59 protein-coding genes (2 of these 59 cut by a window edge) are annotated in these 54575 nt (G+C 72.3%); 37 read left to right on the top strand and 22 right to left on the bottom strand.

Translation table 11 applies throughout. The features are described from left to right. The 4 genes in view from ABZ342_RS22205 to ABZ342_RS22190 are tightly spaced (at most 20 nt apart) and all read right to left on the bottom strand, a layout consistent with a single transcriptional unit that may run on beyond the window. On the bottom strand, window positions 1–1702 hold the 5' portion of the coding sequence (locus ABZ342_RS22205) for a prolyl oligopeptidase family serine peptidase (protein WP_360475988.1). It extends 398 nt beyond the left edge of the window; only the first 1702 of its 2100 coding nucleotides appear in the window; it begins with the start codon at window positions 1700–1702; its stop codon lies off the left edge, out of view. A 20-nt stretch (window positions 1703–1722) separates the two neighbouring features. Continuing rightward, on the bottom strand, window positions 1723–2574 hold the full coding sequence (locus ABZ342_RS22200; protein ID WP_360475985.1) for a PPK2 family polyphosphate kinase: 852 nt from the start codon (window positions 2572–2574) through the stop codon (window positions 1723–1725). Window positions 2575–2591: 17 nt separating this feature from the next. Then, window positions 2592–3059, bottom strand: a complete 468-nt coding sequence (locus tag ABZ342_RS22195) for an SRPBCC family protein (RefSeq protein ID WP_360475982.1) — start codon at window positions 3057–3059, stop codon at window positions 2592–2594. Next, window positions 3056–3394 carry a metalloregulator ArsR/SmtB family transcription factor gene (locus ABZ342_RS22190; RefSeq protein WP_360475979.1) on the bottom strand — a complete coding sequence of 113 codons (339 nt, stop codon included), beginning with the start codon at window positions 3392–3394 and terminating at the stop codon, window positions 3056–3058. Before ABZ342_RS22190 ends, ABZ342_RS22195 begins: the two co-directional genes overlap by 4 nt. 144 nt (window positions 3395–3538) lie before the next feature. Here ABZ342_RS22190 and rocD point away from each other — a divergent pair, with 144 nt between their 5' ends. Further along, entirely contained in the window at window positions 3539–4771 is a 1233-nt protein-coding gene (rocD, locus tag ABZ342_RS22185) for an ornithine--oxo-acid transaminase (protein ID WP_360475976.1), read from the top strand. Window positions 4772–5415: 644 nt separating this feature from the next. Then, window positions 5416–6774: a DUF2252 domain-containing protein gene (locus tag ABZ342_RS22180; protein WP_360475973.1), complete on the top strand. Its 1359-nt coding sequence runs from the start codon at window positions 5416–5418 to the stop codon at window positions 6772–6774. Here ABZ342_RS22180 and ABZ342_RS22175 read toward each other — a convergent pair. Then, window positions 6771–7646, bottom strand: a complete 876-nt coding sequence (locus ABZ342_RS22175; protein ID WP_360475970.1) for an FAD-dependent oxidoreductase — start codon at window positions 7644–7646, stop codon at window positions 6771–6773. The two genes, ABZ342_RS22180 and ABZ342_RS22175, sit on opposite strands and share 4 nt — an antisense overlap. Before the next feature lie 68 nt (window positions 7647–7714). Between ABZ342_RS22175 and ABZ342_RS22170 the strand changes: the two genes are divergently transcribed. Next, the gene (locus ABZ342_RS22170; protein ID WP_360476032.1) at window positions 7715–8266 is read left to right on the top strand and encodes a phosphatase PAP2 family protein; all 552 of its coding nucleotides are present in this window, start codon (window positions 7715–7717) and stop codon (window positions 8264–8266) included. Here the strand turns inward: ABZ342_RS22170 and zapE are convergent. Next, entirely contained in the window at window positions 8220–9248 is a 1029-nt protein-coding gene (gene zapE, locus ABZ342_RS22165) for a cell division protein ZapE (RefSeq protein WP_360475967.1), read from the bottom strand. The two genes, ABZ342_RS22170 and zapE, sit on opposite strands and share 47 nt — an antisense overlap. 89 nt (window positions 9249–9337) lie before the next feature. Between zapE and ABZ342_RS22160 the strand changes: the two genes are divergently transcribed. The 11 genes from ABZ342_RS22160 to ABZ342_RS22110 all read left to right on the top strand — a co-directional run bounded on the left by ABZ342_RS22160 (window position 9338) and on the right by ABZ342_RS22110 (window position 16236). Beyond that, window positions 9338–10075, top strand: coding sequence for a pyrimidine reductase family protein (locus ABZ342_RS22160; RefSeq protein ID WP_360475964.1), 738 nt, complete (start codon window positions 9338–9340; stop codon window positions 10073–10075). Further along, window positions 10072–10632 (top strand): sigma-70 family RNA polymerase sigma factor, encoded by a 561-nt coding sequence (locus ABZ342_RS22155; protein ID WP_360475961.1) that lies wholly within the window; start codon window positions 10072–10074, stop codon window positions 10630–10632. Before ABZ342_RS22160 ends, ABZ342_RS22155 begins: the two co-directional genes overlap by 4 nt. Beyond that, on the top strand, window positions 10632–11045 hold the full coding sequence (locus ABZ342_RS22150) for an Asp23/Gls24 family envelope stress response protein (RefSeq protein ID WP_360475958.1): 414 nt from the start codon (window positions 10632–10634) through the stop codon (window positions 11043–11045). Before ABZ342_RS22155 ends, ABZ342_RS22150 begins: the two co-directional genes overlap by 1 nt. Before the next feature lie 90 nt (window positions 11046–11135). Further along, the gene (locus tag ABZ342_RS22145) at window positions 11136–11573 is read left to right on the top strand and encodes an Asp23/Gls24 family envelope stress response protein (protein WP_155542338.1); all 438 of its coding nucleotides are present in this window, start codon (window positions 11136–11138) and stop codon (window positions 11571–11573) included. Next, window positions 11570–11824, top strand: coding sequence for a J domain-containing protein (locus ABZ342_RS22140; RefSeq protein ID WP_360475955.1), 255 nt, complete (start codon window positions 11570–11572; stop codon window positions 11822–11824). Before ABZ342_RS22145 ends, ABZ342_RS22140 begins: the two co-directional genes overlap by 4 nt. A gap of 30 nt (window positions 11825–11854) precedes the next feature. Further along, window positions 11855–12031: a hypothetical protein gene (locus ABZ342_RS22135; RefSeq protein WP_013224542.1), complete on the top strand. Its 177-nt coding sequence runs from the start codon at window positions 11855–11857 to the stop codon at window positions 12029–12031. Beyond that, window positions 12028–12378, top strand: a complete 351-nt coding sequence (locus ABZ342_RS22130; protein WP_360475952.1) for an Asp23/Gls24 family envelope stress response protein — start codon at window positions 12028–12030, stop codon at window positions 12376–12378. The genes ABZ342_RS22135 and ABZ342_RS22130 overlap by 4 nt, the downstream gene beginning before the upstream one ends. 2 nt (window positions 12379–12380) lie before the next feature. Then, the gene (locus ABZ342_RS22125; protein WP_155542336.1) at window positions 12381–12917 is read left to right on the top strand and encodes a DUF6286 domain-containing protein; all 537 of its coding nucleotides are present in this window, start codon (window positions 12381–12383) and stop codon (window positions 12915–12917) included. Beyond that, the gene (locus ABZ342_RS22120; protein ID WP_360475949.1) at window positions 12914–13513 is read left to right on the top strand and encodes an alkaline shock response membrane anchor protein AmaP; all 600 of its coding nucleotides are present in this window, start codon (window positions 12914–12916) and stop codon (window positions 13511–13513) included. The genes ABZ342_RS22125 and ABZ342_RS22120 overlap by 4 nt, the downstream gene beginning before the upstream one ends. 26 nt (window positions 13514–13539) lie before the next feature. After that, a complete protein-coding gene (locus tag ABZ342_RS22115; protein WP_155542334.1) occupies window positions 13540–14619 on the top strand; it encodes an ATP-dependent DNA ligase in 1080 nt (359 codons plus the stop codon). Window positions 14620–14673: 54 nt separating this feature from the next. Further along, window positions 14674–16236 carry an alpha/beta hydrolase gene (locus tag ABZ342_RS22110; RefSeq protein ID WP_360475946.1) on the top strand — a complete coding sequence of 521 codons (1563 nt, stop codon included), beginning with the start codon at window positions 14674–14676 and terminating at the stop codon, window positions 16234–16236. A 134-nt stretch (window positions 16237–16370) separates the two neighbouring features. Here the strand turns inward: ABZ342_RS22110 and ABZ342_RS22105 are convergent, their stop codons facing one another. Continuing rightward, window positions 16371–16613 (bottom strand): DUF2630 family protein, encoded by a 243-nt coding sequence (locus tag ABZ342_RS22105; protein WP_155542332.1) that lies wholly within the window; start codon window positions 16611–16613, stop codon window positions 16371–16373. A gap of 83 nt (window positions 16614–16696) precedes the next feature. Between ABZ342_RS22105 and trxA the strand changes: the two genes are divergently transcribed. Beyond that, the gene (trxA, locus tag ABZ342_RS22100) at window positions 16697–17068 is read left to right on the top strand and encodes a thioredoxin (RefSeq protein ID WP_155542331.1); all 372 of its coding nucleotides are present in this window, start codon (window positions 16697–16699) and stop codon (window positions 17066–17068) included. Between the two features lie 48 nt (window positions 17069–17116). Here trxA and ABZ342_RS22095 read toward each other — a convergent pair whose 3' ends face one another. Both ABZ342_RS22095 and pruA read right to left on the bottom strand, forming a co-directional pair. Continuing rightward, on the bottom strand, window positions 17117–18046 hold the full coding sequence (locus tag ABZ342_RS22095) for a proline dehydrogenase family protein (RefSeq protein WP_155542330.1): 930 nt from the start codon (window positions 18044–18046) through the stop codon (window positions 17117–17119). A 13-nt stretch (window positions 18047–18059) separates the two neighbouring features. Beyond that, window positions 18060–19688: an L-glutamate gamma-semialdehyde dehydrogenase gene (pruA, locus tag ABZ342_RS22090; RefSeq protein ID WP_360475942.1), complete on the bottom strand. Its 1629-nt coding sequence runs from the start codon at window positions 19686–19688 to the stop codon at window positions 18060–18062. A gap of 117 nt (window positions 19689–19805) precedes the next feature. On the opposite strand from pruA, the gene ABZ342_RS22085 reads away from it, so the two are divergent. Together ABZ342_RS22085 and ABZ342_RS22080 are read left to right on the top strand one after the other, a co-directional pair. After that, window positions 19806–21359 (top strand): helix-turn-helix domain-containing protein, encoded by a 1554-nt coding sequence (locus ABZ342_RS22085; protein WP_360475939.1) that lies wholly within the window; start codon window positions 19806–19808, stop codon window positions 21357–21359. 19 nt (window positions 21360–21378) lie between these two features. Continuing rightward, window positions 21379–22023: a maleylpyruvate isomerase N-terminal domain-containing protein gene (locus tag ABZ342_RS22080; RefSeq protein WP_360475936.1), complete on the top strand. Its 645-nt coding sequence runs from the start codon at window positions 21379–21381 to the stop codon at window positions 22021–22023. Between the two features lie 30 nt (window positions 22024–22053). Here the strand turns inward: ABZ342_RS22080 and ABZ342_RS22075 are convergent, their stop codons facing one another. From ABZ342_RS22075 to ABZ342_RS22065, 3 genes are all read right to left on the bottom strand, one after another. After that, window positions 22054–22269 (bottom strand): S1 RNA-binding domain-containing protein, encoded by a 216-nt coding sequence (locus ABZ342_RS22075; protein ID WP_360475933.1) that lies wholly within the window; start codon window positions 22267–22269, stop codon window positions 22054–22056. Window positions 22270–22471: 202 nt separating this feature from the next. Continuing rightward, window positions 22472–23467: an LLM class flavin-dependent oxidoreductase gene (locus tag ABZ342_RS22070; RefSeq protein ID WP_360475930.1), complete on the bottom strand. Its 996-nt coding sequence runs from the start codon at window positions 23465–23467 to the stop codon at window positions 22472–22474. 36 nt (window positions 23468–23503) lie between these two features. Beyond that, entirely contained in the window at window positions 23504–23896 is a 393-nt protein-coding gene (locus ABZ342_RS22065) for a DUF6221 family protein (RefSeq protein ID WP_155542325.1), read from the bottom strand. 337 nt (window positions 23897–24233) lie between these two features. Here ABZ342_RS22065 and ABZ342_RS22060 point away from each other — a divergent pair, with 337 nt between their 5' ends. Beyond that, on the top strand, window positions 24234–24857 hold the full coding sequence (locus tag ABZ342_RS22060; RefSeq protein ID WP_360475927.1) for a hypothetical protein: 624 nt from the start codon (window positions 24234–24236) through the stop codon (window positions 24855–24857). Between the two features lie 7 nt (window positions 24858–24864). Here ABZ342_RS22060 and ABZ342_RS22055 read toward each other — a convergent pair whose 3' ends face one another. Further along, window positions 24865–25872: a DNA polymerase domain-containing protein gene (locus ABZ342_RS22055; protein WP_360475924.1), complete on the bottom strand. Its 1008-nt coding sequence runs from the start codon at window positions 25870–25872 to the stop codon at window positions 24865–24867. A gap of 88 nt (window positions 25873–25960) precedes the next feature. On the opposite strand from ABZ342_RS22055, the gene ABZ342_RS22050 reads away from it, so the two are divergent. The 10 genes from ABZ342_RS22050 to ABZ342_RS22005 all read left to right on the top strand — a co-directional run bounded on the left by ABZ342_RS22050 (window position 25961) and on the right by ABZ342_RS22005 (window position 33358). Continuing rightward, a complete protein-coding gene (locus ABZ342_RS22050) occupies window positions 25961–26635 on the top strand; it encodes a TVP38/TMEM64 family protein (protein WP_360475921.1) in 675 nt (224 codons plus the stop codon). Window positions 26636–26753: 118 nt separating this feature from the next. Next, a complete protein-coding gene (locus ABZ342_RS22045; RefSeq protein ID WP_360476029.1) occupies window positions 26754–28397 on the top strand; it encodes a protein kinase in 1644 nt (547 codons plus the stop codon). Between the two features lie 80 nt (window positions 28398–28477). Next, window positions 28478–28783, top strand: coding sequence for a hypothetical protein (locus tag ABZ342_RS22040; RefSeq protein ID WP_196425266.1), 306 nt, complete (start codon window positions 28478–28480; stop codon window positions 28781–28783). A gap of 19 nt (window positions 28784–28802) precedes the next feature. After that, window positions 28803–29225 carry a peptide-methionine (R)-S-oxide reductase MsrB gene (gene msrB / locus ABZ342_RS22035; RefSeq protein WP_360475917.1) on the top strand — a complete coding sequence of 141 codons (423 nt, stop codon included), beginning with the start codon at window positions 28803–28805 and terminating at the stop codon, window positions 29223–29225. Window positions 29226–29312: 87 nt separating this feature from the next. After that, window positions 29313–30221, top strand: coding sequence for a TIGR04222 domain-containing membrane protein (locus tag ABZ342_RS22030; protein ID WP_360475914.1), 909 nt, complete (start codon window positions 29313–29315; stop codon window positions 30219–30221). A 66-nt stretch (window positions 30222–30287) separates the two neighbouring features. Next, complete coding sequence (locus ABZ342_RS22025) at window positions 30288–31208, top strand: TIGR04222 domain-containing membrane protein (protein WP_360475911.1); 921 nt, start codon at window positions 30288–30290, stop codon at window positions 31206–31208. Further along, window positions 31201–32001 carry a DUF692 domain-containing protein gene (locus tag ABZ342_RS22020; RefSeq protein WP_155542316.1) on the top strand — a complete coding sequence of 267 codons (801 nt, stop codon included), beginning with the start codon at window positions 31201–31203 and terminating at the stop codon, window positions 31999–32001. The genes ABZ342_RS22025 and ABZ342_RS22020 overlap by 8 nt, the downstream gene beginning before the upstream one ends. Window positions 32002–32041: 40 nt before the next feature. Beyond that, window positions 32042–32380 (top strand): hypothetical protein, encoded by a 339-nt coding sequence (locus tag ABZ342_RS22015; RefSeq protein ID WP_360475908.1) that lies wholly within the window; start codon window positions 32042–32044, stop codon window positions 32378–32380. Between the two features lie 57 nt (window positions 32381–32437). Beyond that, on the top strand, window positions 32438–32917 hold the full coding sequence (locus tag ABZ342_RS22010; RefSeq protein WP_360475905.1) for a hypothetical protein: 480 nt from the start codon (window positions 32438–32440) through the stop codon (window positions 32915–32917). A 69-nt stretch (window positions 32918–32986) separates the two neighbouring features. Continuing rightward, complete coding sequence (locus ABZ342_RS22005) at window positions 32987–33358, top strand: hypothetical protein (RefSeq protein WP_360475902.1); 372 nt, start codon at window positions 32987–32989, stop codon at window positions 33356–33358. Between the two features lie 15 nt (window positions 33359–33373). On the opposite strand, the gene ABZ342_RS22000 is transcribed toward ABZ342_RS22005, so the two are convergent. The 8 genes from ABZ342_RS22000 to hemE all read right to left on the bottom strand — a co-directional run bounded on the left by ABZ342_RS22000 (window position 33374) and on the right by hemE (window position 41939). Further along, window positions 33374–34639, bottom strand: coding sequence for an ATP-binding protein (locus ABZ342_RS22000; protein WP_360475899.1), 1266 nt, complete (start codon window positions 34637–34639; stop codon window positions 33374–33376). A gap of 2 nt (window positions 34640–34641) precedes the next feature. Next, entirely contained in the window at window positions 34642–35241 is a 600-nt protein-coding gene (locus tag ABZ342_RS21995) for a hypothetical protein (RefSeq protein ID WP_360475896.1), read from the bottom strand. Continuing rightward, a complete protein-coding gene (locus ABZ342_RS21990) occupies window positions 35241–35789 on the bottom strand; it encodes a hypothetical protein (protein WP_360475893.1) in 549 nt (182 codons plus the stop codon). Before ABZ342_RS21990 ends, ABZ342_RS21995 begins: the two co-directional genes overlap by 1 nt. A 25-nt stretch (window positions 35790–35814) precedes the next feature. Then, window positions 35815–36837 (bottom strand): hypothetical protein, encoded by a 1023-nt coding sequence (locus ABZ342_RS21985; protein ID WP_360475890.1) that lies wholly within the window; start codon window positions 36835–36837, stop codon window positions 35815–35817. Between the two features lie 514 nt (window positions 36838–37351). After that, window positions 37352–38689: a CoA transferase gene (locus tag ABZ342_RS21980; protein WP_360476026.1), complete on the bottom strand. Its 1338-nt coding sequence runs from the start codon at window positions 38687–38689 to the stop codon at window positions 37352–37354. A 32-nt stretch (window positions 38690–38721) separates the two neighbouring features. Continuing rightward, on the bottom strand, window positions 38722–39414 hold the full coding sequence (gene hemQ, locus ABZ342_RS21975; RefSeq protein WP_155544358.1) for a hydrogen peroxide-dependent heme synthase: 693 nt from the start codon (window positions 39412–39414) through the stop codon (window positions 38722–38724). A gap of 57 nt (window positions 39415–39471) precedes the next feature. Then, on the bottom strand, window positions 39472–40872 hold the full coding sequence (gene hemG, locus ABZ342_RS21970; RefSeq protein WP_360475888.1) for a protoporphyrinogen oxidase: 1401 nt from the start codon (window positions 40870–40872) through the stop codon (window positions 39472–39474). Then, on the bottom strand, window positions 40869–41939 hold the full coding sequence (gene hemE / locus ABZ342_RS21965) for a uroporphyrinogen decarboxylase (protein WP_155542313.1): 1071 nt from the start codon (window positions 41937–41939) through the stop codon (window positions 40869–40871). The genes hemG and hemE overlap by 4 nt, the downstream gene beginning before the upstream one ends. A gap of 88 nt (window positions 41940–42027) precedes the next feature. Here hemE and ABZ342_RS21960 point away from each other — a divergent pair, with 88 nt between their 5' ends. The 3 genes from ABZ342_RS21960 to ABZ342_RS21950 all read left to right on the top strand — a co-directional run bounded on the left by ABZ342_RS21960 (window position 42028) and on the right by ABZ342_RS21950 (window position 45403). Continuing rightward, complete coding sequence (locus ABZ342_RS21960) at window positions 42028–42591, top strand: DUF3000 domain-containing protein (RefSeq protein ID WP_196425265.1); 564 nt, start codon at window positions 42028–42030, stop codon at window positions 42589–42591. Window positions 42592–43373: 782 nt separating this feature from the next. After that, entirely contained in the window at window positions 43374–44090 is a 717-nt protein-coding gene (locus tag ABZ342_RS21955) for a response regulator transcription factor (RefSeq protein WP_033261886.1), read from the top strand. Between the two features lie 68 nt (window positions 44091–44158). Continuing rightward, on the top strand, window positions 44159–45403 hold the full coding sequence (locus ABZ342_RS21950; protein WP_360475884.1) for a ribonuclease D: 1245 nt from the start codon (window positions 44159–44161) through the stop codon (window positions 45401–45403). Between the two features lie 60 nt (window positions 45404–45463). Here ABZ342_RS21950 and ABZ342_RS21945 read toward each other — a convergent pair whose 3' ends face one another. Next, on the bottom strand, window positions 45464–46129 hold the full coding sequence (locus ABZ342_RS21945) for a helix-turn-helix domain-containing protein (protein ID WP_360475881.1): 666 nt from the start codon (window positions 46127–46129) through the stop codon (window positions 45464–45466). A 181-nt stretch (window positions 46130–46310) separates the two neighbouring features. On the opposite strand from ABZ342_RS21945, the gene ABZ342_RS21940 reads away from it, so the two are divergent. The 6 genes in view from ABZ342_RS21940 to ABZ342_RS21915 are tightly spaced (at most 40 nt apart) and all read left to right on the top strand, a layout consistent with a single transcriptional unit that may run on beyond the window. Next, window positions 46311–47774: an amino acid permease gene (locus ABZ342_RS21940; RefSeq protein WP_360475879.1), complete on the top strand. Its 1464-nt coding sequence runs from the start codon at window positions 46311–46313 to the stop codon at window positions 47772–47774. A 12-nt stretch (window positions 47775–47786) separates the two neighbouring features. After that, window positions 47787–48620, top strand: coding sequence for an urea amidolyase associated protein UAAP1 (locus tag ABZ342_RS21935; RefSeq protein ID WP_360475876.1), 834 nt, complete (start codon window positions 47787–47789; stop codon window positions 48618–48620). Then, on the top strand, window positions 48617–49252 hold the full coding sequence (locus ABZ342_RS21930; protein ID WP_360475873.1) for an urea amidolyase associated protein UAAP2: 636 nt from the start codon (window positions 48617–48619) through the stop codon (window positions 49250–49252). The genes ABZ342_RS21935 and ABZ342_RS21930 overlap by 4 nt, the downstream gene beginning before the upstream one ends. Further along, window positions 49249–52776 (top strand): urea carboxylase, encoded by a 3528-nt coding sequence (uca, locus tag ABZ342_RS21925; RefSeq protein WP_360475870.1) that lies wholly within the window; start codon window positions 49249–49251, stop codon window positions 52774–52776. The genes ABZ342_RS21930 and uca overlap by 4 nt, the downstream gene beginning before the upstream one ends. Then, window positions 52773–54362 (top strand): allophanate hydrolase, encoded by a 1590-nt coding sequence (locus ABZ342_RS21920; protein WP_360475867.1) that lies wholly within the window; start codon window positions 52773–52775, stop codon window positions 54360–54362. The genes uca and ABZ342_RS21920 overlap by 4 nt, the downstream gene beginning before the upstream one ends. Before the next feature lie 40 nt (window positions 54363–54402). Further along, window positions 54403–54575: the beginning of a hypothetical protein gene (locus ABZ342_RS21915; protein ID WP_360475864.1), read on the top strand. 1081 nt of this gene lie beyond the right edge of the window; the window shows 173 of its 1254 coding nt (coding positions 1–173); it begins with the start codon at window positions 54403–54405; its stop codon lies beyond the right edge, outside the window.

The following is a 54575-nucleotide window of genomic DNA, read 5'->3' as shown; positions in this document are numbered from 1 at the left end:
GCGCCGACAGGTACCCGCCGTACGACCAGCCGCGAATCGCGACGCGCTCCAGATCCAGTTCGGGATGAGACGCTGCCGCCGCCTGTAACGCGTCCACCTGGTCCTGCAGCGTGACATCGGCGAGCCGGCCGTGGACCTCGCGCTCCCACACCGCGCCGCGGCCGGGCGTGCCCCGGCCGTCCGCGACGAGCACCGCGAAACCCTGGTCGGCCAGCCACTGCGACGTCAGGAACGCGTTGCGGCTCTGGAGCACGCGCTGGGCGTGCGGGCCGCCGTACGGGTCGAGCAGCACCGGCAGTTTGCCCTCGCTCGGCTCGTAGCCGCGCGGCAGGAGCAGCGCCGCGCGCAGGCCGCGCTCCCCCAGCGTCAGCCAGGTCAGGTTCGGCACGATGTCCGGGTCCACAGTGGACGACTCGATCGACGCCACCGGCGCGCCGTCCCGCAGCACCGAGACGCGCGGCCCGCTGTGGTCGAGGCTCCACGACGACACCACGGTGACCGCGGCGGAGCCGGACCCCACGTGCACGCCGTCCACAGTGGACAGGCGGCGGATCGACGCGCCTTCCGTGCGGAACACGTGGATCTGCGTCGGGTCGTCCTCGGAAGCGCTGAAGAGGATCTCGTCGCCGACGTCGAGCACGGCCCGCAGCTGCAGCCCGGCCGGGGTGACGGCCTCGCCGCCGACGAAGAGCCGGTGGTCGCCGTCGACCATGCCCTCGGTGACCAGGCGGCCGTCGGGCGTCCACGCCGGGACGCCGCCGACGATGTCGATCCAGTGCTGGTCGGACGCGGTGTGCACGACCGACGTCGAGCCGTCGGTGACGTCGAGGGCGAGGACGTCCATCCGCTTCTGGTCGCGCGGCTCCACGGCCAGCAGCGGCGCGCCGCCCGCCGACCAGTGCACCGAGGCCAGGTACTCCCACTCGCCGGGCGCGACGTCCACGCGGGACCCGTCCAGGCCGAGCACGGCCAAAGACACGAGCGCGTTCGTGGTGCCCGCGGCCGGGTAGGCGACGACGTTCGCGGGGTTCTGCGGGTTGGCCGGGTCGGCGATGGTCCAGCGCGGCACCGGGCCGCGGTCGGAGCGCTCGGCCAGGACGCTGCGGCCGTCCGGGGCCCACCAGTAGCCGCGGGTGCGGTCCATCTCCTCGGCGGCGATGAACTCGGCGAGCCCCCAGGCGATGTCTTCGCCGTCCTCCTCGACGAGCACGCGGTCGTCGCCGGTCGCCAGCTCCAGGACGTGCAGCCGCCGGTCCTGCACGTACGCGACGTGCGTGCCGGCCGGGTTCGGGCGCGGGTCGATCACCGAGCCGTCGACGCGCAGCGTCACCTCGCCGGACGCAAGATCGAGGGTGTAGAGCTTGCCCGAGAGTGAGAACGCGGCGACCGTGAAGCCGGCGTCGACGCTGTAGTGGACGACGCCGCCGCCGGCCTCGCGGGCGCGTTCGCGGCGCGCCCGCTCCTCGGCCGGCAGCTGCTCTTCACCGGGCAGCAGCTCGACGGCGTCGACGAGCTTCGTCTCGGCGCCGGTCGCGAGATCGGCCGACCAGAGGCTGTGCCGGGGGTCGGTGCCCGACTCCGCGCGCAGGAACAGCACGCGCGAGGCGTCCGGGGCGACCCGGAACTCCTTGGGCGCGCCGAGGGTGAAGCGCTGGGTCCGGGCCTGCTTGCGGAGGAACGGGAGGTCGTCGACATCGGTCACGTCCGCACTCTTTCAGACGGTCACGACGGGACGCCAACACCCTTCAGCTTCGCCAGCTCTTCGGCGACGTCGTAGTCCGGCTCCGGGAACTCCGGCTTCAGCTCCGTGAGGGTCTCGATCAGCAGTTCGGCGACCGCCCAGTTCCGGTACCACTTGTGGTCGGCGGGCACGACGTACCAGGGGGCGTGGGCGGTCGACGTCTTCTTGAAGATGTCGGCGTAGGCCTCCTGGTAGGCCGGCCAGTGCGAGCGGGCTTCGAGGTCGCCCGGGTTGTACTTCCAGCGCTTCTCGGGTGTCTCCAGCCGGGCCTTCAGCCGCCTGAGCTGCTCCTCCGGCGAGATGTGCAGGAAGACCTTGACGACGGTCGTGCCCGTGTCCGTCAGCTCCTGCTCGAAGGCGTTGATCTCGCCGTAGCGGCGGCGGCGCTCGGCCGCGGTCAGCAGCCCGGTCACGCGCGGGACCAGGATGTCCTCGTAGTGCGAGCGGTCGAAGACGCCGATCTGGCCGGGCGTGGGCAGCTGCTTGCGGATCCGCCACAGGTAGTGGTGGCGCCGCTCGGCCGCGGTGGGCTTCTTGAACGCGGCGTAGTGCACACCCATCGGGTTCACCAGGCCGAGCACGTGCGAGACAGTGCCGCCCTTGCCCGAGGTGTCCATGCCCTGCAGCACGAGCAGGACGCTGCGCCGTCCGCCGCCGACGCCCTCGGCGTAGAGCGCCTCCTGCAGCCCGGACAGCCGCTCGCCGGCGCCTTCGAACTTGGCGAGCGCCTTGGCCTTCTTGCCGGGCCCCACCGGGGTGGAGCCCGGGTCCGGCAGCTCCGCGCCGACGCGCAGCGCGTCCCGGACCCGGCTTCCTTCGTCCTTCTTCGCCATCCCGCGAAGCTACCCGCTCAGGCGGCGGCTTTCTCGGCGAACAATTTCAGCAGCCCGCCGTGTCCGCCGTCGCTGGAGACGCCGTCGCGGACCTTCTCCGCGGTTTCCCCGTGCCGCTCGAAGTTCCGGTGCTCCAGCTCGACGCGCGTGCTGCGGGGTCCTTCCTCGATGAACCGGACGTCGATCTCGCTGGCGTGCGCGGGATCCGGGTCCACCTTCCAGTCGCCGTCGATCCGCCACGACAGGACCACCCGGGCGGGTGGCTCCCAGACGAGCACCTCGCCCCACTGGCACTCGGCGCCGTCCACGGTCTTCTCGTACCAGCGCCCGCCCTCCTTGGGCTCCAGGACGGCCTCGGCCAGATCGCCCTCTCCGATGTGGTGCTCGCGCGGCCACCAGCTGTCGAAGGCCTCGGTGTAGGTCTTGAACGCGTGCTCGCGCGAGCAGGCGACGGTGATCGTCTTGCGGATCGGCTCCAGGGTCATGACTGCTCCTCTTCGGTGGGTTCGGTGGATTCGGCGTACTCGGCGTACTCGGCGAACGAGCGCAGCGCGTCCGACCACATCCGGTCGAGGTAGGCGCGCACCGCGGCGATGCCGTTGGGCTCGAGGCGGTAGAGCCGCTTCGTGCCCTCGGCCCGGTCCGCGACCAGGCCGGCTTCCTTGAGCACCTTGAGGTGCTGGGAGACGGCCGGGCGGCTGATCGGCAGGTCCGCGGCCAGCTCGCCGACCGCGCGGGGCCCGGCGCGGAGCGCTTCGACGATCGCGCGCCGCGACGGGTCGGCCAGCGCGGCCAGCTGGTCGCTTCCGTAAGTCGCCACGAACGGTAAGCTACGACTTACCGATACGCTCGTCAACCGGCACGCAGTGTTTCGTGGGTGTGACGGGTGGATTGCGCAACGAACAACGGGTGAAAGCAATGATTCCCGGCTGAACTCTGCGTGTTCTGCCTCTAACCTGAACACATGACGACGTTCGTCGGCCGGGAGACCGCCGCCCCCACCGCCGCGAGCTTCATCGAGCTCGACGAGCGGTGGAGCACGCACAACTACCACCCGCTGCCCGTCGTGATCACCGAAGCCGCCGGTGCTTCCGTCACCGACGTCGAAGGCCGGTCCTACCTCGACTTCCTCTCCGGCTACTCGGCCCTGAACTTCGGCCACCGCCACCCCGACCTGATCGCCGCCGCGGTCGAGCAGCTCGGCCGCGTCACGCTGACGTCGCGGGCGTTCCACCACGACCAGCTGGGCCTGTTCTGCCGCGAGCTGGCCGAGCTGACCGGCACCGAGCTGGTGCTGCCGATGAACTCCGGCGCCGAGGCCGTCGAGTCGGCCGTCAAGATCGCCCGCAAGTGGGCGCACCGCGTCAAGGGCGTACCGGACGGCACGGCCGAGATCATCGTCGCCGGCTCGAACTTCCACGGCCGGACCACCACGATCGTGTCGTTCTCGACCGACGAGACCGCGCGCGCCGACTTCGGCCCGTTCACGCCGGGCTTCGTCACGGTGAAGTACGGCGACGCGGCCGCGCTGCGCGACGCGATCACCCCGCGCACCGCCGCGGTGCTGCTGGAGCCGGTGCAGGGCGAGGCCGGCGTCATCGTGCCGCCGGAGGGCTACTTCGCCGACGTCCGCGCGGCCTGCGACGAGCACGGCGTGCTGCTGATCGCCGACGAGATCCAGTCCGGGCTGGCCCGCACCGGCACGGTGCTGGCACTCGACCACGAAGGCGTCCGCGCGGACGTGTACACGCTGGGCAAGGCCCTCGGCGGCGGCATCATGCCGGTGTCCGCGGTGGTCGGCCGCCGCGACGTGCTGGGCGTGCTGAAGCCGGGCGAGCACGGCTCGACGTTCGGCGGCAACCCCCTGGCCTGCGCGGTCGGGCGCGCGGTCGTCCGCCTGCTGGCCACCGGCGAGTTCCAGCAGCGGTCCACGGAGCTGGGCGCCCACCTGCAGACGCGGCTGGGTTCGCTGATCGGGTCGGGACTGTCCGAAGTCCGCGGCCGCGGCCTCTGGGCGGGCATCGACATCGCCCCTGGCGGACCGTCCGGGCGCGAGGCGTCCGAGGCACTGGCCGGCCGAGGTGTGCTGTGCAAGGAGACGCACGAGCGCACGCTGCGGGTGGCGCCGCCGCTGGTGATCACCCGCGAGGAGCTGGACCACGGCATCGACGCGATCGCCGAGGTCATCCGCCCCTGAACCACCGGATGCCGCCGGGTGAGCCTCCCGCCCCGGCGGCATCCGGAGCACACCGCAGCGCCGGTGTGCGCTGCCCTGGTGCGCGCTGCCGGTGGTCCAAGCCCGGACCGGCCCGCGGGCGCCGGCAGTCCGCAGCGCAGACCCGGTCGTCCCGGCGAGGCATGCTCGGCCCGGCCTGGCGGAGCCGCCTCCCCCGGGCAGCGGCAGACCCCGGCCCAGGCGAGCACCCGGCACAGCTTGCTCGGCTCCGGCCCAGGCAAGGACCCCGGCGCAGCTCGCAGCCCCGGCCCAGGCGAGCACGGCCCCGGCCCGGTGGCGCATCCCCGAGCCCAGGCGAGCACGCCGCCGCGGCGGAGCCTCCCGCGGGCGCACTCCGCAGCGCAGCCTCCGACCCAGGCAAACACCCGGCGCGGCTTTGCGCGGCCCGGCGGGTCCACCTCCCGCAGGCGGCGGCAGTCCACAACACCCCCCGAGCCCAGGCGCGCACCCCGCCGCGGCATGCGCGGCCCCCGCCCGGCCTTCCCCGCGGCCAAGCGCATCGGAGTCCGGCGCATCCGCGGTCCACCGCCGCCGGGTCATGACCGCGGCCGGGTGACACCTGGCGGCTCGGGAGCAGATCGTCCCCTTCGGACGTTGTGCCCGGTATGGGATCAGGGGAATGGGTGGAGCGGCCGCTCGTCGGCACCGAAAGCGTGACGCCGGCCGAACTCTACGAGCAGGGGAAGCGGCTCCGCGAAAAGACACCCGCCGCCGTGCACGACCACGAAACCGCCGCGAAGGACCGGCCGAGCGCGAAGCAGTACTTCGACGCCAGCAACGCCGGACGCCTCCCCGAGCTGGTCGAACTCCGCCGGGAACGCATGCTCGCGTCACCGTTCACCTTCTTCCGCGGCGCCGCCGGGCTGATGGGCGCCGACCTCGCGGGCACACCGGACTCCGGGCTCACCGCTCAGCTCTGCGGCGACGCCCACGCCGCCAACTTCGGGCTCTACGACACCCCCGAAGGCAAGATCGTGATGGACATCAACGACTTCGACGAGACCGTCCCGGGCCCGTGGGAGTGGGACCTCAAGCGGCTCGCGGCCAGCCTCGTGCTCGCCGGCCGCGAGGGCGGCATCGGGGAGTCCGGCTGCCGCGAGGCCGCCGAAGACGCCGTGAAGTCCTACCGCCGCACCATCCGCGCGCTCGCCGACCTGCCGTTCCTGCGCAGCTGGAACGCCCTGCCGGACTCCTCGGTGCTGTCCAAGGCCCGCGCGGACGAGCTGATCGACGACTTCGCCGACGCCGCCGAGAAGGCCCGCAAGAACGACAGCGCGAAGGTCGCCGCGAAGTGGACCGAGCGGGTCGACGACCACGAGACCGGCCTGGCGCGCCACCGGTTCGTCGAGGACCCGCCGGTGCTGACGCACGTCGACGAGCGGACCGCCGAAGCCGTCGCCGCCGGACTGGTGTCCTATGTGGACACCCTGCGCGAGTCGCGGCGGACGCTGATCGCGCGGTACCGGATCGCCGACGTCGCCTTCCGCGTCGTCGGCTCCGGCAGCGTGGGCTTGCGCAGCTACGTCGCCCTGCTGCACGGCAACGACGACGAAGACCTGGTGCTGCAGGTGAAACAGGCGCAGAAGCCCGCGCTCGCGCCGTACCTCGACCTGCCGGCCGCGGAGCACGAAGGACAGCGGATCGTCGACGGCGCGCGGCTGGTGCAGGCCGAGACCGACGTCCTGCTCGGCTGGACCACGATCGACGGCGTCCCGTACATCGTCCGCCAGTTCCGCAACCTCAAGGGCGACATCGACCCGTCGGAGCTGGAGAAGGACCACCTCGACGACTACGGCCGCCTGGCCGGCGCGCTGCTCGCCCGCGCCCACACGCGGTCCCTGCACCCGAAGCTCCTGGCGGGCTACTTCGCCGAAGACTCCGAATTGGACGAAGCGATGGGCGCGTACGCCGTGCGGTACGCCGACCTGACCGAGGCCGACCACGCCGCCTTTTCGGCGACCTAGGACGCCACCAGAGCCGCGACGTCCGCCGCGCAGCCCCACGCCAGCGTGATCCCCGAGCCGCCGTGGCCGTAGCAGTGGACGATGTCGCCCTTCCGCTCCAGCCGCACCACCGGGCGGAACGGGCGCAGGCCCACCAGCGACCGCAGGACCTCCGCCCCCGCCAACGCCGGGACCAGCTCGCGGCAGCGGCGCACGATGTCCGCCGTCACGACCGGGTTCGGCTCCGTGCCGGCGCGGCCGGGCTCTTCCGTACCGCCGCAGACCACGTGGCCGCCGTGCGGGATCACGTACGTGGCGCCCGGGCTCGTCTCGTCGACCACGAACTCCGTCAGGCCCGGGTCGGCCAGGTGCACGACCTGGCCGCCGATCGGGACCAGCGAGCCGTCGCCCGCCAAGACCCCCGCGCCCGGACCCGTCGCGTTGACCACCGGGCCCAGGCCCGACAGCGAAGCCAACGTCCGGTGCTCGACGCGCACGCCCAGAGAAACCACCCGCGCGAGGAGCCACTCCAGGTACACCGGCGTGTCGACCAGGGCCGTCGTGAACACCAGGTGGCCGCCGTCGCGGACCGGGTCGATCATCGCCGGCAGCCACTGCGGCGCGGGCTCCCCCGGCGCCAGCAGGACGTGGCCGCGGCGGAAGCGCACGCCCGGCGCCTCCTGCTCGCGCAGCACCGCCAGGGTCTCGGCCGTCCAGCGCACGATCCGCTTGTCCGGCAGGCGCACCGGCGGGTACAGCACCCCGCCCGCGACCGCCGACGTCGTCTCCCCCGGCGGGGCCGCCGCGACGACCGTGACGTCGTGTCCCGCACCGGCCAGCCGGTACGCGCAGCTCAGGCCGATGATCCCGGCCCCCGCCACCGTGATGTGCATCCCCGCATCGTGGCAGACGGGTGCATCACGGAGTCACAGCTACCCTCTCGCGAGTGAGGACGATGTGGGTGCCGGCCGCGGTCTGCGGCCTGCTGGCGGTGCTGCTGGGGCTCCCATTCGCCGGCGGGAGCACGCCCGGCGCCGTGGACGCGACCGTCGCCGGCTGGACCGCGCACCTGAGCCCCGGCGTGCTACGGGCGCTGGTCCTGCCGACGGAGCCCGCCGTCGTGATCGCCCTCGGCGTGCTCGCCGTCGTCCTGTGCCTGCGCGCGGGGCGGCGAACCGACGCCGCGCTCGCGCTCGGCGCGCCGCTGCTGGCGGTCCTGCTGAACGCCTTCCTGCTCAAGCCGCTGTACGACCGGTGGAAGAACGACACCCTGGTCTACCCGAGCGGCCACACGGTGAGCCTGGTCGCGGTGCTGACCGTGCTCGTCCTCGTCACGCGCAAGGCGTACGTCGTCGTGCTGAGCGCGCTGGCGCTGCTCGTCGCCGCGGCCGGGCTGGTCGGGATGGGCTACCACTACCTCACGGACGTCGTCGGCGGGACGCTGTTCGCGGTCGCCGTCGTGCTGCTCACGTGGTCGGTGCCGCGTCGCGTGCCAGCGCCGTCAACCGGCTGACCGCGCGCAGGTACTTCTTGCGGTACCCGCCGTCGATCATCTCCTCGGTGAACAGCGCCGGCAGCGGCTCGCCGGAGACGACGACCGGGATGGCCCGGTCGTAGAGCCGGTCGGCGAACGCGACCAGCCGCAGCGCGACGTTCTGGTCCGGCGCCGGGTGGATGTCCCGCAGGTGCACGCGGGTGACGCCGTCCAGGAGCCGCCCGTAGCGGGAGGGGTGCAGCGAACCCAGGTGCTCGCACAGCGCGTCGAAGTCGTCCACAGTGGACCCTTCGTGCGCGGCGACGGACTCCTCGAGCGCCTCGGGCGAGACCGGCGGCGGCGCGTCCGGCAGGCCGCGGTGGCGATAGTCCGGCCCGTCGACGCGAGCTACGCCGAACCGGGCCGACAGCGTCTGGATCTCGCGCAGGAAGTCCTCGGCGGCGAACCGGCCCTCGCCGAGCTTCTCCGGCAGCGTGTTCGACGTCGCCGCGACGTACACGCCGGCGTCCATCAGCTCCTGCAGCAGCCGCGTGACCAGCGTGGTGTCGCCCGGGTCGTCCAGCTCGAACTCGTCGATGGCGAGGATCCGGTGCTCCGAAAGCCGCCGGACGGCCTCGGCGAAGCCCAGCGCGCCGACCAGGTGGGTCAGCTCGACGAAGGTGCCGTACGCCTTGGGCGACGGCGCCGCGTGCCACGTCGAGGCGAGCAGGTGGGTCTTGCCGACGCCGAAGCCGCCGTCGAGGTAGAGGCCCATCGGGCCGGCGGGCTCCGAAGACCCTCCAGCGCCGCCGAAGAGCCTGAACCGCTTCTTCTCCTTGGGCGCGCCGACCTTGGCGGCGAACGCCGAGCACGCCTCGACCGCGGCGGCCTGGCTCGGCTCGTCCGGGTTCGGGATGTAGGTCTCGAACCGGACGGCGCCGAAGCGCGGCGGCGGCACCAGCGCCCCGATCAGCTCGTCGGCGGACAGCTCGGGTCGGCGGTCGGTGAGGTGCGCGGGCATGGTCGCAGAGCCTAACGGCGCGGCGAGCCCGGCCCGGCGGCGATGTCCCCCGGTCGAGACGCACTTCACGCCCGTGCTGGGATTGTTCCGTGCGGAGCGTGTGGCCCTCTTCGACGGGCGAGCTGACCGGGGTGGACCTCGAGGGGATCTACGCCTACCCGGCGTCGGTCGACCGCCCGTGGGTGCAGGTCAACTTCGTTTCCTCCGCCGACGGCGCCGTCGAGGTCGACACGACGTCCGCGGGCCTCTCGCACGCCGCCGACCGGCGCGTTTTCCTGCTCGGACGCGATCTCGCCGACGTCATCCTGGTCGGCGCCGGCACCGCGCGAGCCGAGGACTACCGCGGCGTCGTCGCCGGCCCGAAGCGTCTCGAACGCCGTCGGCGGCTCGGCTTCGAGACCGTCCCGCCGATCGCCGTCGTGACGCGCACGGCCGATCTCGACCCGGCGTCGCGGCTGTTCACCGAGACCGTCGTACCCCCGATCGTGGTGACCACCCGGACCGCCGGCACCGGAGCGCTCGAAGCCGCCGGGGCGGAGATCGTGCGCGCGGGCGAGGACGACGTCGACGTCCGGCGCGCGCTCGAGCTGCTCGCCGAGCGCGGGCTGCGCCGCGTCGCCTGCGAGGGCGGGCCGCGGCTGTTCGGCAGGCTCGTCGCGGACGACCTCGTCGACCAGCTGTGCCTGACCGTCGCGCCGCTGCTGGTGGCGGGCCCGGCGGCCCGCATCGCCGCGGGGCCGGTCGCCGTCCCGCGCCGGCTCGCGCTCGCGTCGATCCTGGTCGAGGACGGCTTCACGTTCCTGCGCTACCGCCGGGACGCCGGGTGAACGACGACGCCGATCTCCTCACCCGGGCCGCGGCCGGCGACGAAACCGCGTTCGGCGCGCTCGTCCGGGAGCACACCCCGCGGATGTACCGCGTCGCGCTGCGGATCACCGGCAGCGCGGCCGAGGCCGAGGACGTCGTGCAGGACTCCTGGCTCGCCGCGTGGCGCTCGCTGGCCTCCTTCCGGCACGAGTCCGCGGTGTCGACCTGGCTCTACCGCGTGGTCACCAACAGCGCGCTCGCGCTGCTGCGGCGCCGCCGGCCCACGATCTCGCTCGACGCGCCGGAACCCGACGGCCGGTCCACTCTGGACAGTGCGCTGCTCGCCGGGGCCGATCCGGGCCCGGAAGGCCGCGTCGTGCGGGCCGAAGAGGTCGACGCGGTGCTGCGCGCGATCGGCAGGCTGGAGGTGTCCCAGCGGGTGCCGCTGGTGCTGCGCGAACTGGAGGGCCTGAGCTACGAAGAGGTCGCCGAAGTGCTCGACGTGAACGTCGGCGCCTTGCGCTCGCGGCTGCACCGGGCCAGGGTGGCGCTGCTCGCCGAGTTGAGGGAGCGGTGATGGCCGAGCCACAGGACCCCGAGCGGGACCCGCGCTGGGACGCCGTGCGCGCGGCCGCCCGGCGCCGGGTGCCGACCCCGCCCGGGCTGGTCGAACGCGTGCTGCGGGCCGTCGCGCGCGGCCGCCGGACGGCCGTGGACGTGCCCGGCGAGTCCGGCGGCCTGAGCGTCACCGAAAACGTCGTCGCTCGGCTGGCCTCGGCGATCGCGGCCGAGCGGGCGCCCGACGGGGTGCGGGTTTCGGCCGTCGCGGTCGAGGACGACGCCGTGCAGGTGCTGGTCTCGGTCCGGTTCGGCGTCGCCGCCGACGCGGCGGCCGAGACGCTGCGGCAGCGGATCACCGCGGAGCTGTCCCGTCAGCTCGGCGTCGCCGCGACGGTGAACGTGCACGTCGTGGACGTCCACCCCGGCTGACCGTTCCCCCGTTCGGGGGACCTTGCGTGAGGTTTGCCCGTGCGCGGGCATCGTACGGGCGAGAGACCGCCGCGAGAGGAGCCCGCAAGCATGCACCCGCAACGGACCGAAAGCCCCGGCACGGTGACCCCGCTCAACGAGGAGGGCGCCGCCGGCCGCACCACCATCTCGTCGGTGGTCGTGCAGAAGGTCGCCGGCCTGGCCACCCGCGAGGTCGCCGGCGTGCACGCCCTGGGCGGCGGCGGGGTGTCGCGCGCGCTCGGTGCCCTGCGCGAACGCATCCCCGGTTCCGGCACCGTCACAACGGCCGGCGTCGCCGTGGAGGTCGGCGAGAAGCAGACGGCGATCGACCTCGACGTCGTCGTGGAGTACGGCGCGCGCATCGCCGACGTCGCCCGCGCGATCCGGCGCAACGTGATCACCGCGGTCGAGCAGATCACCGGCCTCGAGGTGATCGAGGTCAACATCTCCGTCAACGACATCCACCTGCCCGGCGAGGAAGAACCCGAATCGACGCGGGTGGAATGAGCGGGCGCGACGCGGACGACGCGGAAGGCCGGGCGGCCTTCCGCGCGTTCGTGCGTGCCCACCACCCGGACGTGGGCGGCGACCCGGCGGAGTTCGCGGCCGGGCTGGCCCGCTTCCGCGAGCGCGGGCCGGCCGCCCGGGAGTCCGATGTGGACTCCCGCTACGACGCTCCGGTGAGCTTCGTCGCCCGGCGCCGCGGGATCGCCGCCGTACTGGCCCGCTTCCGCCGCCGGCCGCCCCGGGTGCGGTGACCGCACCTTCGTACCGTCCAAGGAGGACATGTGAACGCAACGCAGACCGGGCTACTGGCCGGGCTGATCCTCGGCCTGGCCGCGACCCAGGGGTTCACCGCGTTCCTGGTGACCCTGGCCGTCGGCATCATCGGCCTGGTCGCCGGCCGGGTCCTCGACGGCGAACTCGACCTCGGTGAGCTCTTCGGCAAGGGCCGCGACAAGTGAGCCGCGTCCTGGACGTGCCGCGCGAGCTCGCCGAACCGGCCGAGCGCGGCACCCTCACCGTCGGGCACGCCGTGGTGCGCAAGGTCGCCCAGCACGCCGCCGACCAGGTCCCCGGCACCTCCCACGCCGGCAAGAAGGGCACCAAGGCGAAGGTCGGCGGCCTCGACAACGACGTCGACCTCGCGCTCGACGTCGCCCTGCAGTACCCGGCGCCGGTGCGGACCGTCGTCGGCGTCGTGCGCGAGAAGGTGACCGAAGAGGTGGAGCTGCTCACCGGCTACCACGTGCGGACCCTGGCCGTGACGGTGTCCGCGCTCCTGCCGGACGTGCCGCCGAGGGTGCGGTAGCCGTGCGCCCGCTCGTCCGCCTCCTGTCCACCCTGCTCGCCCTGGCCTTCGCGGCCGCCGGCGCGCTGCTCGCCCTCGAAGTCGGCTGGCACTGGTGGCGCCCCGGTTCGGGGCCGCTGGTGGTGCCGTGGCCGCGCTGGCAGGCCGAACTCGCGTCGCTGGGCTGGGACGCCTACGCGGTGCGCGTCGGCGCGGGCGTGGTCGCCGCCGCCGGCCTGGTCCTGCTGCTGTGCGCGCTGGGCGCCGGGAGCCGCGCGATCCGGCTCACCGACCCGGCGGGCGAGGTGAGCGTCTCGACGTCACCGCGCTCGCTGGCCCGGCTGGTCGGGCTCGCCGTGCGCGCGCAGGACAACGTCGCCGGCGCGACGGTCACCGCGAGCGCCCGCCGCGTCCGCGTCCGCGCGAAGAGCACCCTCGAAACCGAGGGCGAGCTGCGGCCGCGCCTGCTCGAAACGGTCTCCGCACTGCTCGACGACGTCCCGCTGGTGCGACGGCCGAAGGTGTCGGTCGTCGTCGACTCCCCCAAGGACCGCCGATGACCAAGTCAGCCGCCGCGAAGGCGCTCACCCGGTCCTACGCGGGCGTGCGCACGCTGACGTTCCTCGTCGGGCTGCTGGCCCTGGCCGGCGGGGCGCTCGCCCTGGTGGTCGGCTTCGGCGTGCTCGGCGAGTTCCGCGGCCGCCGTCCGCTGCTCGACCCGATGGCGCTCGACTGGCTCGGCGCGCACGCCACGCCCGCCCGGATCGCCGCGATCGTGCTCGGCGTCCTGCTGTTCGTGTTCGGCCTGCGGGGGACGCTGCGTTCGCTGCGCCCGGAACCGCGGCCCGACGTGGACCTCGACCGCACCGAAGGCGCGGAGCTCGTCGTCACCGCGGCCGCCATCTCCGGCGCGGTCCAGGCCGACGCCGAACAGCTCGACGGCGTGAGCCGCGCCCGGGTCCGCGCGGTCGGCTCCCGGACGTCTCCCGCGTTGCGCATCACCCTGTGGCTGCACGAGGGAACCGACCTCAAGAGCGTCTGGGAAGACCTGGACGCGCGCGTCCTGACCAGGGCGCGGGAGTCGCTCGGCCTCGACGTCCTGCCCACCGCGGTCCGCTTGGAACTCGACACGACCGCGGCGAAACGCGTGCGCTGAGCGGCGTCCTTCCGCAGAATGCGGGCATGCCCCTACCGCTGCGGCCGCCGCTGAAGCCGATGCTCGCCAAGCCCGCGAAGGCCATCCCGGACTCCGGGGGCCTGCTGTTCGAGCCCAAGTGGGACGGCTTCCGCTGCATCGTCTTCAAGGACGGCGACGAGCTGTACCTGCAGTCCCGCGCGGAAAAGCCGCTGAACCGGTACTTCCCGGAAGCCGTCTCCCGGCTGCTGGAGACGCTCCCGCCGCGGGTCGTGCTCGACGGCGAGCTGGTCGTCGCGCGCGGCGGGCGGCTGGACTTCGACGCGCTCACCGAGCGGATCCACCCCGCCGAAAGCCGGATCACGCTGCTGGCCGCCGAGCAGCCCGCCGAGTTCGTCGCCTTCGACCTGCTCGCCCTCGACGACGAGTCGCTCCTGGACGAGCCGACGTCGGCCCGCCGCGAACGGCTCGTCGAGCTGGCCGGCGACCGGTTCGCACTCACCCCGGCCACGACCGACCCCGCCACCGCGCGGCACTGGTTCGAGCTGTTCGAGGGCGCGGGCCTCGACGGCGTCATCGGCAAGCCCCTCGACGAGCCGTACACACCGGGCAAGCGCGTCCTGCACAAGTACAAGCACCTGCGCACCGCGGACTGCGTCCTGGCCGGACTGCGCTGGCACGTCGACGGCGGCCCCGGCGACCTGGTCGGCTCGTTCCTGCTCGGCCTCCACGACGACAAGGGCGTGCTGCACCACGTCGGCACCGTCGGGTCGTTCCCCAAGGAACGCCGTCGCGAACTCGCCGAGGAGCTGGCGCCGCTGGTCACCGACGGCGAGGACCACCCCTGGGGCGGGCGCGCGACCGGCGAGGCCCAGCGGATCCCCGGCGGCATCACCCGCTGGCGGGCGACCGAGCACGAGTGGGTGCCGCTGCGGCCCGAGCGCGTCGTCGAGGTCGCGTACGAGAACACCGAAGGCGGCATGCCGTCGCGGTTCCGGCACAACGCCCGGTTCAAGCGGTGGCGCCCCGACCGCGAACCCGCGTCGTGCGACTACACGCAGCTGGAGGAACCGGCCCGCTACGACCTCGACGCCGTGTTCCGCGGCCAGGTGGTGCGGACCCGCTAACCCTCGTCCCACACCGGGCGTGCGAAGCTCGGCGTCACCCTGCCTGTGATCTACGTGAGGACCTCGCCCGTGCGCCGCCGTTCCCGTGTCCTGGTCGCGCTGCTCGCCCTGGCCTCCGCCGCGGGCTGCGCCGCCGGGCCGTCGGTCCGCCCGGCACTGGTCGAGAACGACGGGAAGCCGACGTCCGCCTCGCCGTCGGCCACGCCCTCGGTGCCCCTGCCGCCGCTGGGCGAACCGCAGTCGCCGTCGCTGCGGTGGGCCGACTGCGACGACGACACCCGGCAGCGGATCGGCACCCCCGGCGTCCCGGACACGCTGCACTTCACCTGCGCCCGGGTCACCGCCCCGCTCGACGCGCCCGGCGAGGCCCGGCGCTCGGTCGTGCGGCTGCTGGCGCTGAAGGTCGGCACCGGCCCGGTGCCGCTGGTCGTCGTCAACGACGTCAGCGGCGATCCCGGCACGGTGTACGCCGCGCGGCTGGCCGCGACGCTGCCGCCGGCGTTCCTGGAGAAGTTCTCGCTGATCGGCCTCGACCGGCGAGGCACCGGGCTCTCGGGCCCCGCCCAGTGCGTGCCCGACGACATCCGGCACGACCTGATCGACGCGGACCCGGCCGAAGGCGACCTGCAGGACGTCCTGGACGCCGCGCGCAAGGCCGGCCAGCAGTGCGCGATCGAGCTGGACGACTCCCAGACCGCGCTCGACAGCTGGCGCAGCGCCGGCGACCTCGACGAGCTGCGCAAGCAGCTGGGCATGGACCGGCTGAACGCGCTCGGCCGCGGCGACGGCTCGAAGGTCCTTTCGCAGTACGCCGTGCGCTTCCCCGGCCAGGTCGGCCGGATGGTGCTCGACGGCGTCCCCGACCCGGGCCCGGACACCGCCGCGGTCCTCGACGCGGTCGCCGCCGGCGCCCAGTCCACGCTGGACGCCTTCGCCACGGACTGCGCCGCGCGCAAGTGCGCTCTCGGCGACCCGAAGACGGCACTGACGGCGCTCGCCGGCCAGCTGCGGCAGAACATCGCGCCGCTGACCGACGACGGCGTCGCGTTCGGGCCGGGGGTGGCGATGTTCGCCGTCTACTCGGGACTGGCGCAGCGCCCGCGGTGGCCGGAGCTCGCCGACGCGATCGTGGCGGCGCGGTCGGGGGACATCCGGCCGCTGGCGGCCTTCGCCGCGCCGGCGTTGCACGACTCGCGCGCCCAGCCGTCGCGGCTCGACGTCACGATCGCGACCCACTGCAACGACAGCCAGACCCGGCTCTCGGCCGACCAGCTAGACCAGGTCGCGGCCGGGATGCGGGCGAAGTACCCGCAGTTCGGCGCGGTCGTCGCCCAGCAGCTGGCCTGGTGCGGGCCGTGGCCGGTGCGGACCGAGCCGCTGCCGCCGGCGGGCGCGACCGGCGCACCGCCGATCCTGGTCACGGCCACCGCGGCCGACCCGGTGACACCCCAGGTGGGCAGCACGCGCGCGGCGGACCAGATGCCGACCGCGGTGACGATCACCTGGCAGGGCGCGGGCCACGGCGCGGTGGGCTCGTCCCCCTGCGTCACCGACGCGGCCCGCGCCTTCCTGATCGACGGCAAGGTCCCCGCCGACGGCACCCTCTGCCCCGCCTGACCCCGTGATTGAAGGGTCAGCACGCGTGATTAGAGGGTCATCATCCGTGATTGGAGGGTCGACACGGTGTCAGTGCCGTGTCGACCCTCCAATCACGCGTGTCGACTCCGCAATCACGCGTGTCGACCCTTGAATCACTGGCGGTAGGACTCCACCTCGGAGACCGGGCGGGCCGCGGCTTCGTCCGGGTTCTCGTGGAACTCCGTTTTCGCGCGGCGCTGGCGGAGCAGGTCCCAGCACTGGTCGAGCTGCTGCTCGACCGTCGTGAGGCGATCCTTGTCGCCACCGCTCAGCCCGACGCCGACCGCGCGCGACCGGAGCTCGTGCTCCTCCGCGATCAGCTCGTCGATCCGGCCCAGGATTTCGCCGTCGGCCATGAGTTCCTCCTCGTACGGTTGCTCGGGGGAGACGCTACCCCGAGCCCGGGAATTCCCGCCGCCCCCGCGTCGTTGACCTGGGCATGAGCACCGTTGAACTGACTGCCGAGAACTTCGACCAGACGGTAAGCGACAACGAGTTCGTCCTGATCGACTTCTGGGCGAGCTGGTGCGGCCCGTGCCGTCAGTTCGCGCCGGTCTACGAAAAGGCCTCCGAGAAGCACGACGACCTCGTGTTCGCGAGCGTCGACACCGAAGCGCAGCAGCAGCTCGCCGCGGCCTTCGACGTCCGCTCCATCCCGACGCTGGCCATCATCCGCGACAAGACGCTGATCTACGCCCAGCCGGGCGCGCTGCCCGAGCCGGCCCTCGAAGAGCTCATCAAGCAGGCTCGCGAGGTCGACATGGACGAGGTCAAGCGCAAGGCCGCCGAAGCCGAGGCCGAGCAGGCCTGACCACCACCACATGACGAAGGCCGCCCCGCGGGGCGGCCTTCGTCATGTTCAGGAGCGGGTGGCGAGCCCGCGCAGGAAGAACGCCAGGTTCGCCGGGCGCTCGGCCAGCCGGCGCATGAAGTAGCCGTACCACTCGTCGCCGTAGGGCACGTAGACGCGCATGCGCGAGCCCGCGGCCGCGATCCGGCCCTGCTCCTCCGGCCGGATGCCGTAGAGCATCTGGAACTCGTGGTCGTCGTCCTTGCGGCCGTTTTCGATCGCCAGCGCCCCGGCGATCTCGATCATCCGCGGGTCGTGCGAGGCCACCATCGGGTACCCGGCCCCCGCCATCAGGACGCGCAGGCAGCGGACGTAGGACTTGTCCACCTCGGACTTCTCCTGGAACGCCACCGTCTCCGGCTCGGCGTACGCGCCCTTGCAGAGCCGCACGCGCGAACCCGGCCCGGACAGCTCCCGGCAGTCCTGCTCGGTGCGCCGCAGGTAGGCCTGCAGCACCGCGCCGACCCACGGGTACTCGCCGCGCAGCTCGCGCAGGATGCCCAGCGTCGAGTCCGTGGTGGTGTGGTCCTCCATGTCGAGCGTCACCGTCGCGCCGACCGCGTCGGCCGCCGCGCAGATCTTCCGCGCGTTCTCCAACGCGACGTCCTCGCCGTTCGACGGCAGGAACTGGCCGACCGCCGACAGCTTCACCGAGACATCCGCCCCCGAAGCCAGGCCTTCCGCGGCCAGCGCCGACAGCACGGCTTCGTAGGCCGCCACGGTCGACGCCGCCTGCGCGGCGTCGGTGGTGTCCTCGCCGAGGTGGTCGAGGGTGATCCGCCGGCCGTCCGCCGCCAGTTCCCTGGCGACGCGGACGGCGTCGGCGGTCTCGGACCCGGCGACGAACCGGCGCACCACGGATCGCGTGGCGGGCACCGCTTCGACGAGCCGCCGGATGCCCTTCGACCGGGCGGCGGCGAGCAACGGGGCACGCAGCATGACGAGTCCTCCCTCAGCCCTGGTGGGGGTAACGGACGCTGGTCGGCGGGACGAAGGTCTCCTTGATCGAGCGCGGGCTGGTCCAGCGCTGGAGGTTGAAGATCGACCCCGCCTTGTCGTTGGTGCCCGAGGCCCGCGCGCCGCCGAACGGCTGCTGGCCGACGACGGCACCGGTCGGCTTGTCGTTGACGTAGAAGTTGCCCGCGGCGAACCGCAGCGCCTCCGACGCCTTCGCCACGGCCGTGCGGTCGTTGGCGATGATCGCGCCGGTCAGCGCGTACGCGGCGGTCTCGTCGACGAGCTTGAGCACGGCGTCGAAATCGCCGTCTTCGTAGACGTGCACCGAGAGGATCGGGCCGAAGTACTCGGTGGAGAAGATCTCGTGCTTCGGGTTGTCCGAGACGAGGATCGTCGGCTGGACGAAGAAGCCGTCTTCGTCGTCGGCGGTGCCGCCGGTCAGGACCTCCACCGAGGTGTCGCTCTTGACGCGCTCGAACAGCTCCGCGTGCTTGGTGAACGCGCGCCGGTCGATCACCGCGCCGCCGAAGTGCGACAGGTCGGTGACGTCGCCGTAGGACAGCGCCTCGGTCTCGGCGACGAGACCGTCCTTGACCTGGTTCCAGACGCTGCGCGGGATGTAGGCCCGCGAAGCCGCGGAGCACTTCTGGCCCTGGTACTCGAAGGCGCCGCGGACCAGGGCGGTGCGCAGGACGTCGACGTCGGCCGACGGGTGCGCCAGCACGAAGTCCTTGCCGCCGGTCTCGCCGACCAGGCGCGGGTAGGAGCGGTAGCCGGCGATGTTCGCGCCGACCGTGCCCCAGAGGTGCTGGAACGTCGCGGTCGAGCCGGTGAAGTGGATACCGGCCAGGTCGCGGTGGGTCAGGGCGACCTCGGAGACGGCCTTGCCGTCACCCGGCAGCAGGTTGATGACGCCCGGCGGCATGCCCGCCTCTTCGAGCAGCCGCATGGTGAGGTGCGCCGCGAACGACTGCGTCGGCGACGGCTTCCACAGCACGGTGTTGCCCATCAGCGCGGGCGCGGTCGGCAGGTTGCCGGCGATCGCGGTGAAGTTGAACGGCGTGATCGCGTAGACGAAGCCCTCGAGCGGGCGGTGCTCCAGCCGGTTCCAGACGCCCGGGGAGCTGATCGGCTGCTCGGTCAGGACGCGGCGGCCGAACTCGACGTTGAAGCGCCAGAAGTCGGCGAGCTCGCAGGCGGCGTCGATCTCGGCCTGGGTCGCGGTCTTGGACTGGCCGAGCATGGTGGCGGCGTTGAGCGTGGCGCGCCACGGGCCGGTCAGCAGGTCGGCGGCGCGCAGCAGGATGGCCGCGCGGTCGTCGTAGGACAGCGCGCGCCACTCGGGCGCGGCCTTCGCGGCGGCGGCGATGGCGTCGGTCGCGTCCTGCTGGGTGGCGCTGTGGATGGTGCCCAGCACGTGCCGGTGGTTGTGCGGCTGGACGACCTCGATCTTCTCGCCGCCGCCGGGGCGCTGCTCGCCCCCGACGGTGACCGTGAGGTCGACGGGTTCCGCCTGGCCCAGCCGCTTGAGCGCACCCTCGAGTTCCGCGCGCTCAGCGCTGCCCGGCGCGTACGTCAGCACCGGCTCGTTCTTCGGGGCGGGGGTCTGGGTCACGGCGTCCACGGCGGCTCCTCATGCTTTACGTCCGGATGCCCGAACGGTAACTCCGGACACGTCGGAGCGGGTTGTCCGACCGGCTAAAATCGCTCGTATGAGCTTGGCTGATCGAACAAGGCTGCCGTGACGTCGCTGCGGCACGTGCTGGCCACCCTCGGCGAACCGCTGGTCGAGGTGGTCGTGGCGCCGCACGGGCTGGGCGTCCCGGTCGGCGACGTCGTGATCCTCGACCCCGAAGACCCCCTGGAGGCGTCCCCGGGCGACCTCGTGCTGGTGATCGGCGCGCGCGGCCGGGCGGCGGCGCCCGCGATCCGGGCGGCCGGGCGCGGCGGGGCGGCCGCGGTGGCCGTCAAGGGCGCGACGGGCGCCGACGTCGCCGCCGACGCGGGCGTCGCGCTGCTCACGGTCGGCGCGGAGGCGCGCTGGGAGCAGGTGGAGTCGCTGGCCCGCGGGGTCGTCGAGGCGGCGCGCGCGGGCGGCGAAGCGGCCAGCGGCGAGGTGCTCGGTGACCTGTTCGCCCTGGCCCAGACGATCGCGACGCTCACCGGCGGCCTGGTCAGCATCGAGGACACGGCCAACCGCGTGCTCGCCTACTCCCGCGCGGGCGACGAGGTCGACGAGCTGCGGCGGCTGTCGATCCTCGGCCGCGAAGGCCCGGAACGCTACCTCGCGATGTTGCGTGAATGGGGTGTCTACCAGCGGCTCCGCGCCGGCGAAGGCATCGTGCGGATCGACGAGCGCCCGGAGCTGGGCATCCGGCGGCGCATCGCGGCGGGCATCCACGCCGGCAAGCAGCCGCTCGGCACGATCTGGGTCCAGGAAGGCGCTCAGCCGCTCACCGAACGCGCCGAGACGGCCCTGCTCGGCGCGAGCCGCACGCTCGCGCCGCGGCTGATCCGCGCCCGCACGCTGCCCAGCCCCGAGTTGCGGCTGCGGGAGGACCTCCTCGCGAGCCTGCTGGAAGGGCGGCTGGACGCGGAGTCCGTCGCCGACGACATCGGCGCGGACCCGGCCCGGCCGGCGCAGGTCCTGGCGTTTTCCCTGGACCGCTCGGACAACCGGCAGCTGCGGCGCGCCGAGCTGGTCCACCTGATCGCCGTCCACACGGCGGCCTACCGGCGCAGCGCGCTGGTGAGCGTGATCGGCGGCCGCGTCTACGCGCTGCTGCCGGACCTGCCCGAGCACTCGGACGCGGCGGTGCTGGCACTGGCCAAGGAGATCGTCGGCACCGCGCGGCGGCACCTGGACGTCCCGGTCCGGGCGGCGCTCGGTGGCGTGGTGCCGCGGTTGTCGGCCGCGGCGGCGTCCCGGGGCGACGCGGACCGCGTCCTGGCGGCGATGGCGCGCGGACGCTGGCCGGCCGACGTCGCGTCGCTGGCCGACGTCCACGCCGAGGTACTGCTGTCGGAGGTGCTGGGCTTCCTGGGTGCGGAGCCGCGCATCCGGGATCCGCGGCTGACGGCGCTGGTGGAGCACGACGCCGAGCACGGCGGCATCCTCGTCCCGGCCGTCCTGGCGTGGCTCGACGCGTTCGGCGACGTCCGGGCGGCGGCCCGGGTCCTGAACATCCACCCCAACACGGTCCGCTACCGCGTCCGGCGCGCGGCCGAAGTGTCCGAAGTGGACTTCGCCGACCCGGCTCAGCGGATCCTCACCCAGCTGCAGCTGAGGCTGTGATCCTGCTAGCTTCGCCGGCGTGGACCTCTTCTCGCGCACGTGGGCGGCGTTGCGCGCCGCGGTCGCTTCCCTGCCCGACGCGGAGTTCGCGAAACCGTCGGGCTGCCGGGGGTGGCTGGTCCGGGACCTGGTGTGCCACCTGGTGATCGACGCGCAGGACGTCCTGATCACGCTGGTCACCCCGGCGTCCTCGCCGGTCACGCACGACGCGGTGACGTACTGGGCGGTCGGCTCCACTCCCCCGCCGGGCGACGACCCGCTGGACGCGCTGATCGTCCGCTTGGCGGCGGCGTACGAGGATCCGGCGCTGCTGAAGTTCCACCTCGACGACGTGGGCGCGGCGGCGGGCCGCGCGGCCGACCTGGCGGACCCGGGGATGCGGGTGTCGACGCAGGAGATGGTCCTGACGGCGGGCGACTACCTGTCGGCGTACGTGCTGGAGTGGACGCTGCACCACCTGGACCTGCCCGCTGTCGCGCCCCCGCCTCCCGAGGGTTTGGCGCGAGCGCGGGAGATGGTCGAGAAAATCGCGGGGACGGCGTTCCCGGCGTCGTTCTCGGACCCGGACGTGCTGCTGGTGGCGACGGGCCGCCGCACCCCTTCCGACGCCGAGCGCGAGGCGCTGGGCGAGCTGGCCGCCCGGCTGCCGTTCGTGCTCGGGTGAGGCAGGGCGCCCTGCCTCACCCGGCTCACGTCACGCCTGGACCAGGCTGAACCGGCGGCGTTCCACGTCGATGGCCTCGATGCGGACCGTCACCCGGCTGCCCGGCTCGGGGGCCGCGTCGGTCACCAGGAGACCCTGATGGCCGTCGACGTCGACGAACGCGCCGAACGGGACCACCCGGGCCACGACGCCGTCGAGCACCCCGCCTTCGGCGTGGGCCGCGACGAACTCTTGCCACTGGGACATGCGATTCACCTCCCTTCCCGCGCACGTTCCGATGACGGAAGACGTGCGGGAGGCGGCGGCCCACGGGGCCGCCCGGAGGTCACGGCACAGCCGGGTACCCCGTCTGCTCACGGCTCGAGGCCGACCCGGCAGTCACGGGAAAACCATAGCGCACAGTCATCGGTAATATTCCGACGTGGTGTCACCACAATTCGAGATCCACTCACGAAATGGGGACGCGAAGCCCCGCGAGTTCAGCTAGCGCGGCGAAAGAATCGAGTCGCGCGGATTGGTCGTAGGCGGCGGTCGTCGCGAGGACTTCGTCGGCGCTCACGGCCGCGACGAGCGTCCCCAGCCGGTCTTCCACTTCGGCCGGGGTGCCCGAAATCTGGCCGTCCAGGGTCTCCTCGAGGCGCTTGCGCTCGCGGTCGGTCATCGGCAGGGCCAGGACCTCCGCGGGCGGCGACAGCGGCGGGAAGACGCCGTGGGAGCGCGAATACACCGTCGCCCAGGCCTCCGACACGAGCAGGCGGCGCGCGTCGGCCGCCGACTCCGCGACGGCGATCGCCGACGACACCACGACGTACGGCTCCCGCGCCCATTCGGAGGGCCGGAACCCGTCGCGGTAGCGCGTCACGGCTTCGACCAGTGCGCGTTCACCGCGGACCGGCGCGATCACCAGCGGCAGCCCGAGCTCCGCCGCGAGGTCGGCACCGGACCCGGTGGCCAGCAGGAACGGCGGCACGCGCAGGCCCTCGGCGGGGTAGGCGTGGACACCCGGACGGTCGTGCGCGCCGGTGAAGAACCCGAGCAGCTCCCGGACCTGCGCGCCGAAGTCGTCGGCGGCTTCCTTGCCGTGGCCCAGCGCCTCGCGGACGCCGGCGGTGAAGCCGACCGACCGGCCCAGTCCCATGTCGATCCGGCCCGGGTGCAGCGCTTCCAGGACACCGAACTGCTCGGCGACGACCAGCGGCCGGTGGTTCGGCAGCATGACGCCCCCGGTACCGACCCGGATCCGGCTCGTCGCCCCGGCCACGGCGGCGGCCAGCACGGTCGGCGCGGACCCGGCGACCCCGGGCACGCCGTGGTGCTCGGAGACCCAGAACCGGTGGTAGCCCAGCCGTTCGACGTCCGCGGCGAACGCGACGGTGTCCCGCAGCGCCCGCGCGGTCCCGCCGTCACGCCGCACCGGCGAGCGGTCGAGCACGGAGATCCTCACCCCGGGTGCAACGCGCGCCGCGGGACGGGATTCCCGTCAGGGACGCCAGCGCTCGCTGTAGTCCGGGTGGTCGGTGTAGGGCAGGGCCAGCAGGCGCAGCGTGAGGCACCAGTTGGAGCCGGCCTCGTCGGCGGGCACGTGGCAGGTCTCACACCAGTATTCGCTGCCGTAGAGCGGAAACCCGGGCACCTTCTCCGACACCGTGGTGCGGTGCGCGAGCAGGATCCGCCGGGTCGCCTCGATCTCGTTGATCATCTGGTTGACCGCGTCGAGGTCCAGGTCGGTCAGCCCGCGGATCTTCTGCTCCACGGCGACCTTCGTCTCACCACGGTTCATCGCGTCGCCGGCCTTGGCCTTGTTGACGGCCTGCATGATCATCGCCTGCCGCGCACCCACGCGCGCGGCGAGGAAAGCGATCAGGTCGTCCACTGAGGGCCTCCCTCGAGCTCACCCCTGGACATGTCTCCGGGGTGTCGTCATTCCGGGACCGCACGTTACGCCGTTCGTGCCGATGGTCGAGACCACCGAAGCGGCCGTACGACATTTGTGACCCGAAAGGCGACAGCGGGGAGTGAGGTGATCACTCCGCGTTTTCCGGCGTGAAGTTCCGATTAAGCCATTGACGACTTCCGGCTCGGGAAGTGGCGCTCGGCACGGCGGTGGTGTCGATTACATCCGGTATCGATCGAGGGAAATCCGGTGCCGCTGAGTAACACCGGACCCGGCCGCGGCGTCAGTCCCGGGCACAAGAGTCACGGAGGTGACCATGTCCGTTCCCCTTCCGCCCGGCCCCGAGGTGCCGTACTTCCCGCCGCCCGCTCCCCCGCCGAAGCGCCCGAAGTGGCCGTGGGTGCTCGGCGCGGCGCTGGTGATCCCCGCCCTCGCGGCCGGTGTCGTGCTGGCGCTTGCCTTCGGCAAGGCGTCTTCGAGCCCGTGCCTGGACAAGTCCCAGGAAGCGCCCTGCGTCGGACCCGGCGGGACCTGGATCTCCGCCGACGGCGGGATCCGGCCTCGCGACGCCGCCGCGCCCGCCACCACCAGTCCCTCGATCCCGGCCCTCGCGGCGCCGACCACCACCGAGCCCGCTCTTCCCGAGCCCACGGCGAAGGACTACTCCGTCGACCTGGCCGTCGTCTCCAAGCAGTGCTTCGGCTCGGCCGGGTGCAACGTCGTCGTCGAACCGAAGCTGACCTTCCTCGGCGCGAGCACCCTGCTCTGGGAGTGCGACATCACCTACAGCATCTCGGGCGACAGCTCCGGCGAGCTGATCGAGACCGCCTACTCCCAGGGCGGCTCGTCCTACCGCGTCGACCGCACGGTCATGAGCACCAGGACCACCAAGGTCGCCCCCAAGGCGAGCGTGACCTCCGTCAGCTGCCGGAAGCCGTGAGCCCGCGTCACTCCTCCGGCCGCGCCTTGCTCGGCTGGACCCGCTTGGGCTCCCCGGGCATCTTCGGGTAGTCCGGCGGGTACGGCATGTCCCTCAGCCCGTCGCGCTCGTACCACTCGAGCGCCTTCTCCAGGCCGAACGCCTCCGCGTCCATCGCCGCGTGCAGGTCGCCGTGCTCCTCCAGGAAGGCCGGGATCGTCAGGACGTCGAAGTCGTCCGCGTCGACCCGCGGCAGCATGTCCCACGTCACCGGTGTCGACACCGTCGCCCGCGGGGTGCCGCGGACCGACCAGCTCGACGCCACCGTCCGGTCGCGCGCCGCCTGGTTGTAGTCCAGGAAGACCCGGCCGCCGCGCTCCTCCTTCCACCACGCGATCGTCGCCTTGTCCGGGATCCGCCGCTCGACCTCGCGACCCAGCGCGATCACCGCGTGGCGGACCTGGACGAAGTCCCACTCCGGCCGGATCCGCACCAGCACGTGCACCCCGCGGCCGCCGGACGTCTTCGGGTAGCCCGTCAGCCCGGCCTCCGCCAGCACCTCGCGGACCACCAGCGCCACCTCGACCGCGTCGGCGAACCCGGCGCGGTCCGGCGGGTCGACGTCGATGCGCAGCTCGTCCGGGTGGTCCACGTCGGGGCGGCGGACCGGCCACGGGTGGAAGTCGAACGTGCCCAGGTTGGCCGCCCACGCGAAGACCGCCGGCTCGGTCGGGCACACCTCGGCCGCCTTGCGGCCCGACGGGAACGTGATCTCGGCCGTCTCGAGCCAGTCCGGGGCGCCCTTGGGCACGCGCTTGGCGTAGAACCACTCGCCCTCGACGCCGTCGACGTAGCGCTTCAGCGTGGTCGGCCGCTCGCCGATCGCGCGCAGCAACGGCCTGCCGACGGTGATGTAGTGCTCGACGACCTGCCGCTTGGTGATGCCGCGCTGGGGGAAGTACACCTTGTCCGGGCTCGAGACGCGGACGGTGCGCCCGCCCACCTCGTACTCGACCGGGTCACCGTGCTTGGGCATGCGGCCAACCTAGCGGCGATCGCGCTCCGCGGCCCCCGCGAACGTGCCGCAGCTTTCCCGAGCAAGCTCCGCCGGTAGGCTCGAACGGGTGTCCGGCCGCACCAAGCTGATCGTCGCGCTCGCCGTGGCCGCCCTCTTCGCGGCGGCCGTGGTGCTGCTGCCGATCCCCGGCCCCGCCGAGCTGCGGGCCTGGGCCGCCGCCACCGGACCCGCCACCCCGGTCGTGTTGCTCGTCGCGTATTCGCTGCTCACCGTCGCGCCGATCCCGCGCACCGTCTTCAACCTGGCCGCCGGCCTGCTGGTCGGGACCACCGCGGGGATCGCCATCGGCCTGGTCGCCACGACCATCGCGGCCGGCCTGTCCTTCGGGCTGGCCCGGCTGCTCGGCCGCGACCTCGTCACCCGGCACCTGCACCGGGCGGGCGTCCGGACGGTCAACGACCGGCTCTCCGGCGGCGGCGTCCTCGCGATCACCTCGCTGCGGCTGATCCCGGTGGTGCCGTTCGCGCCGTTCAGCTACCTCTGCGGCGTGTCGTCCGTCCGCCTGGCCCCCTACCTGGCCGGTACGCTGCTCGGAAGCGTGCCCGGCACCGTCGCCGTGGTCGTCCTCGGCGACGCGCTGACCGGCGGCACACCGCCCGCGCTGCTCGCCTGCTACGGCGCGTTCGCGCTGGCCGGGGCGGTCGGGCTGGTCAGGGTCTTGCGGAAACGGACCCCGGCGGCACCGGTGCCCGAACCGGAGCCCGCCGGACCGGCTGGCTGACGCGAACAGCACGAGGCCGACCGCTACACTCGATCGGGTGCGCGAACCGGAAACGCGCTGAGCAGGGTCACCATCACCGGGAATTTCGTCAGGAGCAGTCGCCATCGACACCGGTCAGCTGATCGCGGGGCACTACCGCCTCGTCGAGCACATTGGTAGCGGTGCCATGGGAGTCGTGTGGCGCGCCACTGACGTGCGCCTCGAGCGCGACGTCGCGATCAAGCAGATCCTCCCCCAGCCGGGCGTCTCCGAGACCGAACGCGACAACATGCGCCAGCGCGCGATGCGCGAGGCGAAGAACGCGGCCCGGTTCCAGCACCCGAACGCCATCGTGGTGTTCGACATCGCCGAGCACAACGGCGACCCGTGCCTGGTGATGGAGTACCTGAACGGGCCCAGCCTCTCCACGATCCTCTCCGAGCAGGGCACGCTCCCGCTCGGCCGGATCGCCCGCATCGGCGAGCAGGTGGCCTCCGCGCTGGTCGCCGCGCACCGGGCCGGGATCGTCCACCGCGACGTCAAGCCCGGCAACATCCTCATCGACGAGACCGGCACCGCAAAGATCACCGACTTCGGCATCTCGCGCGCGGCCGGCGACATGACGCTGACGGCCACCGGCCTGATCGGCGGCACCCCCGCCTACCTGGCGCCCGAGCTGGCCCGCGGCGCCGACCCGGTGCCCAGCTCCGACGTCTTCGCCCTCGGCGCGACCCTCTACCAAGCGATCGAGGGCACCACGCCGTACGGCAACACCACCAACCAGCTCGCGCTGCTGTACGCGGCGGCGAACGGCCAGATCAACCCGCCGGTGCAGGCGGGCGCGGCCACCGCGCTGCTGATGAGCCTGCTGCGCAGCGAGCCGGGCGAGCGGCCGAGCATGGCCGAAGCCCGCGAGCGGCTGGCCGCGCTGGCCCGCACCGAGCCCGGCGGCATGTCGGCGTCCCCGCCGCTGCTCTCCGGCAACTCGGGCCGCAAGCCCGCCGCACCCGCCGAGAGCGGCGAGCGCCCGCCGTGGCAGCGCACCGACCAGCCCGCGCCGCCGTCGCCGCCGGTCGGCACGCCGGTGCCGGCGAACAAGGCGGCGTCGAACCCGCCGCGCCCGACCGCGGCGTTCATGCCGATGCGGTCCCCGGCCGCGCCGCCGAACACCCCGCCGAGACCGATGCCCGCGGCCGCGCCGACGGCCAGGGCCCCGCAGTACTCGTCGAACACCTCGAAGCCGGACAACAAGCGCAAGTACGCGCTGCTCGCCGGGGGTGGCGCCGCGGTCGTCGTGGTCGCGGTCATCGTCTTCCTGGTGCTGAACTCCGGTGGGGGCGGCGGTGGCACCCAAGCGGCCCAGTCGACGCCCAAGGCGCCGGTGACGGTCGAATCCACCCCTCCGCCCAGCCCGACGACCAGCCCTTCCCAGCAACCGGTCGCCTCGAACGGCAAGGTCGAGTGGCAGCCCGCCGGGAACCGGGTCATCGAGTTCTACAGCAACGTCGGCAACGCCGCCGCGGCCTGGGCTCTGCTGACCCCGGACGCCCAGGCGCTGTACGGCGACCAGGGCCAGTTCGCGTCCTACTGGGCGCAGCGGGTGCCGAGCAGCTACAACGGCGCGAACGCCTACAAGCGCGCCAACGAGAACGACGGATCGGTCGACATCCAGATCACGCTGAAGTTCAAGGACGCCCCGAGCCAGCAGGTCGTCGTCCGCGTGGTCGACTCCGGTGGCGGTCAGCTGAAGATCGCCGGCGAGACCCGGCTCCCCCAGACCTGACGGGCGCCGGGCGCGTCCCGCCTCCGAGACTTAACGCGCCGCTGGTGGGCTGACGGGCGCGGATGGCCTACCGTGGACGCATGGCCGACAACGGAGCTTCGCTGCCGGGCCAGAATCCTCGCTTCCACGAGGACCTGGTCGGCCTGGATCCGTACGACCCGGAGGCGCTCGCGTTCGCCGAGCACCTCGACCGGATCGAGCGCTCCGGTCCCAACTACACGATCGAAGCCGCGCTGGACGGCGTGGCCGACTTCGCCGACTCCAGCAACCGCCTCGGCGGCCTGCGCTACTGGGTGTCGGCCTTCATCGTCGTGCTCATCGTGCTCGGCGTGATAGTCGCCGCATGGGACATCGTCGTGCACGCCCTGGCGTGGCTCGCGGCGTAACGTGGACCGGGTGAAAGGTATGAAACCCGTTGTCGGCGCCACCCCACGCGTCGTGAAGTCCGAGCAGGAATGGCGGGAAGAGCTGAGCCCGGAGGAGTACGCCGTGCTCCGCCAGGCCGGCACCGAACGGCCGTTCACCGGCGAATACACCGACACGAAGACGACCGGCAGCTACCAGTGCCGCGCCTGCGGTGCCGAGCTGTTCCGCAGCGACACGAAGTTCGAGAGCCACTGCGGCTGGCCGTCCTTCTTCGACCCGGCGGACTCCGACGCCGTGCTGCTGCGCGAAGACCGGACCATGGGCATGAAGCGGATCGAGGTGCTCTGCGGCTCCTGCCACAGCCACCTCGGGCACGTCTTCGAAGGCGAGGGTTACGCGACCCCGACCGACCAGCGCTACTGCATCAACTCGATTTCGCTGAAGCTGGTGCCCCAGTCGTAGGACCGCCAGCCTAAATCCTCCTCAAGCCGACAACCGCCGCCCTTCCTCGGACGTAGTCTCCGCACACGGACGAGGGAGGGCGGCGTCATGACCGACACCTGGGGCATTCCCGGACCGCTGTTCACGGGCCTCTACCTGGGCCTGCTGCTCGTACCCGCGCTCTACGCCGCGGTGCGCGTCAAGCTGCTGCTGCGTGGCCGCGCGGGCGGCGCGCCGGACCGGGCCGAAGAACTCGCCCTGCTGACCGGCGGGCGCCCGCGCGCCGGCGAGTTCGTCGTCGCGCGCCTGCTGGACCAGCAGGCCGTCCGGCTCGACGGCGCCGGCAGGCTTTCGCGCGTCAAGGGCTCGGCGTCCGACGACCTCGGCCGCGCAGCGCTGCTGAAGATCGGCAAGCACGGCAGCTCGATCGACCAGGTGCGGGCGACGGTCGCCGACCACCCGGCGACGCTGGAGCTGGAGGCCGCGCTTACCGGCCGGGGCTTGCTCGCCGACACGCGGAAGGTGCGTTCGGCCCGGGTGAGCGCCGCGGTGGCGTACTGGCTGCTGGTGGTCCTCGGCGTGGTCCGGCTGATCGCCGGTTCGAGCACCGGGCATCCAGTGGGCTACCTGCTCGGCCTGCTCGCGGCCGGGGTGGTCGTGGCGATCGTCGTGACGGTCAAGGCCCGGAACGAGCCGCCGGTCAAGACCACCGCGGCCGGCCGGGCAGCCGCCGAAGAAGCGCGTCGCGCCGGCATCCTCACCGCGGGACCGGCCGGGGCGGTCGCGGCGGGCGGCTTCGACTCGCACCCCGACAAGAACGTCCGGCTGGCCGTCAGCCGAGCCACGGACCACTCGGCCACGCGGGCCTACCGCCGTTCGCGCACCCGGTTCGCGGGGGCCGGCGGCGGGGCGGCCGTCGGCTACTACGGCGGCAGTTCCTGCGGAGGGGGCGGCAGCTCCTGCGGTGGCGGCGGCAGCTCCTGCGGCGGCGGTGGCGGCGGGGGGTGCGGCGGTTGAAACGCCGACGCGAGCACCCGCGTCTCACAGCTACGGTAACCGCAACTCAGTGAGGGGAGACGGGCGATGGACGACCCGTGGGGCATCTCCGGACCGGATTTCGTGGTCCTCTACATCGCACTGCTCGGCGCGGTGCTGCTGCTCCGGCTCATCGTGTCCGGGGTCGTCACCGCCCGCGCGTTGCGGGCGGACAACGTCCAGCCGGGACCGCCGCCGACCGTCTACCAGCTCGCGTTCCTCGCGGGCGGGCCCGACCGGGCCGTCGACGCGGCGATCGCGGCGCTGGTGGAGCGTGGACAGCTGCGCGTCAACAGCTACAAGCAGGTCAGCCAGGCCGGCGCGCGGCCGTCCGAGCCGCTGGAGCAGGCGGTCTTCGACGCGGCGCAGCTGAAGACGACGGCGACGCTGCGCGCCTACGGCCGCCGGTCGGCCGCGATGCGGGCGCTGGAAGAGGGTCTCGACCAGCGGGGTCTGCTGGCGTCGGCGGCCGCCAAGCGGCAGTCCCGGACGTTCGGGCTCGTGCTGCAGCTGGCCGTGCTGGTGGTCGGCGTCGTGCGGCTGGTCAACGGCATCTCGCTCGGCCGGCCGGTCGGGGTCCTGGTGTTCCTGGTGCTGGTCGCGGCCGTGCTGACGATCGTGGCCGCGGTCCGGCGGTCGAAGACCGGGCCGCGGCAGCCGTCGGCCGCGGGGCACCGCCTGCTCGGGCAGGCGCGGGCAGCGGCGAGCGGCCCGGTGCCGGCCGGGATGCTGGCGGGCGGCGTGCTGCTCGGCGGCGCCGTGGCCGCGGTCGCCCTCGGCGGCTGGGCGATGTACCCGGACGAAGAGCTGAGTGCGGCGCTGATGCCGCCCGCGGGCTCGTTCGGCGGCGGCGGTTCGTCGGGCGGGTCCTCGTGCTCGAGCTCGTCGTGCAGCAGCGGGTCTTCGTGCAGCAGCGGCTCGTCCTGCGGCGGCGGCTCTTCGTGCGGCGGAGGGGGCTGCGGTGGGTGAGCTCGGCATCGGGATCGGCTGGCGGCACGAACTGGACCTGTCCATCGCCCGCCTGCCCGGCGTCGACTGGGTGGAGGTGGTCGCCGAGAACCTGCACGCCGACCACCTTCCGGAAACCCTGAAAGCGCTGCGGAAGCGGGGAATGCCGGTGCTGCCGCACGCGGTGTCGCTGTCCCTGGGCGGGGCCGAGCCCCTGGACACCGGGCGCGTCCAGCACCTCGCGGAGATCGCGCGGGCCGTGGACGCGCCGCTGGTCAGCGACCACGTGTGCTTCGTGCGCGCGGGCGGGCTCGACTCGGGTCACCTGATGCCGCTCCCCCGCACCCGCGAAGCGCTGGACGTGCTGGTGGCCAACGTCCGGCTCGCCCAGTCCATCGTGGACGTCCCGTTCGCGCTGGAGAACATCGCCGCGGTGCTGGACTGGCCGTCCGCGGAGCTGACCGAGGAGCAGTTCCTCACCGAGCTGACCGAGCGGACGGACTGCCTGCTGATCATCGACGTCGCGAACCTGTACGCCAACGCCCGCAACATCGGCACCGACCCGGTGGCGTTCCTCGACGGCATCCCCTGGGAGCGGCTGGCGTACGTGCACATGGCGGGCGGCATCGAGCGTGACGGTGTCTACCACGACACCCACGCCCACCCGGTGCTGCCGGAGGTCCTGTCGCTGCTGGCCGAGCTCCGCCGCCGGACGGATCCCCCGGGGGTACTGCTGGAACGCGACGACGACTACCCCACCGACGACGAGCTGGCCGCGGAGCTGGCGGCCCTGCGAGCGGCGGTGACGGGGTGAGCCGGGCGGAGCTGGCGGCCCAGCGAGCGGCGGTGACGTTGTGAGCCGGGCGGAGCTGGCCGCCCAGCAGGCGGCGCTGCTCCGGGCGTTGCTGGCCGACGGGCCGGTGCCTCCGGGTTTCGACACCGCGCGGTTGCGGGTGGAGGCTCAGGTGCTGCGGCGCAAGCACGGGCGGGTGCTGGCTTACCAGCGTCCCGAGCTGGCGGAGCAGCTCGGGGAGCGGTTCGGCCCGCTGTTCGCGGAGTTCAATGCTTCGCGGCCGAAGCGGGATACTGAGCGGTCGGGGGCGTATGCGGATGCGTTTGTGGCTTGGTTGATCGAGGGCGGGCATGTGCCGAAACCGAAACGGGGCTTGGTTTCCCGGCTCCGGCGGCGGTAGACGCGTCAGGCGTCGTAGAACGCCGGAGCCCCGGCCCGCCTAGCCCAAGATGGGGCGGTGAGCATACGCCCGAGTGAGACGAGCCAAGGAATCCAATGGCTCGCAAACTTCCGGCTCGATGAACACAGGGCTGCAACACTGTTGATCGACAATCTGAGGGTGATCTCTACGTCGCACTTCCGGACAGTGATGTCGAACGCCCTGGGGGCCGTCATCGATGAGATCAAGGAACCAGTCGGTGTCTATCCAGTGCGAGAACTACCAAGCCAGAATTCCGACGTCCGGTTCCCGCCACTAGATCATCCCTTCACACCGATTCCTGGCAGTGAGGGCCTAGTCGGCAACCTAATCCGCGACGTAATCGGCAGAAAGCCTAGATTTAACCGGGCCGCATATTACCGCACGGTGGAAAAACTGAGACAGCACAGGGTCCGAACTTTGCTTTTCGTGGATGACTACAGCGGCACGGGCGACCAGATTATCAACTACGTCGATGCCTGGATGCACAACCCAACAGTTAAGAGCTGGCACTCCTAAGGGCTGATACGCATCCAAGTCCTCCTGCTGGCGGCGTCACCCCAGGCCCAGCGACGCCTGCAGGACCACATGGGCCTGGTCGCGGCGGGCCTCGTCGCAATGGGCGGCCTGGTCGCCAAACTCGGCCACCGCCTGATCTTCATCGGCCTGACGATCGACCTCATTGGCTGCGGCTGGGTCATGCTCCTCGTCGTCCAGTACGGAACGAACATCGGCGTGTGGGCCCTCGCGCCGGCGTTCTTCGTGATCGGCGTGGGCATCAACCTGAGCTTCGCGACAATCCCAGTGGTCGCCCTCTGCGACGCCAAGGGGCAGGAAGCGGGCAGCGCCAGCGGCTCGTTCAGCTCGATTCAGCAACTGTCCTCGGCCATCAGCTCGGCCGCGGTGACCTCTATCTTCTTCCAAGTTCCGGCACGGTGCACGCCATTGAGGTCACGTTGATCGTGGTCCTGGCGGTTACCGCCTTGAGCCTGCCGGTAGTTGCTTTAGTGCCGCGGAAGGCAGCATCCGCGCACTGACCACCGGCGAGCCGGCGACGGCCAGCTCGGCCAGCTGAACCAGCCGGTCCAGCCGCACCGGCTGGTTCTGCGCCACGGCTTCCCGCACAGCCCGGGTGACCACCTGGTTGACGATGTCGGCGGCGGTCAGCGAATGCTCCGGCCTGCTGAAAGCCTTATGCACCCGCCGCAGGTCCTTGTCCGGGAAGATGTCACCCAGCAGGTCGGTGAGGATGTGGAGCTGGGCGTCGGCAGACGGTCGCTCGAACGGGTAGACCGTGGCGCGGCGCAGCACCGCCGGATCGATCCGGTCCGGCAGGTTGGTGGCCATCACGAAGACCAGCCGGGCACCGGATCGCCCGCTGGCCCGGTCGAGCGCGACGATCAAGCCGTCCACGATCGCGAGGTTTTCCTGTGCGCCCGAACCGGTGTCCGAGCTTCCGCGGGAGCTCGCCACCGCATCGGCTTCGTCCAGGAACACGACGGTCGGCAGCGAGTGCCGCGCGGCGGCCTGGTAGATGGTCTCGATGACCTCGATCAGCTCGCTGCCGGCCCGGCCTTGAATGCCCTGTCCGCGCAGCCGTTCGTTGAGCTGCACGAACAGCGTGTCCTGCCCGAGCACACGGGCGCACACAGGCGCTACGGCATGCATCAGCGCCGACTTGCCGGTGCCCGGGTCGCCGTGCAGCAGGATCAGCGACGTGCTTTCCTGCACCGCCCGCAGCACGTCCAAAGTCGACCTACCGTGGTGGTTGGCCGCCCAGGAATGGAACCAGTCGTCGTCGCGCAGCCGCGTGACGATGTCGCCGACCACGTCGTTCGCCGGTATGCCGTGCAGCCGGGCCAATCGCTGTTCGGCCTTCAGAATGCCTTCCGTGTCCTGCGCGGAGGCGACGTAGGCGGCGGAGAGGTAGTGCTGCAGTTCGTCGCTGATCGCGCTTGGCACCTGGGGCACCGTCCCGGCCGGAAGTTCGGCTGTGTTCTCGAGCTCGATGGACGTGTTCGCCGTCACCTGACCCGGCGTTGACACCGCCGACAGCACCACGTCGAGGGTGCGCCCGGTCGGGAGGCTGACCCGTAGCATCGTGCCGGTCGCGGATTCCTCGATGGGGATACCGAGAAGCTGCTGGTGGATTGCCTCGCGGAGCCCGTCAGGCTCGACGGCTTCCCGTCGCCGTAGCCGGAATTCCAGCCGCTGGGCCACGTTTTCCTGGGCTTTGACCATGGTCAGGCCACCGGTCCGATCCCGGCGACCGCGTGGCGGAGAATGTCCACAAGCGGCACGCCGATTATCTGAGTGATGATCATGTCGAGGAGGGTTTTGCCGATGTAGAGGGCGATCTTCGCCCCGTTGCTCTTCCAGACTGGGTTCTCGGCCTGAACGGCGCTGGTGATCGAGTCGACCAGCTCGGTTTCAGCCGGCCGCCGGGCTAGGGGATTGCCGGAAGATTCGGTGTGCAGCAGGGTTTCCGCGGCGTGGAGGGTGGGTGCCCGCACGGCACGCACGGCGCGAAGGGCCTGCTGATCCGGCTCGCCGGCCACCAGCTCGCCCGAGAGCCGCAGTGTGGTGTCCACCCAGTTGGCCCGCGGGGTACTCAGATAGTGCACGTTGACGATCTTGGCCAGCCGGTCGAGTTGCGCTCGATCGTCGAGCACTATGCCGAAGTCGCTGATCCGGCTGTTGATCCGTTCCACCGACGTCAAAGTGGGCAGACTGGGGTTAGTGGGGGAGACCACCAGGTTCGTCGAGATGACGTCCTGCGCCGGCAGGACCATCGACATCGGGTTCCGGCCTTTCAAGGCCACGTCCAAGGTCAGGTTCGTCATCAGCCCCTCCACCTGTACTCTTCCGCCTGGGCCGACAGCGGCCCGGACGCGTAGGTGCCGTATCCGGTGTGCTGCCCGCCGGAATATTTGCCGACGAAAGTCCGGCCGCCGCCTTGGCCCGGAACGCTCGGCAGTCCCCACAACGTGCCTTGGATGATTTGCCGTTGCTTGTCGATCGGGAGCTCACGCATGTGCTTGCTCCAGCGGACCCAAGCCGTCAGCCGGGCACTTGAGGGCACGGGCACTGGGGTGATGGCCCGCCCGCCGATTCCCATGCGACTGCCGTCGCCGGTGTACGAAATCGCGTAACGCAGTTCGTGGAAAACTTCGTGCTCCTGGGCCGGATCCTCGATGCTCAAGCCGATCGTGTTCACGGCGTCGTTGATCAGAAAGGTACTGAACGACAGGTCCAGTGTGTTAATTCGTTCCCAGCTCACAATTCTGGGATAACTCTGTTGCATCGCGCCGAGGTCTCGTTTGATCTGCTGAGACACGTAGAGCACGTCAGCTTGGGTAACGGTCAGGCTCATCGCCTGGACGACCGACATCGTTCTCCTTTCCGCGGCGCGCGAATCAGCCCAGCCAGCTGCGCAGCCTGACTCCGGGGGATGGGGTGAAGCCCGGCACTCGGGCCGGTGCGCCTCCGGAAGCCGGCACGAGGAAGAGAGCTGTGGAGCTATCGCGATCCGCGGTGAAGGCGACGGTGCCGCCGTCAGGTGACACCGCGGCGCTGCTGGGAACAAAATCGCTTTCGGGGGTCAAGGCACGCACTGCGCCGCTGCTACGGCTCACCGAATAGAGGCGGTCGTCCGGCGAACGGACTATCGCCGAACCGTCCCGCGCAACGCCGAGCACCGGACCGGCCGGCACGTCCTTTCCGAACGTGCTGCGGCTGGACTTCGAGATCGTCACGGTGATCCGGCCGTCCTCTTCACAAACCTGGCCACGAGTAACGGTGTCCAGCACGCAGGCCGGGCCGACGTAGCCGTCTCCCCCGATCCCCGTGAGATCGGGATAGCCCGGAACCGGTTCGCCGGACGCGGCCCAGACCAAGGTGGTGTTGTCGACGGCGACCGCGAGCTGATCGCCGATGAACAGCACCCCGGTGTAGAGGCGGCGCTTGGCGTAACTTCCCTGGGCCGGAGTGACGGGGTGGAACTCGCCGTCGAAGGTGATGTAGCCGGCGTCGTAGGACATCGCCGTGGCTTTGTAGGGGACTGGCTCACCGAGGGAGGCGATCTTGGTGTAGGAGGGGTCGAGGGACGCTTTGTCGAGATCCGTGATCGGCCGGCCGGAACCGGGATATTCCCGGGCTGCCAATAGTTTGCCTTCAGGAGCGACGAATTGGAGCAGTGAGTGGTTGGCCAGAACGAGTGCGGGGCCGCTCGGAAGATCACCACCGGCGGATGTCGTCGGCGTGGCTTCGGTGACTTCGGCCGAAATAGCCGGTGCAGGCGGGACAGTGCTGCCCGAATCCGCGGATTGGCCGGAGCAGGCAGCCGTCGCGGCGATGACGATGCAGCCGAGCAATCCCGGCGCGTAACGGCGCCGATGAGCGGCGGATACTTGCTTGCGCAGCACGAACGGTGAATTCAACTGCCCTCCTCGACGATGCCATGCGGCGCCCGCGCCGGTTACGACTGGTATGGGCCGGTGCGTCATGGAGCCAAGTCGGAGGGCTGTGCGGCCGCGTTACGCAATTTCGGCGACGGTGCCCGATGAGGCGAGTGTTCGGCCGGGTGCCGACTCGGCCGTTCGAGCCGACACCCGGCAGCCTCTCCCTCGTCATCAACTACGCCGGGCGGCTCGTCGCCATCGAATACGGCCGCCTCGTCATCGATGGGCAAAGCGTTGCCCTACGCGGGTGCGCCGAAAGTTACCAATTCGCTGCCCGCTTCGGTGCTCTCTGGCGACCCGTGCGCGGACGCGTCCACCCCGGACCAAATCGCGCAGGCTCTCGGACAAGCAACACAGCTCACCCCGGGCACCAACCCGACCGGTCCCACCTGCACGTGGGACAACCTCGACACATCCGCGCATATTGGCGCGGGGTTGGGGCACCGAGAGCCATGCGAGGCTTGGTTTCCCGGCTCCGGCGGCGGTAGCCGCGTCAGGGCGTCCAAGTCGGTTTGTCGACTCCGGGCAGCCGCGTCCCGAAGTCCCAGTGCGGCTCCGCTCCCGGCAATCCGCCGGCCATCCGGACGCGCGTCAGCCGGCCGTAGCCGCTGTCCGTCTCCTCCAGCAAGTCGGTGAAGTCCGCAGCGACCGCCGCGGGTTCCTTGCGCCCCAATGAATCCAGCCATCGGCCCGTTCCCGCCAGCGACAGCCGGACCCGCCACGTGCCGCCGTCGGTTACCTGGCGGCGCAACGCCGTCATCACCGCCGCCGCCGCGAGCCAGCCCGTTCCGTGGTCCAGCGCCTGGACCGGGAGCGGCGAAGGGTCGGGACCGAAAGCCATTCCGTTCGACATCTGGACCAGGCTGTCGAACCCGCGCCGCCGCGCCCACGGGCCTTCCCAGCCGTACGCGCTCAGGTCCGCGATCACCAAGCCCGGCCGCAACTCCGCCAGCTCCGAGGGTCCGAAGCCGATGCGGGAAAGCGCCCCCGGGCGGAACGACTGCACCAGTACGTCCGCGCGGCTGATCAGCTTCTTCAGCCGGGCGCGGCCGCCCTCGGTGTCCAGGGCCACGAACGCCGATCGCTTGCCCTGCCCCGTATCCCGCACCAACGTCTCGACGCGCGGCAAGTGCGCCGCGCCGATGTGCAGGACGTCGGCGCCGTGCGCCGCCAGCACCCGGCCGGCCACCGGGCCCGCGAGCACGTGTGTCAGCTCCAGGATCCGGATGCCGCCCAGGGGACGGTCCGAATAGAACAACGTCCGCTTCGGCGCCTCGCCGATCGGCGCCAGGTCCACCAACGGCAACGACGCCACGGCCGACCCCTGCGGGTGCGCGGCCCAGTCCTCGGGCGAGCGCAGCTGGGCCGCCGCTCCCCCGGCCGACACGACGGCGTGCTCGACCTCGCGCGCACCGCGTCCGGCGACGGCCTTGGTCACCGCCTCGCGGCTGCCCGGGACGCCGAGGCCCCAGCACACCGCCGCCTCGTGGCGCGGGTAGTTGCAGTGCAGGCGGACCCAGCCGTCGGCCGTGCGGTAGTTGCCCGACAACGGCGCCCACACCGGCTCCGGCGATGCCCCCTCGACGCGCGAAAGCCCTTCGCTCGCGAACGCCGCCGCCGCGTGGCGCGTGTCCGCCGTGACGACGCCGGGCTCGATTTCGCGCAGCTTCAGCATTTCTCCGGCCGCCAGTGTCGCGGCGGCGACGGACGCGGTAGCGGCGGCCGCCACCCGGTACGGGCCGGGCAGCACGTCTTCGGCGCCGGTCAGCTCGACCGGTCCCGGCGCTTCCCCGGTGAGGGTGCGCCAGACGCCCTCCACGATCTCCGGCACAGTGGCGTCGGGCACTGCAGTGTCGTCGGGCACTAGGGCAGGGCCGCGACGAGCTCGGCGGGCGGCACGCGCGTGCCGGTGTAGAACGGGATCTCCTCGCGCACGTGCAGCCGCGCCTCGGTGCCGCGCAGGTGGCGCATCAGGTCGACGATCCGGTGCAGCTCGTCGGCTTCGAAGGCCAGGATCCACTCGTAGTCGCCCAGCGCGAACGACGCGACGGTGTTGGCACGCACGTCCGGGTAGTCGCGGGCTTCCTTGCCGTGGTCGGCGAGCATCTTGCGGCGGTCGGCGTCCGGCAGCAGGTACCACTCGTAGGAGCGGACGAACGGGTAGACGCAGATGAACTTGCGGGCCTCTTCGCCGGCGAGGAACGCCGGGATGTGGCTCTTGTTGAACTCCGCGGGCCGGTGCAGCGCGGTCTGGCTCCAGACCGGCGTCGACGCGCGGCCGAGCGGGGTGCGGCGGAAGCCCGAGTAGGCCGCCTGGACCTGCTCGATCTCCTCGGCGTGCCACCAGATCATGTAGTCGGCGTCGGCGCGCAGGCCGGAGAGGTCGTAGACACCGCGGACGACGACACCCTTCGCCTCCAGGCCGTCGAGGTACTCGGTCGTCTCGCGACCGGCCGTCCCGCGGTCCTCGCCCAGCCGGCCCGGCTCGATCCGGAAGACCGACCAGGTGGTGTAGCGGATGGTGTCGTTGAGCTCGTTGTAGTTGACCCGCGCCATGGTTCCCATCCTGTCACCGCGACGACGCGGGCGCTGCCACGGGTCAGGTGAGAGCACTCACGAAGAGAGGTGGGCCGCGATCCGCTGCGCCGCCGCCTCGGCCGTCGCCACGCACGCCGGGAGGCCCACGCCGTGCAGGGTCGCCCCCGCCACCGCGAGCCCCGGCACCTGCGCGATCGCCTTCTCGATCCGCTCCACGCGCTCGAGGTGGCCCGTGCCGTACTGCGGCAGCCCGCCGCCCCAGCGCGTCACCAGCGTCTCGACCGGCGACGCCCGCACGCCCGTCAGCCGCGCGAGGTCGTCGCGGACCACGCGGACCAGCTCGACGTCGTCGGCCTGCAACGCGCCCAGGTCGCCGAACCGCCCGACCGAGCCGCGGACCAGCACCGGGCCGGTGCCGAAGTGCGACCACTTGCGCGAAGAGAACGTGAACGCCTTCGCCGCGTACGGCTTGCCCGAGGAGTCGCTTTCGCCTGCGCCGATCAGGATCCCCGACGCGTCGGGCAGGCGCGTGCCGGGCGGCAGCGCGAGCGCCACCACGGCCATCGAGGCCAGCTCGACCTCGCCGAACGCCGCCGAAGCCGCGGGCACCAGCTCGGCCAGCAGCCGCCGGGCCGAGGGCGCGGGCACCGCGAGCACGACCGCGTCGGCCTCGACCGTGTTGTCCGCCGGCGCGTGCGCCGTGGGGTTCGCGCCGATCCGCAGCCGCCAGCCGGTGCCGTGCCGCTCGATGTCGCAGACCGGCAGCCCGGTCCGCAGCTCGGCGCCGGACAGCTCGGTGAGCCGGTCGACCAGCGTGCCCAGGCCGCCGGGAACCGTCCCGAACACCGGCGCCGTACTCGGCGAAGCGGGCAGCTGCGCCTTCGCCGCGGCGGTCAGCGAACCGGCTCCCGCGGCCACCGCCGCGGCCAGGCCGGGCATGGTCGCGCGCAGGCCGAGACCGTCCGCGCCGCCCGCGTAGACGCCGCCGAGCAGCGGGTCGACGAGCCGGTCGACCAGCTCGTCGCCGAACCGCTCGCGCAGCAGCGGCCCGAGCGGCAGGTCACCGCTCGGCAGCCGCAGCTCGGGCAGCGACGGCTCGGCCTCGACGGCCCGCCGCCCGGCCTCGGACAGCACTCCGGCCACCGACTCCGCCGACGCCGGGACGCCCATGACGGTGCCCGGCGGCAGGCCGGTGACGGTGCCGCCCGCGTGGATCTTCGCGCGTGCCTTCGTCGGGTGGACGACGTCGAGGCCGACCTCGCGGGCCAGCTCGAGCATCTCGGGACGGCGGACGAGGAAGGCCTCCGCGCCGACGTCGTAGGGGACGCCGGCCAGCTCGGCCGTACGCAGCTTCCCGCCCGGCGTCTTCGTCTTCTCGAACACGACGATCTCGGCGCCGTCGCCGAGCAGCCGCCGCAGCCGGTACGCCGCGGTCAGCCCCGAAACGCCCCCGCCGACGACGGCGACGCGCTTCACAGCTCGTGCACCAGCCCGACCACGCGGGTCAGCACGTCGGGGTCGACGCCCGGCAGCACGCCGTGGCCGAGGTTGAAGATGTGGCCGTCGGCCGCCCGTCCTTCTTCGACGATCCGGCGGACCTCGGCTTCGAGGACCGGCCAGGACGCGTGCAGCAGCGCCGGGTCGAGGTTGCCCTGCACGACGGCGCTGCCGCCGAGGCGCCGGACCGCTTCGTCGAGCGGGATCCGCCAGTCGACGCCGACGACGTCCGCGCCCGCTTCGCGCATGGCGACGAGGAGCTCGCCGGTACCGACGCCGAAGTGGATCCGCGGCACGCCGTACGCGGCGACGCCGTCGAGGACCTTCGCCGAGTGGGGCAGCACGAACTCGCGGTAGTCCCGCTCCGACAGCGCGCCCGCCCAGGAGTCGAACAGCTGGATCGCGTCGACGCCGGCGTCGAGCTGCGCGCGCAGGAACGTCAGCGCGATGTCGGCCAGGCGGCCGGCCAGCTCGTGCCAGACCTCCGGCGACGAGTGCATCAGGGCCTTGGTGTGCTCGTGGTTGCGGCTCGGGCCGCCCTCGATGAGGTAGCTGGCCAGCGTGAACGGCGCACCGGCGAAGCCGATCAGCGGCGTCCCGCCGAGCCGCTCGACCAGCAGCCGGACGCCGTCGGCGACCTTCGCGACCTGGTCCGGCGCCAGCTCCGGCAGCGCCTTCACGGCGGCGAGGTCGCGCACCGGCGCCGCGACCACCGGGCCGGTGCCGGGGACGATGTCGATGTCGACCCCGGCGGCCTTCAGCGGCACGACGATGTCGCTGAAGAGGATGGCCGCGTCGACCGCGTGCCGGCGGACCGGCTGCAGCGTGATCTCGGCGAGCATCTCGGGGTCGAAACAGGCGTCGAGCATCGGCACGCCCTCGCGCAGGGCGCGGTACTCGGGCAGCGAGCGGCCGGCCTGGCGCATGAACCAGACGGGCGTGCGCGCCGGGCGTTCGCCGCGCGCGGCGGCCAGGAACGGGGCTTCGGGCAGCTCGCGGCGGCCGGACGGGGCGGCTCGCTGCGGCAGGGGCGTGGTCGGAGACATCGCCGTCAATCGTGCCACGAGCTGGGGACGGTGCTTCCATCGGCGCGCCTGCGCCCGCAACGGGGCGTGCCCGCCCTACAGTCGAAGCGTGACCGCGATGACGCCAGTGCCCGAACTCTTCCGTGAAGCAGTTGTGGCGCTGCAGTCCGTCCGGCCCCGCCGGGAGGTGCTGCTGGAGCCGATGCGGGCCCCGCAGCGGCTCGCGCCGTGGTCGTACGCGGTCAGCTGCGAGGTCGCCGGGCCGGCGGACGTGCTGGCCTCGGGCCGGTTGGTCCTGCTGCACGACCCCGAGGGCCAAGAGGGCTGGGACGGCGTCCTCCGCCTGGTCATGTACGTGCGTGCGGAGCTGGACCGCGAGCTGGCGACCGACCCGTTCCTGCCAGCGGTCGGCTGGTCGTGGCTGACCGACGCCCTCGAGGTGTCGGGCGCGAGCTGGACGGCGCTGGGCGGCACGGTGACGGAGACGTCGTCGGCCCGCTTCGGCGACATCTCCGGGCCGGCGCGCACGGACGACCTGGAGCTGCGGGCGTCGTGGACGCCGACGGACGCCGGGCTGTTGCCGCACGGGCAGGCGTTCTGCCAGGTCATGGCCAGTGTCGTGGGCCTGCCGCCGGTCGGCGTGACGCTCTTCGGGCAGCGCCAGAGCTCCTGACCGGAGGCCACTGCCTCCCTTAGGTGAGGGGCGCCGCCGCGCGGCCGTCCGGGCGATCATCGGCAACGGATCGGCCACGGCCGCGCTCTCCCGGCCGTCCGCGCCCCGGCCCCTTGTATGGATGTGAGCAAATTTCACGTCCGCTGAACGCAGTCCAAACCAACGGGAACCCCCGATCGGCCCCCTCGGCGCACCACCGGCAGACGGAACGGCCCGGACGGCGGCTGCCACCCGGCGGACCGCCCCGACGTTCCTGAGGCCGTTTCACGTCTTCGCCGGTGCCCCCGTTCGTGACGCGGCGTGGTCACTCACCGCAACAAGATCAACTTGGGCCCGGCGGCCCGGAGACGGTCGGCGAGAGCCACGGACAGTCACCGTTCCCGGCTTCCAGGCGCCTCAAGGAAGCCGATCCGCGAAGTTGATCATGCCCCGGCCGGAGGCACATTCCGGCCCTCCGGGGCCCCATCCGGCCCCTCGTCACTACGCGCACCGGCAGCTGCACACCTCATCTGCACGGCCATTTGGGCGCCGGTAACTTCTTAGCATCGTGTTCGCTGGGCTATCCGTTAGCAACCGGCCGTGTACTAGCCCGATCGTGTTACTCCGAACCCACTGAGTGACTGTTCGTTTGAGATAGATACCCATTCGATCCCCCCGCGAAGGGCTCAGGGCGGCTACAGTGCCTTCGACGACACCACTTTCGGTCTAAAGCTGGCGCGGCTGAACGGCCGAAGGTCCCGGTGCCGGTCGGGGGGCACGACCGACTCCAGGGAGGTAGTGACGTGGCTACCGTCGGCATTTCTCAGGCCGTCCGATCCACGCCAGCCGGTGCATTGCCGGCGAGCATGGTTCCGCACCCGCGGGAAGAGCTTTTTTCCGTGTTGGTGGTCGATGACCACCCGCTGTTGAGGGAGGCAATCGCAGCAAGACTCGCACAGATGGGTGCGGGTACCGTTCACGAAGCCGCCACGGTGGCCGAAGCGAGGGCGCGAGCACAGGCCACTGGGCCTTGTGACCTGGCGATCCTCGATCTCGGACTGCCGGACGGCAGCGGCATCGAGCTGGTTACGGAACTCCGTAGCCACGGCTGGCCGCGCGTGGTCGTACTCGCATCCTCGGACGACCCGTACGCGGTCCGCTCGGCCTTCCAGGCCGGGGCCCAGGCGTACCTGCTGAAGTCCGCGTCACCGGTCGTCGTGACCGATGGCGTGCGGCGTGTGCTCGAGGGCGGCGTCTACGCCGACCCGAGCGTGGCTCCGGTGCTGGCCACCGGGACCCGCGTCGCGGGCACCGACAACACCCCGCGCGAGCTGTCCGCTCGTGAGGTGGAGGTGCTCCAGCTGGTCGCCGACGGACAGTCCAACAAGGAGATCGGCGAGGAGCTTTCGCTCTCCGCTCTCACCGTCAAGTCCCACCTGTCCCGGATCGGGCGCAAGCTCGGCACGGGCGACCGGGCTCAGATGGTTGCGCTGGCCATGCGAGCCGGCGTCATCCGCTGACGCAGACGAACCTCCCTGCGGGGCGGGCGGACCAGGCGCGGTACGCCCGTCCCGTAGGGTCGTCGGTTATGGGAAGTGCAGAGGCCTCCGGGATGGAAATCGAGTCCACGGGCGGCCCTGTGCTGCTACGCGAACCCGCCGAGGGCACGCCCCCGGTGGTCACGGACCAGTCCGCGCTGGCTGAGGCCTGCGCGCGGCTGGCCGCGGGCACGGGTGCCGTCGCCGTCGACACCGAACGCGCGTCCGGCTACCGGTACTGGCCCAAGGCCTACCTCGTCCAGCTGCGGCGCGAGGGTTCCGGCACGGTCCTGATCGACCCGACCGAGCTGGACGACCTCACCCCGCTGAAGAACGTCTTGAATTCCCTGGAGTGGGTGCTGCACGCCGCCTCCCAGGACCTCCCCTGTCTCGCCGAGCTGGACCTGCACCCGGCGGCGCTGTTCGACACCGAGCTGGCCGGCCGGCTGGCGGGCTACGAGCGCGTCGCGCTGGGGACGCTGGTCGAGCTGCTGCTGGGCTACACCCTCGAGAAGGGGCACAGCGCGGCCGACTGGTCCAAGCGGCCGCTGCCGGTCGACTGGCTCAACTACGCGGCCCTCGACGTCGAGCTGCTCATCCAGCTGCGCGAAAAGCTGGAGGCGGAGCTGGGCGCCCAGGGCAAGCTGGAGTGGGCGCGGCAGGAGTTCGAGAACGTCCGCACCGCCCCGCCGCCCGCACCGCGGGCCGAGCCGTGGCGCCGGACGTCCGGCGTCCACAAGATCCGCAACCCGCGCGGCTTGGCGGCGGTCCGCGAGCTGTGGCAGGCCCGCGACGAGCTGGCCCGCAAACGCGACCGCGCGCCGAGCCGGATCCTGCCGGACAGCGCGATCATCAACGCGGTGACGGCCGACCCGAAGACGGTCGAGGACCTCCAGGCGCTGCCGGTGTTCAGCGGCCGCGTCCAGCGCAAGTACACGGCGAACTGGCTCCGCCACCTCCAGGCGGCTCGTGCGCTCCCGGCCTCCGAGCTGCCGTCGCCGTCCCAGCCGACGGACGGCCCGCCCCCGGTGAACCGCTGGGCGGACAAGGACCCGGACGCGGCGGCCCGGCTGTCGGCGGTGCGAGCGGCACTGACGGCGATCGCGGAGGACCGGCGGCTGCCGGTGGAGAACCTGCTGCTGCCGGACCTGGTGCGCCGCACGTGCTGGCGTCCCCCGGCCTCGACGGACGAGGACACGGTGGCGGAGGTGCTGCGAGCGGGCGGAGCGCGGCCGTGGCAGATCGAGCTGACGGCGACGGCGTTGAGCAAGGCCCTGCAGACGACGGCTTCCTGACCCGTCGTGAGTGAGAAACCGGGTTTCTCACTCACGACCGGCTGCGGCAGACCAGCGTCGCTAGCCCGCGAGCGTCGCCAAGAGGGCATGCGCCTCGGTGCGCAGCTCCTCCGTCGGCTCCGGCAGCCCCGCCAGCCGGACCACGCCGTCCGCGCCTTCGCGGACGTGGGCCTCGACGTCCAGCTCCGGGTCGTCCCTGCGGATCACCGCGATGCTCTCCACCAACCCGAACACCAGGTCGGTCCGGATCGGCACGGCCGAAGGCGCGACGCCGCACGCCGCCACCAGCTGCCCGTACGCCGCCTTCAGGTCCGCGCGCTCCGCTCGGAAGCGGGCCAGGTTCGGTGAAGCGACCTCCGGCAGCAGGTACAGCGCGCCCAGGTTGTGGTGGGCGCCGCCGAGCAGGCCGATGTCCGCGTACGCCAGGGCCCACAGCCGGACCGCCGCCGGGGCCGAGCCCGCGACCAGCCGGGCCGCCACGTCGAGCGACGGCCGGACCGTCTCGGCCAGCAGCGCCGCGAGGATGTCCTCCTTGGCCGGGAAGTGGTAGTAGAGCGACGCCTGGCGCAGGCCCGCGCGTTCGGCGATCGCCCGCGTCGTCGTCGCCGCGTAGCCGGCTCCGGTGAACAGCTCGCCGGCCGCGTCGAGCACGGCTTGACGCGCGTCCGGCCGGTTCGCCGCCGCGCCGCTCGCCCGGGGCCTGCCGACCCCCACCCCTTTGACCACGGCGGTGATCTTGCCAGGTTCGCCGCCCGGACACCCGCACCGAGGCGTGGTTACACCCACATGTCGGCGTTGACGCGTGGTCGAGGCGGTCGTTAACAAGCTTCTAACGCACCGGAGATCGGAAAACGCTTCCGTGGCCCCTAATTTCTGTCATGCGATCGAAACCAAGTCAGGAGCGTGCATGGCCGACGAACTCGCCGCCTTCGGTTACCGTCAAGAGCTTCGCCGGTCTTTGGGCGGGTTTTCCGCCTTCGCCGCCGGCTTTTCGTTCGTCTCGATCCTCACGACCGTCTTCCAGCTCTTCGGCTTCGGCTACACCTTCGGCGGTCCGCTCTTCTTCTGGACGTGGCCGGTGGTGCTCGCCGGCCAAGTCCTCGTGGCCGTGACCTTCGCCGAGCTCGCCGCGCGCTACCCGCTCGCCGGATCCGTGTACCAGTGGGCGAAACAGCTCGCCCGCGGCTTCCTCGGCTGGCTCGCCGGCTGGATGATGCTGCTCGGCTGCGTCGTCGCGCTCGCGGCCGCGGCGATCGCGCTGCAGATCGTGCTCCCGTCGGTGTGGGACGGTTTCCAGCTCGTCGGCGGCGACCCCGCGGTGACGTCGCCGTCGGGCGCGGCCAACGCCGTCCTGCTCGGCACCCTCCTGCTCCTCTTCACCACCACGGTCAACGCCGGCGGCGTGCGGCTGATCGCGCGGATCAACGACGTCGGGGTCGCGGCCGAGCTGCTCGGCGTCGTCGTCCTCATCACCGGCCTGGCCCTGTTCGCGGTCCGCGGGCCGCAGGTCGTGCTGCACGACGCTCCGGGCACGAGCGCCGGAATCGGCGGAGTGCTCGCTTCGGCGCTCATGGCGGCTTACGTCCTCTATGGCTTCGACACCGCCGCGTCGGTCGCCGAAGAGACGAAGAACGCGCGAAGGGCCGCTCCGCGCGCGGTGCTGCGAGCGGTGCTCGTGTCCGGGATCGGCGGGCTGGCCGTGGTGCTCACCGCGCTGATGGCCGCGCCGAGCCTCACCGACGGGCAGCTCGCCGGCCACGGCCTGCCGTACGTGATCACCGCCGTCTTCGGCGACACCCTCGGCCGGATCTTCCTCGCCGACGTCGCGATCGCCGTCGTCGTCTGCACCCTGACCATCCAAACGGGCACCGTCCGGCTGATCTACGCGATGGCCCGCGACGGCGCGCTCCCCGCCTCCGCCCGACTTTCGTCGGTGAGTTCGCGCACGGGGACGCCGGTCGCGCCGGCCCTCGTGTCCGGTGCGCTCGCGATCGGGTTGCTGTTGCTCAACCTCGGCAACCCGACGCTGTTCAGCACGATCACCGGGACGTCGGTGGTGGTCGTCTACCTGGCGTACCTGCTGGTCACCGGGCCCCTGCTGGTGAAGCGGCTGCGCGGGCGATTCCCCGCCGAGCCCGGGCTGTTCTCCCTCGGCCGCTGGGGCGTCCCGGTGAACGGAGCGGCCGTTCTCTACGGCATCGCCATGATCGTGAACATCGCCTGGCCGCGCCCGGAGATCTACGACGTGACCGGTTCGGGCGCCCCCTGGATGCTCTTGTTCCCGATAGAGTTCGTCGGCGGCGCACTGGTGATCGGCCGGCTCTGCTGGCTGCGGCTGCGTCCCGCCCCCGCCCTCGAACCCGCGCTCTGAGAGAGGACGTCCATGAGCACCACCGCCACCCCCTACGGCGCCCGCGACCACGCCCGCGCCCAGGCCGGCACCGTGGTCGAAACGATGCCGTCGATCCCGGCGAGCACGTGGCCGGCACCGCCCCCCGAGGTCGCGCCCGAGGCGCTGACCTGGGCCGAAACGGTGGCCGGTGGCGGGTACACGCACAAGGTGCTGGCGCGGGGCACCCGGCTGCGGCTGACCGACGTCGACGGCGACGCGTGCGCGCACCTGCTGCTGTTCAACGCCGACGCGCCGTGGGAGCGGCTGAACGTCGCGGACACGGTGAAGGTGCAGTGGAACGCCTACCTCGGCCCGAAGGTCGCCCTGCTCTCGGACCAGGGCCGGGTGCTCGCGACGATCGTCGCGGACTCCAGCGAGCGGCACGACGCACTGTGCGGAACGTCCACTGTGGATGGCAACACCGAGCGCTACGGCGACGGCGCCCCGCAGGGCCCCTCCCCCGCCGGGTTGCCGCTGTTCACCTTGGGCGCGGCCAAGAACGGCCTCGGGCCGCGGGACCTGCCGCCGAGCCTGTCGTTCTTCCAGGGGGTGCGCGTCCGGCCGGAAGGCGACCTGGACTTCACCGGGTCCGCGGGCGCGGGGAAATCCGTCGAGCTGCGGATCGAAATCCCGTCGGTCGTGCTCATCGCGAACGTGGCACACCCGGTCGACCCGCGGCCGGACTACACCGTGACGAACCTCGAAGTGCTCGCCTGGCGCGACCGGCCGTCCACTCCGGACAGTCCGGAGTGGACGCACTCGCCGGAGGCGCGGCGGGCCTTCGAGAACACCGCCGACTACCTGACCGCCCGGGGGATCGCATGAGCACGGCCTACCGCTCCACGCTGGAGCTGACCTTCGACGTCGCCGCGCGCGCCCCGTTCTCGACCGTGCTGAAGCGCGGCAGCGAGCTGGCGATCATCGACCTCGGCGGCAACCAGGCCGTCGACTTCCTCTGCTACGACGCGAACGACACGGCGAAGCGCTACAGCGCGGCGGCGACGATCGCCGCCCAGCGCAACATCTTCCTCACCACGGGCAGCGTCCTGCGCACCCAGGAAGGCGCCCCGCTGCTGACCGTCGTCGCCGACACGTGCGGGCGTCACGACACGCTCGGCGGCGCGTGCAGCAAGGAGTCCAACAGCCTCCGCTACGGCCAGCACACCCGCTTCCAGCACGCCTGCGTCGAGAACTTCCTCAGCGAAGGCGCGAAGTGGGGACTCGGCAAGCGCGACCTGGTCAGCAACGTCAACTGGTACATGAACGTGCCGGTCGAAGAGGACGGCACCCTCGGCATCGTCGACGGGATCTCCGCGCCCGGCCTCGAAGTCCGGCTGCGCGCGGAGACCGACGTCCTCGTGCTCGTGTCGAACTGCCCGCAGATCAACAACCCCTGCAACGGGTTCGACCCGACGCCGGTGCGCCTGGTCGTGACGTCCTCCGGAGGCGGCGAGTGAGGCTGCTCGTCGCCAACCGCGGCGAGATCGCGGTCCGGATCCTGCGCACCGCCCGGGAGCTCGGCCTCGAGACCGTCGCGGTGTACTCCGACGCCGACCGCCTCGCCCCGCACGTGCGGCTCGCCGACCGGGCGGTGCGGCTCGGGCCGGCGCCCGCCGCGGAAAGCTACCTGCGGGCCGGCGCGATCGTCGAGGCCGCGCTCGAAACCAGCTGCGACGCCGTCCACCCCGGCTACGGGTTCCTGTCCGAGGACGCCGCGTTCGCACGGGCCTGCGAGGACGCCGGGCTCGCGTTCGCCGGGCCGTCGCCCGGGCACCTGGAGGTGTTCGGCAGCAAGCACACCGCCCGGGAGGCGGCGATCGCCGCGGGCGTCCCGCTGCTCGCCGGCACCGGTCTGCTGTCCGATGCGGACGAAGCGGTGGCCCGCGCCGCGGAGATCGGCTACCCGGTGATGCTCAAGGCGACCGGGGGCGGCGGCGGGATCGGGATGCGCGCGTGCGCCACGCCCGGGGAGCTGCGGGAGGCATGGGACTCCGTGCGGAGCATCGCGGCCAAGAGCTTCGCGAACTCCGGCGTGTTCCTGGAACGGCTGGTGCGCCGCGCCCGGCACGTCGAGGTCCAGGTCTTCGGCGACGGCTTCGGCGAAGTCCTGGCGCTGGGCACCCGCGACTGCTCCCTGCAGCGGCGCAACCAGAAGGTCGTCGAGGAGTGCCCGGCGCCGGACCTGCCGACCGCCGTCCGGAAGCAGCTCGTCGACTCGGCCGTCGCACTGTGCTCGTCGGTGCGGTACCGCTCGGCGGGCACGGTCGAGTACGTCTACGACCCCGAACGCGAAGAGGCAGCCTTCCTCGAAGTGAACACGCGCCTGCAGGTCGAGCACCCGGTCACCGAGGCGGTATACGGCGTCGACCTGGTCGCCTGGATGCTGCGGCTCGCCCAAGGCGACCGCGCGATGTTCCGCGCGGTGCCGATCGCGCGCGGGCACGCCGTCGAAGCACGGGTGTACGCCGAAGACCCGAGCGCCGGGCACCGGCCGAGCGCGGGACTCGTCACGCGGGTCACGCTGCCCGAAGACGTCCGCGTCGACACCTGGGTCGAGCCGGGCACGACCGTCACCACCCACTACGACCCGTTGCTGGCCAAGGTGATCTGCACCGGCACCGACCGCGACGACGCACTCGCGCACCTGCGGGAAGCGCTCGCCGTGACCCGGGTCGACGGCGTGCGCACCAACCTCGGGCAGCTGCGGGCGGCGGCCGCCGACGCGGCGTTCGGCGCGGCCGCCCACGACACGTCCACCTTGGACGGCATCGAGGACGGCGAACCCCGCATCGACGTCGTGCGCGGCGGGACGATGACGACCGTGCAGGACTGGCCGGGCCGCACCGGCTTCTGGCACGTCGGGGTCCCGCCGAGCGGGCCGATGGACGACCGTTCGCTCCGGCTGGGCAACCTCGCGCTCGGCAACCCGGAAGGCGCGCCCGGCCTGGAGTGCACTGTGGACGGCGTGACCCTGCGGTTCTCCCACCCCACCGAGGTGTGCGTCACCGGCGCACCCACCACCGCCCTGGCCGACGGGGTCGAAGTTCCCTTGTGGACACCGGTCGAGGTGCCCGCCGGGGCCACGCTCGACGTCCGGGCGTGCACCGCCGGGCTGCGCAGCTACGTGCTCGTCCGCGGCGGCGTCGACGTCCCGGCGTTCCTCGGCAGCGCGGCGACGTTCACCCTGGGCCGGTTCGGCGGGCACGGTGGTCGTGCCCTGGCCGCGGGCGACGTCCTGCACTGCGGCCCGGCTCCCGCGGACCCCGTCGTGGGCCCGGTCGCCGACCGCCCGGAGTTCACCGCACACTGGACGATCGGGGCACTCGAAGGACCGCACGCGGCGCCGGAGTTCTTCACCCCCGGCGACGTCGACACGTTCTACGCCACGGAGTGGCAGGTGCACTTCAATTCCGCCCGCACCGGCGTCCGGCTCGTCGGGCCGCGGCCGGAGTGGGCGCGCGCCGACGGTGGCGAAGCGGGCCTGCACCCGTCGAACATCCATGACACGCCGTACGCGATCGGCGCCGTCGACTACACCGGCGACCTGCCGATCCTGCTCGGCCCGGACGGGCCCAGCCTCGGCGGCTTCGTCTGCCCGGCGACGGTCGCCACCGGCGAGCGCTGGAAGCTCGGGCAGCTGCGCCCGGGCGACACCGTGCGGTTCGTGCCGATCGACGCCGACCACGCGGCGGTGCTGCGGCAGCGGCCGGCCACCGCGGTGACGCCGACCCGGCAGGCCCGCCAGGACGGCGGGGTCCTCGGGCGACTGTCCTCTTCGGACGACGAGCCGTCGGTCACCTACCGGCGCAGCGGAGACGACAACCTGCTCGTCGAGTACGGCGAGATGACGCTCGACCTGGCGCTGCGGATGCGGGTGCACGCGCTCGGGGAACGGCTCGCCGCCGAGGGCGTGCCCGGGATCGTCGACCTGACGCCGGGCATCCGGTCGCTGCAGGTGCACGTCGACCCGGACGCCCTGCCGGTCGAAAAGGCGCTCGGGCTGGTGCGGGAGCTGGAACGGGACCTGCCGCCGACCGCCGAGCTGGAGGTGCCGAGCCGCCGCGTGCGCCTGCCGCTGTCGTGGGACGACCCGGCGACGCGCGAGGCGATCGAGCGGTACATGACCGGCGTGCGCGACGACGCGCCCTGGTGCCCGTGGAACATCGAGTTCATCCGGCGGGTGAACGGACTGTCCGATGTGGACGAGGTCTACCGGACGGTCTTCGACGCGGAGTACCTGGTGCTCGGCCTCGGCGACGTCTACCTGGGCGCGCCGGTCGCGACACCGCTGGACCCGCGCCACCGCCTGGTGACGACGAAGTACAACCCGGCGCGGACGTGGACCGCGGAGAACTCCGTCGGCATCGGCGGCGCCTACCTGTGCATCTACGGCATGGAAGGGCCGGGCGGCTACCAGTTCGTCGGCCGGACCGTGCAGGTCTGGAACAGCTGGCACGGCGGCGAGCGGCCGTGGAACCTGCGGTTCTTCGACCGCATCTCCTGGTACCCCGTGTCCGCGGACGAGCTCCTGGAGCTGCGGGCGCAGAGCTCGTCCGGGCAGCTGGAGCTCGACACCACCGACGGCACCTTCAAGCTGGCCGAGTACCAGAAGTTCCTGGCCGACAACGCGGACGGCATCGCCGGGTTCCGGGCGACGCAGGCGGCGGCGTTCGAGGCGGAACGGCGGGCGTGGGCCGCGGCGGGCGAGTTCGACCCGAAGCCGGAACCGGTGACGCTGCCGCCGAAGCGCGTCGAGGCACCGCCGGGCGGGCACGTCGTCGAGGCGCCGTTCGCGGCGACGGTGTGGCGGGTGGACGTCGCGGCGGGCGAGCGCGTCGAGGACGCGCAGTCGCTGGTGACGCTGGAAGCGATGAAGACGGAGGCGCGGATCCCCGCGCCGGCCGGCGGTGAGGTGGTCGAAGTGCTCGTGTCCCCCGGCGACCAGGTCGCCCCCGGCACGCCGCTGGTGGTGCTGGGATGAGTCTCGTGGAACGAGTTCGCGCGGCGTACCGGCGCATCGAGCAGGTCGACCGGCCGGAGATCTGGATCGACCTGCGGCCGGAAGCCGAGGTGCTGGCCGAGGCCGCCGCGCTGGAGGAACGCGGGTTGCCGCTGTACGGCAAGCTCGTCGCGGTCAAGGGCAACATCGACGTCGCGGGGCTGCCGACGACCGCGGGCTGCCCGGCCTACGCGTACCGGCCGGCGGCCGACGCGCCGGTCGTCGCGCGGCTGCGGGCCGCCGGGGCGCTGGTGCTCGGCACGACCAACCTCGACCAGTTCGCGACCGGTCTGGTCGGGACGCGCAGCCCGTACGGCGCGGTGCGCAACGCCGTCGACCCGGCGTACGTCTCGGGCGGGTCGAGTTCCGGCTCGGCGGTGGCCGTCGCGCTCGGGATCGTGGATCTGGCGCTCGGTACCGATACCGCGGGGTCGGGGCGGGTGCCGGCGGCGTTCAACGGGATCGTCGGGCTCAAGCCGACGCCCGGGCTGCTGCCGACCGAGGGCATCGTGCCCGCCTGCGCGAGCATCGACTGCGTGTCGCTGTTCGCACGGACGGTCGAGGAGGCGGCGTTCGCCCTGACCTGCCTGGCCGAACCCGCGCAGGTCCACACGGGACGGTTCCGGCTGGGCATCCCGGACCGGCTGGGACCGCTGGAAGCGGGCTGGGCGGAGGCGTTCGAAGCCACCGTCGCGGAGTACGCCGCGGCGGGCGCCGACGTGACCACTGTAGACATATCGGCTTTCCTGGAAGCGGCGAACCTGTTGTACGGCGGCGCGTTCGTCGCCGAGCGGTACACCGCCGTCGGCGAGTTCCTGGAGGCGCACCCGGACGCCGTCGACCCGGTGGTGCACGGCATCATCACCGGCGCCCGCGACATCCCGGCGCACCGGCTGTTCGCCGACCAGCGGACGCTCGCCGGGCTGCGCACCGAAGCCCTCGCAGTGCTGGCCGGCGTCGACGCGATCCTGACACCGACGACGACCGAGCACCCCACGATCGCCGCGGTGGCCGCCGATCCGGTCGCGGTCAACGCGCGGCTGGGCCGGTTCACCAACTCCACCAACCTGTTCGGGCTCTCGGCGCTGGCGGTTCCGGCGGGCACGGTGGCCGGGCGCCCGTTCGGCGTGATGCTGGCCGGCGCCCCGCACGACGACCTGAAGCTGGCCGCGCTCGCCGGGCTGCGCGGCGAGCGGGTGCCGATCGCGGTGGTCGGCGCGCACCTGCGCGGACAGCCGCTGAACCACGAGCTGACGTCCCGCGGCGGGCGGTTCGTTTCCGAGGTTTCGACGTCGGCGTCCTACCGGCTGTTCGCGTTGGACACGGTGCCGCCCAAACCCGGGCTGGTGCGCGTCGCGTCCGGCGGCGTCGCGATCGCGGCGGAGGTGTGGGACCTGCCGGTGAAGGGGTTCGGCGAGTTCGTCTCGCGGATCCCGGCACCGCTGGCGATCGGCAAGGTGGAGCTGGCCGACGGCTCGCGCGTGTCCGGCTTCCTCTGCGAACCGGCGGCGACCGAGGAGGCGGAGGACATCTCGGAGAAGGGTGGCTGGCTGGCGTACCTGGGATAATTCGGGTGCGGACCGATCACGCGGCCCGCACACTGAAAGCGTGAACACCCTGCCTTGCGGCCATCCGGGCCGCATCGGCACCTTGCGCCTTTGCCCGCACCTGGCTGTCGAAGAACCTCCGCCGTCCACGCGTCACCTGACCGGCGTGGGCACGCGGTACGACCTGATCTGCGGGCTCTGCACCCCGGCCGCGCTGGTCGAAGTCTGCGAGAG

Origin of the sequence: Amycolatopsis sp. NPDC005961, assembly GCF_040629235.1 — a bacterium.
GTDB lineage: Bacteria > Actinomycetota > Actinomycetes > Mycobacteriales > Pseudonocardiaceae > Amycolatopsis > Amycolatopsis camponoti.
Note: the sequence above shows the minus strand (reverse complement) of the source record. Positions and strands in the feature narration are given on the sequence as shown.

Excerpts from the sequence above, each read along its gene's own strand:
- ABZ342_RS21920 (WP_360475867.1), top strand. The coding sequence starts at position 52,773 with ATGAGTCTCGTGGAACGAGTTCGCGCGGCGTACCGGCGCATCGAGCAG.
- ABZ342_RS22095 (WP_155542330.1), bottom strand. The coding sequence starts at position 18,046 with ATGCTGCGTGCCCCGTTGCTCGCCGCCGCCCGGTCGAAGGGCATCCGG.
- trxA (WP_155542331.1), top strand. The coding sequence starts at position 16,697 with ATGAGCACCGTTGAACTGACTGCCGAGAACTTCGACCAGACGGTAAGC.
- rocD (WP_360475976.1), top strand. The coding sequence starts at position 3,539 with ATGACGACGTTCGTCGGCCGGGAGACCGCCGCCCCCACCGCCGCGAGC.
- ABZ342_RS22000 (WP_360475899.1), bottom strand. The coding sequence starts at position 34,639 with ATGGTCAAAGCCCAGGAAAACGTGGCCCAGCGGCTGGAATTCCGGCTA.
- ABZ342_RS22140 (WP_360475955.1), top strand. The coding sequence starts at position 11,570 with ATGAGCGGGCGCGACGCGGACGACGCGGAAGGCCGGGCGGCCTTCCGC.
- ABZ342_RS21935 (WP_360475876.1), top strand. The coding sequence starts at position 47,787 with ATGAGCACCACCGCCACCCCCTACGGCGCCCGCGACCACGCCCGCGCC.
- ABZ342_RS22175 (WP_360475970.1), bottom strand. The coding sequence starts at position 7,646 with ATGCACATCACGGTGGCGGGGGCCGGGATCATCGGCCTGAGCTGCGCG.
- ABZ342_RS22145 (WP_155542338.1), top strand. The coding sequence starts at position 11,136 with ATGCACCCGCAACGGACCGAAAGCCCCGGCACGGTGACCCCGCTCAAC.
- ABZ342_RS22150 (WP_360475958.1), top strand. The coding sequence starts at position 10,632 with ATGGCCGAGCCACAGGACCCCGAGCGGGACCCGCGCTGGGACGCCGTG.
- ABZ342_RS22195 (WP_360475982.1), bottom strand. The coding sequence starts at position 3,059 with ATGACCCTGGAGCCGATCCGCAAGACGATCACCGTCGCCTGCTCGCGC.
- ABZ342_RS22025 (WP_360475911.1), top strand. The coding sequence starts at position 30,288 with ATGGACGACCCGTGGGGCATCTCCGGACCGGATTTCGTGGTCCTCTAC.
- ABZ342_RS22055 (WP_360475924.1), bottom strand. The coding sequence starts at position 25,872 with ATGCCCAAGCACGGTGACCCGGTCGAGTACGAGGTGGGCGGGCGCACC.
- zapE (WP_360475967.1), bottom strand. The coding sequence starts at position 9,248 with ATGCCCGCGCACCTCACCGACCGCCGACCCGAGCTGTCCGCCGACGAG.
- ABZ342_RS22005 (WP_360475902.1), top strand. The coding sequence starts at position 32,987 with ATGGGCCTGGTCGCGGCGGGCCTCGTCGCAATGGGCGGCCTGGTCGCC.
- ABZ342_RS21995 (WP_360475896.1), bottom strand. The coding sequence starts at position 35,241 with ATGACGAACCTGACCTTGGACGTGGCCTTGAAAGGCCGGAACCCGATG.
- ABZ342_RS22040 (WP_196425266.1), top strand. The coding sequence starts at position 28,478 with ATGGCCGACAACGGAGCTTCGCTGCCGGGCCAGAATCCTCGCTTCCAC.
- ABZ342_RS21940 (WP_360475879.1), top strand. The coding sequence starts at position 46,311 with ATGGCCGACGAACTCGCCGCCTTCGGTTACCGTCAAGAGCTTCGCCGG.
- ABZ342_RS22105 (WP_155542332.1), bottom strand. The coding sequence starts at position 16,613 with ATGGCCGACGGCGAAATCCTGGGCCGGATCGACGAGCTGATCGCGGAG.
- ABZ342_RS22030 (WP_360475914.1), top strand. The coding sequence starts at position 29,313 with ATGACCGACACCTGGGGCATTCCCGGACCGCTGTTCACGGGCCTCTAC.
- msrB (WP_360475917.1), top strand. The coding sequence starts at position 28,803 with ATGAAACCCGTTGTCGGCGCCACCCCACGCGTCGTGAAGTCCGAGCAG.
- ABZ342_RS21950 (WP_360475884.1), top strand. The coding sequence starts at position 44,159 with ATGGGAAGTGCAGAGGCCTCCGGGATGGAAATCGAGTCCACGGGCGGC.
- ABZ342_RS22200 (WP_360475985.1), bottom strand. The coding sequence starts at position 2,574 with ATGGCGAAGAAGGACGAAGGAAGCCGGGTCCGGGACGCGCTGCGCGTC.
- hemE (WP_155542313.1), bottom strand. The coding sequence starts at position 41,939 with ATGTCTCCGACCACGCCCCTGCCGCAGCGAGCCGCCCCGTCCGGCCGC.
- ABZ342_RS21990 (WP_360475893.1), bottom strand. The coding sequence starts at position 35,789 with ATGTCGGTCGTCCAGGCGATGAGCCTGACCGTTACCCAAGCTGACGTG.
- ABZ342_RS22075 (WP_360475933.1), bottom strand. The coding sequence starts at position 22,269 with ATGTCCCAGTGGCAAGAGTTCGTCGCGGCCCACGCCGAAGGCGGGGTG.
- ABZ342_RS22180 (WP_360475973.1), top strand. The coding sequence starts at position 5,416 with ATGGGATCAGGGGAATGGGTGGAGCGGCCGCTCGTCGGCACCGAAAGC.
- ABZ342_RS22115 (WP_155542334.1), top strand. The coding sequence starts at position 13,540 with ATGCCCCTACCGCTGCGGCCGCCGCTGAAGCCGATGCTCGCCAAGCCC.
- hemQ (WP_155544358.1), bottom strand. The coding sequence starts at position 39,414 with ATGGCGCGGGTCAACTACAACGAGCTCAACGACACCATCCGCTACACC.
- ABZ342_RS21930 (WP_360475873.1), top strand. The coding sequence starts at position 48,617 with ATGAGCACGGCCTACCGCTCCACGCTGGAGCTGACCTTCGACGTCGCC.
- ABZ342_RS22060 (WP_360475927.1), top strand. The coding sequence starts at position 24,234 with ATGTCCGTTCCCCTTCCGCCCGGCCCCGAGGTGCCGTACTTCCCGCCG.
- ABZ342_RS22120 (WP_360475949.1), top strand. The coding sequence starts at position 12,914 with ATGACCAAGTCAGCCGCCGCGAAGGCGCTCACCCGGTCCTACGCGGGC.